This is a genomic window from Natrinema sp. HArc-T2, assembly GCF_041821085.1.
Classification (GTDB): Archaea; Halobacteriota; Halobacteria; order Halobacteriales; family Natrialbaceae; genus Natrinema.
Map to the genome: position 1 here is coordinate 1 of NZ_JBGUAZ010000002.1, position 54594 is coordinate 54594.

Genomic DNA, 54594 nt, shown 5'->3' on the forward strand with positions numbered 1-54594 from the left:
ATCCATAGGGTAGTTTGGCCACGTGTTACTGAGCTATCTGCTACGAGTACAAACTCGTGCAACTAGCATGGCTAAATCGGACTCCAATAGCAATGACCTCCGGCAGGATCAACCGGAATGAAATGCTCTTCCCCAGCGAAACTGGGGGAGTTGGCGGTGAATGTAAATACACTCACACATTTGGGTCCACACGTTCGGTGACCGCTGATCGAATAACCGATCGGGCGTCACCGAACTACCAAGGCTAACATCAGATCCCATCTGTACGGCGGACCGCAGGGGTAGGATCCTCATTTCCTTCGGACGTATTTCTAGGTCACCGGGGGTACATAACCCCTTCGGACCCGAACCGTCCGACCCGGCAGCGCGTGTCGTCCACGCCGCCTCTTACTTCGTATATAATCACAATCGCCGATCACTACTTAAGGCCTACGAACCGAGACTTCAAAGAGAGGGAATAACATACACGAATAATGGATAGTATTCAATTCTGATTGACACCAATTCGATAATTTACCTGTTTGTATGGATATCGGTCGAAAGACCATCGCACCACCTGACGATCACTGTCTCCTATCGGTAGCCAAGGACAGAGACAACTCGAGACCACTACTAGTGACCCCGGTTTCGACTGATTCCGTCACGGAACGTCTTTATCGCAGGCGCGCGCGTGCTGAGATATGAACGTCGATATTGGGAACGCACTTGCAACAGTCGCATCACCGGGTGTCTCGAGAGCATCGCTTGAGCGACTAGACACGCAAGTCGCGACCGCCCACGAGCGAATCGAACGGGGAATGGAAAATCGAGAACACGGCTACGAGGCGCTGAATCTCCCCCAGGAAACCGATCCCGACGAAATTCGAGCGGCGGTCGAGCCGATCGCAGACGCCGAGGTCCTGTTCACGGTTGGCATCGGCGGGAGTTCGCTCGGGGCAGCGACGATCACGAACGCACTCGAGTCGGACACCGAGACCGTCTTCCTGGACAACGTCGACCCCGAGTGGATCACGAGCCACCTCGAGCGCGTGTCCCTCGAGAACGCGGCGATCAACGTGGTCTCGCGCTCGGGGACGACAGCGGAGACGCTTGCGAATTTCCTGGTCGTGCGCGAGGCCTTCGAGTCGGCAGGTGTCGACTGGACTGAACGGACGATCGTCACGACCGGCGAGGCCGGCCCGCTTCATGACCTCGCGAATCGCCACGACCTGCCGTCACTGAAAGTCCCAGATGGTGTGCCGGGTCGTTTCTCGGCGCTGTCAGCTGTCGGCATGGTCGCCGCGGCTGTCTGTGGCCACGATCTCGAGGCGTTGCTCGAGGGTGCGGCTGCCGAGCACGAGACCCTCTCGGGATCGTTGTTCGAGTGCCCGGCCTACGCCTACGGCGCGACGGCGTACGCGTTGGACGAACGCGGCGCGGGCGTGAACGCGATGATGCCGTATGCGGAGTCCCTCGAGACCTCCGCCGAGTGGTTCGCCCAGCTGTGGGCCGAGAGCCTCGGCAAGGACGACCTCGGACAGACGCCGGTTCGAGCGCTGGGTGTCACCGATCAGCACTCACAGCTGCAACTGTATCGCGCGGGTCCGCGCGACAAACTCGTTACGTTCGTCACGACACAGGAAGGGACCGACCGACAGATCCCCGACACAGACGTCGCGGAGCTGTCGTATCTGGGTGATGCGACGCTTGGTGAACTGCTCGCAGCCGAGTTCGAAGCCACGGAAGCGAGTCTCGCAGCTGCTGGTCGGCCAAACGTCCGTATCGAACTCGAGCGTGTCGACGAGTACGAACTCGGTGGCCTACTGTACGGCATGGAAGCCGCCTGCGTGCTGGCAGGCGAGCTCTACGGCGTCAACACCTTCGAGCAGCCGGCCGTCGAGTGGGCCAAAAAGGCGACGCGTGGATTGCTCGGTGGTGGGGAGTTCGAAGAGGCCGAAGCGGTCGCCGACAAGACCGAATTACGAGTCGAACGATAATCGAACGCGGTATGCACTCGCCGGTGTCGTCCGGTTGCGGTGAGCCTATGGGTCCTGGGACGAACAATGAGGTATGACCGAAACCGCACGGGCCGACGACGCTGGCCCGGTCACCTCCGGCGTGGTTCCCGGCCTCGGGACCGCCCTCGCGGGAATTACGATGGTCGCCATGCTCGTTCCCGTTCGTCGCGGTGTCGACGATCCGATCGTTTGGGCTGGCGTCGCCTTCGCCGCCGCCGCCGTCTTCGCCTTTCTGATCCGTCGACACGGCGACATCGAGCGGACGATCGGTGGCTCGATCGCTGCCGTCTCGAGCATCGCTGTCGTCTTGCTTACCGGCTACGCCCTGAACCAAGGAACCATGGCTCCGGTATCCGTCCCGGCACTTTCGTCGTCGGTACCGATCGTCTTCGTCGCCTTCGTGACCGCGGGATTGACTGCCAGCGTTGGTATCGCGGACTACCTCGGGATCAGCGCCGGTGGATTGAAACGACGGGCACAACAGGTGGTCGTGCTCACTGCCGTTGGCTTCGCCGGGCTCTTTGCGCCCTACCTGACGACGCCAGTGCTCGCGCTCCCGGTGTTACCGTTTCTCGACTCGTTTTCGGAGATCCAGCGGACCCTCGCCAATCAGGTTGTCGGCCAGGTCGGCATGGCGCTGGGGACGGTGCTCGTTGTCGGTGCCTTTCTCAAACTGACGGATCGTGACCTGTCGTTCATCGATCTTCGGCGACCAACGCTGCGAGATCTCGCCTGGATCGTCGGCGGCATCGTCGTCCTCTTCGGGGTGCTCTATGCGATCTCGCTGTCCATGCAGGCAACCGGCGTCGAGAGTGCCGATCACGCGACGACCCAGAATGCCGAGAAAGCCCCAGAGATGCTGCTGGTATTGATCCCGCTTGCGATCCTGATAATCGGCCCGTTCGAGGAACTACTCTATCGGAACGTGATCCAGAAGGCACTGTACGAGACGTTCTCGCGAGCCGGTGCCGTCGTCGTCGCCAGCGTCATCTTCGCCGCCGTTCACGTGCTTGCATACAGTACTGCCGGACTGGGTGCGGTCATCGCCAGTCTCGGTACCATCTTTGGGCTCTCGATCGTGCTCGGCGTGATCTACGAGCGAACGGATAACCTAGTGATGCCGGCGCTGGTCCACGGCATCTACAACGCAGTCGTCTTTACGAATCTCTACTTTCTGGTCGGTTGAAGACGACCGACTCGAGGACGCTTATGAGGGGTTCTTCCGGGCCAGTTCCGACCCGCAGATCGGACAGCGGTCTTTCTCTTCGTCGAACTCGCGGCCACAGCCCTGACACTGGAACGTCCAGTGGCGCTGTTCGTCGATTCCCTCGCGGGCGATGACTTCGACGTCGACGTTGAGTTTCTCCGCGACGTTTTGCATCGCGTAGTCGTCGGTCACGAGGACGCCGTCGAGTTCGAAACTCGCCGCGATGAGCCGAACGTCGGTTTCGGAAAGGACGTCGAGATCACCGGACTCGCGGGCCGCACGCTGGACCTTCTCGGTGGTGTCGTCGTTCGGAATGTGGATGTGCATCCCGGAACCTTCCATCGCGTCGTAGCGATAGGCGCTCTCGTCTTTGAGTTCCTCGCGGACGAGCGGGATGGTCGCAGTCTGTTCTGTCGTGTGGAAGTCGTGGATAAAAGCCGAGGAGTCGAGAACGTACATACCGTTAGCGCTGGACGACGATGTAGTCTTTCACCGCTTGGACGCGGTTGACGGGAACGAGGAAGTGACCGGCGTCGTCGAGGTCGAAATCGACGGCGCGCCGAGAGATTTCCTCATCGGGCTCGATGACGAGATCGTGCAGTGTGCCTGATTTGAGATCCATCGTAATGTTGTAGAGCAGTCCGAGCTCGGTGCCGTCGGTACCCATGACGGACTTCCCCGAGAGGTTTTCAGCGAGTATATCGCTCATGCGTACCTGTACTTACTAATCGGTATTAAAACCACGGAGACGCCCCGAAACAGGTTATCTCACGACAGCGAGCCATCAGCCATCGAACAGGCCGTGTGGCCGTCAGCGCCCCACTCGAGTGGCGATAGTTCGATACGACCGGCACCGGACAACTGCCCAGCAGCGGCGGCCACGACTGTCGGAACGGCGATGACGATGGGTTTAACTACGGCGATACGGACGATTTAGGTAAGACCTTCTCGGGTGGTTCATCATGTCGGACACGGATACACGCGACCCCACATCCCTCAGAACGCCGATCGTCGCCGTCCTTGGACACGTCGATCACGGCAAGACCAGTCTCCTCGATAAGATCCGCGGCTCCGCGGTCATCGAGGGTGAAGCAGGCGCGATCACCCAGCATATCGGCGCGACTGCCGTCCCGCTGGATATCATTTCGACAATCGCGGGCGATCTCGTCGACCCGGACGATTTCGATCTCCCTGGCCTCCTCTTTATCGACACACCGGGTCACCATTCCTTTACCACGCTTCGCTCCCGCGGGGGCGCACTGGCCGACATCGCCATCCTCGTCGTCGACGTCAACGACGGCTTCCAGCCCCAGACGCTCGAGGCCCTTGACATCCTCAAACGGTCCCAGACCCCCTTCATCGTCGCGGCGAACAAGATCGACACCGTCCCCGGCTGGAACGCCCACGAGGACGCGCCGATCAACGACACCTACGAGAGCCAGTCCGATCGTGTCCGCCAGCGACTCGACGAGAGCCTCTACGAGATCATCGGCAACCTCTCGGACGAGGGCTTCTCTGCCGATCTGTACTGGCGGGTCCAGAACTTCCAGCGCAACGTCGGCGTCGTCCCCGTCTCGGCGATGACCGGCGAAGGGGTCCCCGACCTCCTGACCGTCATGATGGGACTCTCCCAGCGCTACATGAAAGAGGAGATGGAGATCGACGTCACCGGCCCCGGCGTCGGCACCGTCCTCGAGGTCAAAGAGGAGAAAGGCTTCGGAACGACCATCGACACGGTCCTCTATGACGGGACGATCCGAGCGGACGATCAGCTCGTCGTCGGTGGGATGAACGAACCGATCGTTACCGACGTCCGCGCGTTGCTCCAGCCCCGGCCCCTTGCCGAGATCCGGACCGAGAGCCGCTTCGAGAAAGTCGACGAAGTCTCGGCCGCATCCGGGATCAAGATCGCCGCGCCCGAGCTCGCGGACGCGATGGCCGGCGCGCCGGTTCGTGTCGTCCGTGACCGCGACATCGACGAAGTCATCGAGGAAGTACAGGCCGAGCTCGCCGATATCGCAGTTGACACCGCCGAAGAAGGCGTCGTCGTCAAAGCCGACACGCTGGGCAGTCTCGAGGCGATGGCCGACGCCTTAGATGACGCGGAGGTGCCGATCGTCCGCGCGGAGGTCGGTGACGTCGCCCCACGAGACGTCTCGGTCGCCTCGACGGCCGAAGACGGCAAACAGAAGGCCATTCTCGGGTTCAACGTCGACGTCCTCGACGACGCTGAGCAGCGCGCGGAGATCGAGGACGTGACGATCTTCACCGACGAAGTCATCTACCAGCTCATCGAGGAGTACGAGGAGTACGTCGAAGGGATCGAACAGGCTCAGCAGGACACCATCCTCGAGAACATCACACGCCCCTCTCGGTTCCGGATTCTGCTCGACCATACCTTCCGCCAGAACGACCCTGCGGTCGTCGGCGTCGAGGTCAATGCGGGGACGATCCAGAACAACGCGAACGTCGTCAAATTCGAGGGCAACGAACCCAACCGCGTCGGCCAGGTCAAAGGGATTCAGGAACAGGGCGAGGACGTCGACGAGGCACGCGCGGGCAATCGCGTCTCGGTCGCCATCGACGGCCCGACCGTCGGCCGCCAGATCGAGGAGGGCGACGAACTCTGGATCGAGATTCCCGAGAAACACGCGAAGATCTTAGAACAGGAACTCGCAAGCGAAATCCCCGGCGACGAACTCGAGGCGCTGAACATGTATCTCGACAAGCAGCGTAGCCGGGACCCCTTCTGGGGCAAGTAAGGTCAAAACACTCTAATTTTATTCGGCAGTATAATCAGCGTGTTTCATCCAGCAGGCATCCCTCTATCGATAATGCTCTGATTTTGCTCTATATATGTTTGAATTCACAATTGAATCTGCTTCTTTGTCATAGAATCGAAGACTGATTGGTTGAAATCAACGATTACTCTGTATTCCATACAGATATGTAAGGAGAGACCCGAGAATGCCTGCACAAACTGCGAAACCCAAGAACAAGGTATCTGTCCAAGAGCGCAAGAACGGGCTTGTGACGTTGTAGAGAGGATCGCCTCTCTCGATCGTGGAGGATTGAATCAGGGCATCCATACCCGCATATCCAGCAAATATTATGACAGCAACAACTACAACCACGAGAATTGCTTCTGACAGACCATCACCACGACTGTCCATGTCTTATTATAGAACATTCCATCAATGAATTACACGGGGTATCTGTTTCACGCTACGCTCAAACTCAGTCATCCATCCGCTTGAGTCGAACCCGTGCCCCACTCACAACATCTGCAAGCAGTTCGGTCTCGGTGACGCGTGCGACGACGTTCACAGGCGAGGCAGCCCGTGGCTCGTCGTCCTCGCTGGCTGGCGTCGGCCCCCAGAACAGACACAGCACGTTCCCGGTCGGCCAGTAGGCGATTGCACCTTCGGGAACGACCGCGCGGGCGTTTTCTGCTGGCAAATCGATCGGCACGTCGAAATAGAGTTCGTCACCCCAGCGAGTCGCATCGCCCGCGACGGGAAGTGCGTCCGCGAGTGCAGCCTTCGTTTCGGGTGCGTCGTCGGTCCAGACGGCCTCGAGTTCGCGACCGCCGACGGTGACTCGGAGATCGGTCATAGCGGCCCAACGAACGGGGTGTACTTCTACCCCATCTCTCGAGACCACCGTGTGCGGACGTATTCACCTCGAGTTCCCACCCGGCACCTGCCCCGAGAAGCGTTAACCGCGGGAGTCAGTCTAGTTCGGCTATGCTCGCACAACTTCGTCAGTACAAACACGAGGAGGTGCAGTTCGACGACAACCGGACGACCGGCGAGTCCCAGACCGAAGACACGGTCAACCCGAACGCGGAGGACTACTTCGGCGCGGAGATGGACGAGCTCGATGTCGAGACGTGGGACACGGTCGAGTACGAGGGCGATCCGATTCAGCGCCGCGCACTCACGATCGACGGCATCACCGCTGTCTCGGTCCCGGACGATTCGCTCGAGGAAGACGAGTCGGCCCTGCCCGGCCACACGATTCAGATTCGGACCGCGGGCGACATCGAGACGATTGCGAACGCCGAGATCGTCGAAGTTCAGGACGAGCAACCATAAGCAGCGACGCCCCGCGAAGACCCACGTGGCGCTAGCTGGCAGAAGTCGCCGTCGACTGCGAAGCGTGAGCCGTCGTGTGAGAACACCACTGGCGAGGGGTGATAACCTCTGTCGGTGGCGGTTCGCTCCCGAAATCGTTTTCAAGCGGTCGCGCGGACACTCGGTATGCCGACGGAATCGGACACTCATTATGACCCCTCACTGGGGAACAAGTTCATCTTCGTCACCGGCGGCGTCATGTCGGGACTCGGAAAGGGGATTACGGCTGCGAGCACCGGCCGACTCCTCAAAAACGCCGGGTTCGACGTCACCGCGGTGAAGATCGACCCGTACCTGAACGTCGACGCAGGAACGATGAATCCCTATCAGCACGGGGAAGTCTACGTCTTAGAGGACGGCGGCGAGGTCGACCTCGATCTGGGGAACTACGAACGGTTCCTCGACATCGACATGACCTCGGACCACAACATCACCACCGGGAAGACCTACCAGCACGTCATCGAAAAAGAGCGTGCCGGCGACTATCTCGGGAAGACGGTCCAGATCATTCCCCACATCACCGACGACATCAAACGACGCATCCGCGAGGCCGCCGAAGGCACCGACGTCTGTATCATCGAAGTCGGTGGCACGGTCGGTGACATCGAGGGGATGCCCTACCTCGAGGCCCTGCGCCAGTTCGCCCACGAGGAACCCGAGGAGAACGTCCTCTTTACGCACGTCACGCTCGTCCCGTACTCGAAAAACGGCGAGCAAAAGACCAAGCCGACCCAGCACAGCGTCAAGGAGGTCCGCTCGATCGGCCTCCAGCCCGACATCATCGTCGGGCGCTGTGAGGACCGACTCGACCCCGAGACCAAAGAGAAGATCGCCCTGTTCTGTGACATCCCGACCGAAGCGGTGTTCTCGAACCCCGACGTTGAGGACGTCTATCACGTCCCGCTGATGGTCGAGGAGGAAGGCTTGGATCAGTACGTCCTCGAGCACTTCGGACTCGCCGACGAGGCCCTGCCGGAAGGCGAGCGCGCAAACGGATGGCGTGAGATCGTCACGACCGAGAAAGACGAGGAGGTCGACATCGCGCTGGTCGGTAAGTACGACTTAGAGGACGCGTACATGTCGATCCACGAGTCGCTCAAACACGCCGGCTTCGAACTCGGTGCCGACGTGAACGTCCACTGGGTATCGGCCGACGAGATGGCCGACGGTCACGACGGGCAACTCGAGGATGTCGACGGCGTCATCGTCCCCGGCGGCTTCGGGATGCGTGGCTCCGAGGGCAAGATCGAAGCCGTTCGCTACGCCCGCGAGAACGACGTGCCGTTCCTGGGACTCTGTCTTGGCTTCCAGATGGCCGTCGTCGAGTACGCCCGCCACGTCCTGGGGCTCGAAGATGCCCACTCGGCGGAGATGGTCGAAGACACCCCACATCCGGTCATCGACATCCTGCCCGAACAGTACGAAGTCGAAGATATGGGCGGTACAATGCGACTCGGCGAACACACGACCGTGATCGAACCCCAGACGCTGGCCTACGACCTCTATGATGATACCTCCTGTACCGAGCGCCACCGCCACCGCTACGAGGTCAACCCCGAGTACTTCGACCAGTTCGAAGACGAACCGCTGACCTTCTCCGGCACTGCGGGCAATCGGATGGAGATCTTAGAACACGAGGACCACCCGTTCTTCCTCGGGACGCAGTTCCACCCCGAATACACGTCCCGCCCCGGACAGCCGAGCCCGCCCTTTGTCGGACTGGTCGAGGCCGTCCTCGAGCAGTCCAGCGAGAGCGAGCCCGACGATGCAGACGCAGACACTGACACCGAAACCGAGGTAACCCACTGATGGTAGACACTGAGACGTTCGTTCCGGACGCAGTTGCAGAGATCGAAGACGAAATCGGCGACGCACACGCGGTCATCGCCCTCTCGGGCGGTGTCGACTCCTCGGTCGCCGCCGCGCTGGCCTACGAGTCCATCGGCGACCAGCTCACCCCGGTCTACGTCGACACCGGCCTGATGCGGAAAGGCGAGACCGAGCAGATCCGCGAGACGTTCGATTACATGGAGTCGCTGCGGATCGTCGACGCCAAAGACCGGTTCCTCGAGGCCCTCTCGGGAGTCACCGACCCCGAAGAGAAACGCGAGATCATCGGCGAGCAGTTCATCCGCGAGTTCGAGCGTGAAGCGAAAGACGCGGACGCCGACTATCTCGTCCAGGGAACGATCTACCCTGATCGAATCGAGAGCGAGGGCGGGATCAAGTCCCACCACAACGTCGGTGGCCTCCCCGAGGTCGTCGACTTCGACGGCATCGTCGAACCCGTCCGCGACCTCTACAAAGACGAGGTCCGCGAAGTCGCCCGCCACCTCGGACTCGACGAGATCGTCGCCGAGCGGATGCCGTTCCCCGGCCCCGGCCTCGCCGTGCGCGTCATTGGCGAAGTCACCGAGGAGAAACTCGAGGTCGCGCGCCACTCGTGTCACGTCGTCGAAGAGGAACTCGAGGAATACGAGCCGTGGCAAGCGCTCGCGGCCGTCATCGGCAAGGCGACGGGTGTCAAAGGCGACAACCGCGTCCACGGCTGGGTCGTCTCCGTGCGCTCGGTCGACTCCCGCGACGGGATGACCGCCCGCGCCCAGGAGATCGACTGGGACACGCTCCAGCGGATCCAGTCCCGGATCACCGGCCAGAACGACAACGTCGCCCGCGTCGTCTACGACGTGACCCACAAACCGCCTGCGACCATCGAGTACGAATGAGCACGACTGCGATCGTCGCCGGCCCCGACGACGACGAGATCGGCGCGGCACTCGAGGCCGACGGCGTCGACGTGACTCGCGTCGACGGCGTCATTACCCGCCCCCAACTCGAGGAAGCGGGCATCGTCGCGAGCGATCTGTACGTCCTGACCGATGTCGACCAGGCGACGACGATCCCCATCGTCTGCGATCTCAACGACGACCTTCGAACCGTCGTCTACGCTCGCGACACAGTTCCGGAGTTCGTCAAGGGACAGCTCGACCTCGCGATCGATCCGCAGCTGATGGACGCGAGCGTCGTCGCCGACGAACTGGTCGACTGAGACGGCCTGCTGCACCGCCCGGCGCACCCCCAACTGCCGGGCGAACGTGTCGAGACACACGACGGTTGACATCATTCGCTATTTACCGCGTATGAACGTTCTCGAGAGCGATATCGACAATATAAATCCGGTTTAAATCCGGCGGAACTCGGCGTAAGACCCGTATACCATCACCCCCGTTCAAGTGTGAGTCGCCGGTAGCCGTGTATGGAGGTCGACGGGCAGACCCCACCGATGGCACCCACCACCTGCTCCCGCGACTTCCAGCAACCCCACCACAGCACCCTTCCCCACCACTGCCAATCGATTCTTGGTGACGCGGGCCCACCCCACCGGCTCGCGTCACACCCTGCAGTTCTGTGAGTCGAACGCGAGGAGAGACGAGTCGATGCCGACATCCGTCCTGCTGACCGACAGTGATACTGAGACGAGCGTACGAGGCGACAGTTATCGAGTGTCTTCCTCGAGTCGCCGTAGCACCGGAATCTCGTCGCGTCGGTCAGCATCGAGCAGGTCCCAGTCGAGACCAGTCGGCTGGTCGCTACCCTCGGGTCGCATCACCCGATCGGGCGTGACGATGAGATTCATCCCGACGTCGTGGGCTGCGAGCGTGACCGGTTCGTCGATCACCTGCCGCTCGTGGACCGTCGTCGCGACCGGTGTCTCCTCGCCGACCAGTCCCAGTTCCCGGAGGACGGCGTACTCGAGGTCACTGTACCCCTCGCCCTTGCCGATACGACCGCCGTCTTCCGTGACCGCGACACTACCGGAGACGATCAGATCGACGCGATCGATCTCGTCCGGGCCGATCTGTTCGCCGTGTTCCGACGAGCCCGAGACTGTCGTCGCCGCGTCGTAGTCCTCGAGAACGTCGGGATCGAGTTTCAGGAAACACTCCTCGTCACGGAGCCGCGGCACTGCCATGTAGACCGTCTTTCCCTCGCGTAATGCGCGCCGTCGCACGGGCAACTGTGGCGCGTCGGGATTTGCCTTGATCGTCGTCGCTTCTTTCCACTCGGGTTGTTCGGCCAATTGGTCGGCGGCGTCGCTCGCGCCGGCGAAGTTCGGAATCCGGCCATGGGGCGGGAACGGAAACCGGGCGACGCCGCTGTCCTCAAGGTCGTCCCACACGCGTTCGCGAAGCGCCTGTTTTTCCATGTTCTACCGTGGGGCGGCTACCCTATAGTGCCAACTGAAACGAGTGACACACTCCTCACACGGCCCTCGTGTGAGCAGGTATGCACCCACCATCAGTGGCTACAATAGTCTCTCCTGTCGTCCGCGACGGTCACTCCTCGTCGGAGTCTGTCCCGCTATTTGCAAGCGTTGCGAGTCGCTGTGCCTCGGGGACGATGATCGACTCGCAGGCGATCCGCACGGCCTCGCGGTCGTTGGGAAGACAGAAGATCGGGGTTCCATCAGCGATACCACTCAAGGCACGACTCGAGACGACGCCGGTCCCCAACTCGTCGTAGGAGATGGCGTGAAAGAGATCGAGAAACGCTGGGAGATCCTTGTCTATCAGTGGGCGAACAGCCTCGAGAGTCGCATCTCGCGGTTCGACGCCCGTGCCGCCGACGGTGACGACGATATCCGCGTCGTCGCGGTCGACGAGTCGCGACACGTTCGACTGGACGTTGTCGTAGTCTCGCTGGATCAGTTCCCGCGTCACGGTCTCGTGGCCCGCCGCCTCGAAGGCAGCCACGATCGCCTCGCCCACATCGTCCGCCTCGAGCGAGGAGTCCGAAGAGATCGTGACGACGGCTACGCCGACCACGTCGGATTCGTTCGTCGAGTCACTCATGGGGATGGGTTGGGACTCCGGCAGGAAAAACGGTCTCTAGTCGAGTACAGCTCTCGGACGGCGACCGGATCGATTCGACTGCGACTATCTGTTTTCGTCAATTGACGTACTCTGGTTCGACGCAATTGCCTCTTCCCCCACCATTTTATATAGCCTGTTCGTTGGGAGCACTATGCAAGCAGTCAAGATCACGGAACACGGCGACAGAGATGTCATCGAGTACGGCGAGTATCCGGATCCCGAGATCGACCGGGACGAGGTACTGGTCGATATCAAGGCAGCCGCGCTCAACCACCTGGACATATGGACCCGCCGCGGGATGCCGGGAATCGATCTCGAGATGCCCCACATTCCGGGCAGTGACGGGGCTGGCGTCGTCGAAGCGGTCGGCGAGGACGTCACCCGCTTCGAGGAAGGCGACCACGTGGCGGTTTCCGCCGGCGTCGGTGATCTGCGGATGGACGACCCGACGCTCGATCCGCGCTTCCACATCATCGGCGAGCACGTCACCGGCGTCCACTCCGAGTACGCCGCGGTCCCCGAGGACAACCTGATCCCCGTCCCCGAGCACGTCGACTGGGAGGTCGCTGGCTCGGCCTCGCTGGTCTTCCAGACCGCCTGGCGGATGCTCATCGAGCGTGCTGAGGTCAAAGCCGGCGAATCGGTACTCGTCCTCGGAGCCAGCGGCGGGGTCGGCCACGCCGCGCTCCAGATCGCCGACTACGCCGGTGCGGAAGTGTACGCGACCGGCAGCAGCGAGGAGAAACTCCAGTACGCCGAGGAACACGGCGCAGACCACGTCTGTAACTACGAAGAGGAGAACTTCGCCGACTGGGTGCTCTCGGAGACCGACGGCCGCGGGGTCGACGTTGTCGTCGAACACGTCGGCGCACCTACCTGGCAGGACTCGCTGAAGAGTCTGACCAAGGGCGGCCGACTCGTCACCTGTGGCGGGACTGGCGGCGGCAACCCCGAGACTGACATTCCGCGCATCTTCTGGAACCAACTCGAGATCATCGGCTCGACGATGGCCACACCGGATCAGGTCGACGACGTGCTGGAACTCGTCTGGGATGGCACCTTCGAGCCGGCGATCCGCGAGGTGCTGCCGATGAGCGAGACTGCCCGCGCCCACGAGATCATCGAAAACCGGGAAGGGTTCGGGAAGGTCGTCGTCCGCCCGGACAGCGAACTGTAGCCGATCACGTTCGGCCACGCCCGGGTACCGGAACCGTGAGGGCTTTCACGACGCGCTCGATACGTCAGGTCGTGAGCTCGAGCGACGACGGCGGCTACGTCCACGATCCAGCGGCGTTCGACGCGGACGGCAAAGAGGGGGGCGAGGAGCCAGCCAGCGGGGGCGGGAGTCTCGAGCCGACCCACCCCGATGCGGTCGACCGGGAGTTCGACTGGCGCGGTTGGCTCCTCGTCGGCGTCATCGTCTTTGCGTTCGTCATCGCGCCAGTCGCCATCTATCTGGTCCCGCCCGGTGGAGAAGGGTACCGGTTCGCGTTGCTGATTCTGCCGCTTGCACCAGCGATTCTACTCGCGATTACGGCGGTCTGGGCGACGACTCGGCCCTGATACGGTCTGCTGTAACGATTTACCGGTGCAACCGCAGTGCGGGTCGCGGTTGCACCGGAAATGACTGACAGTAGTCCGTATGAGACGGCGACAGCGGCGGCTCGCTGGCGCTGGAAGATCGACTGGAAAAACTGACCTGTGACCGTCAGGTCAGGCGTTGCGAACGTCCTCGAGTCGACCGAGCACGGTCGTGGCGTTGCTGACGTCCCTCGCTGGCGTCTCCTCACGGTCGACGTACGTCGCCAGTGTCTCATAGAGCCGGTCGGTTTGCGAACGGGTGAGTCGCTCCGTGTCGCCGTCGGCTTCGATCATCTCGAGTACCTCGAGTGTCCATTCGGGCGGGGTCTCGTCGGCGTCGAGGGCTGCGTCGAGGCGGTTCGAGAGGGCGTAGTGGGTGACCCATTGCTCGGTTCTGGAGAGCGTGACTTCGTACGTCTCGGTTTCCGGTGGTGAGGAGCTCATTTCGTCACACGGACCTATTTCGTTGGTCCTCGGACAACGCTACGAACAGGAGTGTAATAAGCCTTGTTACCGCATGGCATAGTTGCGGTGTCCTCGCGGTGACACCGCCTACCGGATATCCCGACGCATTGCGATCTCGAACCACGGGCAGAGTCGCAGTTGTCTGTACCACTCCGGATGCGAGTGGAGTCGCTCGTAAGGAACCCACATCAGCCCGGCAACCTCTGCCTCGTCGGGGTCGAGGCTGCGATCGGTCAGTGTCAGCTGCAAGACGGCACAGACCTCGTGTTCGACGCCTTCGTTTTCGAAGTAGCGTTTGTACTCGAAGCGGTCGGTTAGGCGCAGATCATCGTACTGGTCGGGCGTGATTCCGAGTTCTTCCTCGAGTCGCTGTCGGGTCGCTTCCGTCTGGCTCTGGCCCTCGACAGGGTGGGAAGCGACGGTGCCGTCCCAGTAGGTCCCCCAGAGACGTTTCTCCGGTGCTCGCTGGGCGAGCAAGATGTTGCCCTCCCCGTCGAAGACCAGCGACGTGAACGCGCGATGGCGGATGCCATCGCCCGTATGGGCGTCCAACCGGTTGACGAGCTCGAGTTCGGTGTCGTCAGCGTCGACGGCGATCACGTCTTGGCCGGCGTTTTCGTGGCTGAGGTCCTCCTGTGGCGTGCTCATGGCAGCATAATATCGACGACTCCTGAAACCAGTATCGGCTCATCAGGGTCGTTTCACATCGAGACGCTTCGCGTCTCGCGACTGTTCGAGGCCACACAGTCCGAGCGGCGCTTGAGGTCACATCGATCGCATGACGGTCGTGCGAGCGGGAATCCACTGCCGATCATCGCCCGTTAGAATATCCCACTATCCGGATCGGGTTGATAGTCCTCGCCGACGGCGATCTGGAGCGTCCGCGGGATCGTTTCGAGGCGCAGCGAGTGGGCCTCGAGCATCTCGCCGTCGAGGCTGTACGTGATCGCATCTCGACTGCTCTCGATCACGAGCGACGGGGCGCGTCGGCGAACGACGTAGTTGCTATCGCGACCCAACAGCCGCTGGAGGGCCGCATCGCTGAGCAGGTTCATCGCCGCGGCGTCCTCGACGATCGTCACCTCGAGCAGGCCGTCCTCGACGTTGGCCTGTGCCGTTCGAGCGCCAGTGAACCGTCGACAGTTTCCGATGAGGACGAACATGGCCCGACCGTTCCAGGCTTGTGTTCGTTTCCCGTTCGGTCCGGGAGCCGTCTCCACCCGAAGCGGAAGCGAGTCGAACGACCCCATCGTCGCGAGCATACTTTTGACGTATGCGAGCACGCCCAGGTTCGCCTTGCTCTCTGGCTCCGTCTTGCTGCTTGCTTCGGCGGTAATGCCGCCGACACAGGAGTTGACAAAGATCTGGCCATTCGCAGTGCCGAGATCGATCCGTCGCCGTCGTCCCTCCTCGATCACCTGAAACGCGTGGTCGATCCCGTGGATTCCGATATTCGTTGCGAAGTTGTTGCCCGTTCCCGCAGGGATGATGGCGACCGTGGTCGTCTCGAGTTCGTTCGCGGCGGCGATCCCATTAACGACTTTGTTCACCGTGCCGTCGCCGCCGCCTGCCGCGATCAGGTCGACATTGGGTGCAGCGTCGCGGGCGAGCCGTTTCGCGTCGCCGCGTTCCTCGGTTTTTCGAACGTCGAAGCCGTGTTCGGGACCCCGTTCGATCAGAGTGTCGACGTGGTCCTGACTGCCGCTGACGGGATTGAGGATGAGCACGCGGTCATCGACGCGACCGCTGGCTGTCCTCTCCGGAGACATGGAACGGAACACGCCAGCCGAGGGCAAAAGGACCTCGCCGGCGTATGCGTTCCCGTGTATACCGTTGATCTGCACGCACACACGCGGTTCTTTCATGGCTACCGCGAACTCGGCGATCGGTTCGATCCGTTTGGCGTCCGTTTACTCGCCGGAATGACCGGCTGGCGCGGCCTCGACGGGGTCGCGACGACGAATCACGACTACTACACACCATTTGCGCCGCCCACGTCCATCGAACTCATCCCGGGGATCGAAATCACGACCGACCGCGGTCACGTCCTCGTCGTCGGTCCCGACCCGCCCGCAGAGACGGAGCCAGGGGCGCTCTCTCCGGCGGATGCAGTCGAACTGGCACACGATCGCGACTGTGCAGCGATCGTCGCACACCCGTTTCGAAACAGTTCAGTCCGAGAACTCGAGGACATCTCCTTCGACGCGATCGAGGTCAACGGAAAACATCCCCGTTCGCGGCCACTGGTCGAACAGCTGGCAGACGATCGAAACCTGCCGCTGGTTGGCGGGAGCGACGCCCACTACCCATTCGAGGTGGGCCGGGCGTACACCGTGATCGAGGCCGATCAGCTCACGCCCGAGGCAGTCGTTGCTGCGATCCGTGACGGACGAGTCCATGCACGCGTTTGTCGGACGGGATTCGACCGGCTCCTCCGACGGGGATATCGGAAAATCCATCGCCGAAAAGAGGTGCTCGACACGCTTGAGGAGCCGACACCCGGCGTCGGGAGTCCACCGGATGAGAACTGAGACAGGCTGTTGTCACCGTATCCCGGCACACCCGTACCCGTTGTGCAGTGACGCCGGGGGACAGAACCGATCACCAGTCGGGCCGGCGGCTACACCGCACGGATTCGGATCGTGATCCCGTCCGGATCGCTGAGTTCGATTCCCTCGTCCCAGTCATCGACCGTGACAGCAGCATCTTCAAGTCGCCGCCGAACCGTCGCGAGCGTCTCGTCGTCCGAGACGACGACCTCGAACCACGCCAGTCCGCGCCCGCCTGCTGGCTGTGACCGGCCGTGCCACGTGTTCACGCCGAGATGGTGATGGTAGTCGCCGGCTGCCAGGAACAATGCCGACCGTGCCTCGGTCTGGATGGTCAGGCCCAGCGTCTCGACGTAGAACTCGCGTGCCGCCTCGAGCGATGTCGCTTCCAGATGGAGGTGTCCGACTGTCGTGTCTGGTGGTGCGTCAGCGCTGCCGTCTGACTGGGAAGCGACGTCATCGAGGTCGAGCGGGACGGTCCCAAGTTCGATCATGCCGTCGGCTGTGCGTGGCCACTCCTCCCGTGGCCGATCCGTGTAGATTTCGACGCCATTACCCTCGGGATCGCTCAGATACAGCGCTTCGCTCACGTAGTGATCGGATGCGCCGTCGAGCTGCCAGTGCTCGCGAATCCGCTCGAGTGCAGCCCCCAACGCAGCGCGTGAGGGGACCTTGAACGCGGTGTGGAACAGTCCTACCTGCGCCCGTCCGCGAGGCGAGACGTCTTCGGCGCGGTTCAAAACGAGCAACGGTGTCTCATCGACACCGAGTGTCGCCGCCGTCGCACGTCGCGTCTGTACCGTGAGGCCGACGACGTCTCGATAGAAGTCGATCATCTCGTCGAGATCCGAAACGAGCAGTGCAGTACGACCGATGCGTGCGGTCTCTGGAATGACCGGGGTGTCCGCCATACACGACGTTAGTGCGTTTGCTATGTGTGTCTTTGCGGACAGGCACTTCACTAGGTGACACCGAAGTTATCGGATCACGTTGTGGCTGCCGGAACACGCAGCGTAACGACACTGCCCCGTGGCTCGTTGTCCGTGATCTTCATCTCGCCGCCGAAGCTCTTTGCCACCCAGTAGATATGCCAGAGCTCGAGGCCGGTCCCGTGGACGAGTTGCGTCTCGGGTTCGTGTTCGACCATCGGTCGTTCCTGTGGCGGGATTCCCGGCCCGTTGTCGGCGATAGTGACGTCGACCCAGTCGCCCGTGTCGGGTCCGTCGACCGGGGTCGCGTTGACGGTAATCTCGGGCACTGCGCGATCGGTATGGGTAACGGCGTTGGCGACTGCCTTCCGAATCGCCGTCTCGAGTCGGTCGTCAGCCTGTGCCGCGATGGTCTCGGGTGCGGTCACGGTGATGTCGGCGTCGGGATACTGCTCGTCGAAGTCGGTCGTCAGCCGCGAGAGCATCGCACCGACATCACAGGTAGCGTCGGGATGGCGGTCACGCCGAAACAGGTCTCGCACTGCTGCGGCGTTGTCGCTGATTTTGAGCAATTCGGCGGCCTGTTCTTCGATTGCGGTCAGGGCCTCGTCTCGCTCGTCGTCGTCGGAGGAAGTCCGGAGTCGCGTTGCGTTCCCCTTGATCACGTTCATCCCGTTTCGGATGTTGTGTCGCAGGACCCGGTTGAGCACACTAAGCCGTTGTCCGCGTAGTCGCTGTTCGGTGATATCGGACTCGATCGCGACGAAATGCGTGATTTCGTCGTTGTCAGTAATCGGTGCGATCGTCTGCTCGACGTGGTACAGTTCCCCTGATTTCCGCCGGTTGATGAGTTCGTGTTCCCAGACACCACCCGTGCAGATCGTCTCCCAGAGCCGCTCGTAGAACGCCTCGTCGTGTTTGCCCGATTTGACCAGCCGCGGGTTTCGCCCGACGGCCTCCGTACGGGTGTACCCGCTGTCTCGTTCGTAGGCCGGATTGACGTACTCGATCGTTCCCTCGCGATCCGTGATCACGATCCCGTGGCCCGCCTGTTCGACCGCCTTCTGAAAGAGCTGCAGTTCCTGTTCGCGTTCCCGTCGTGCCGTCACGTCTCTGACCGCGCCGCGTAACGCGACGACCTCACCGCCGTCGACGACCGGCTCGCCGACGGTGTGGATCCATCGTTCGTTCCCCGCAGCGGTGGTGATTCGCAGGACCACGTCGTACGGCTCGCCGCCGTCCCGACACGTCTCGACGAACGAGCGGATCCGCTCCCGGTCGTCGGGATGATAGAACGCAACTGCCTCGGACAGCGTCGGCTCGTAGTCGGCACCGACCTCGAAGATCTCTCGCGTCCCGTCGGTCCACCGGAGGTCGTCCGACCGTAGATCGAGTTCCCACCCACCGACGGCGGCGAGTTGTTCCGCTTTCTCGAGGAGTGCCCGATTCCGCTCGAGGTCACACTCCTTTCGCTGTTGCTCGGTGACGTCACGAACGATTCCGACGAGCTGATCGACCGTCTCGTTCACGACTGTCGGCGTCAGTTTCGTCTCGAGCGTGCGTTCGCCAGCGGGAAGCGACAGCGTCGTTTCGTAGTCGATCGTCGCCGCCTGCTCGACGCACGCGTCGTATCGGTCGGTGATGGCAGCCGCCGTTTCCGCGTCGAACACCTCGGCCGGTGTCTGTCCGCTGAGCTCCGTGTCGGTCAGACCGGTAATCGTCTCGTATGCGGGATTGACACGCCGATACCGGTACGTGCGACCGCCGACCGTTCGATCGACATCGAGGAGAAAAACGGCGTCCTCGACGGCGTTGAATATCGTTTCGTACTCTTCGAGCATCGTCGAGCAGCCATGCTCCGATCGTGTCCGGCGATCAGCGGGCACTGTAGGCTCGGGTTGGTTGTCAGCCCTGTCCCCGGTGGTCATTATCTGTGAATATAAATCCGACTCGAAAAAGGGACCGATGTTTTCCAACTCACTGAGAATATCGGCGCAATCTGAATCTCAGGTCGCTTGAGACGACCACAGACCTCGGTTCAGCCGAGTTCTTCGTCCAGAATGAGTCGTGTCTTCGTGCTGACAACCTCGTCCTGATCGCGGGCTTTCGTAATGAGGTCGTTGACCCCGCGTGTGTCCGCAGCGTCGACGACGAGGACGATGTCTTGCTCGCCCGAGACCATCCAGACGAAGTCGACTTCGTCCCACTCGGCCATCCGCTCGGAAACCCCCTTGGTGTCGACGTCGACCGCGACGCTGATCTCGAGCATCGCCTGGACGTTTCCCGTCCGCGTCGAGATGGTAAAACGCTCGATGACGTCGTCGTCCATCATTCGTTCGACACGGTTGCGCACGGTCCCCTCGCTCGTTTCGACCTCGTCAGCGATCTCCGTATACGGCGTTCGGGCGTCACGCCGGAGGATATCGAGGATCTGTCGGTCCAGCTCGTCCATGAAGATGCGTACCTACAGCCGACGCGCACTTACCGATTACGAAAATCGTAACTGAGCTTCGAAGACAACACTTATGAACGTCCATCCGATACGTAGATCGTAATGACGGAAGCCTACGTCGCACTGGAAGGCGGCCACGTACTCGAGGGACGTGGTCGCGCGTCAGGTACGGCTCGCGGTGAACTCGTTTTCACAACAGCATATACCGGTTACGAGGAGAGTCTGACTGATCCCTCCTACGAGGAACAGGTCCTGACCTTCTCGTACCCGCTGATCGGCAACTACGGCGTCCGCGAGGAACGCTTCGAGTCCGACCGCGTCCACCCACGTGCGGTGCTCGCGAAGGAACTCACCGAAGATGTCGCCGAGTGGCTCGAAAGCGAGGGCGTCCCGGCGGTCGACCACCTCGACACGCGCGAGGTCGTCACCGACATCCGCGACGGCGGTGCGATGAAATGCGGCATCGCCGTCGGCGAAGACGTCACCGAGGAAGACGCACTGGCCGAACTCGAGGCCTGCAAGGCCATGAGCGACCACACCGACATCGGTGCACAGGTCAGCGTCGACGAGCCGGTCGTCCACGGCGACGACAACGACGGCCCCGACGTGGCACTGATCGACTGTGGCGCGAAAGGTTCGATCGTCGACTCGCTGCTCGAGCGCGACGCGACCGTCCACGTGTTCCCCTACAACGCGGCCACCGAGAACGTCGCGGTCGTCGAGCCAGACATCCTCTTTATCTCGAACGGTCCCGGCGACCCGGTCAACTTCGAGGGCGCGATCGAACTCGTCGAGGAATTCGTCGAGGACACACCCGTCGCCGGCATCTGTCTCGGCCAGCAGATCGTCGCCGAGGCACTCGGCGGCTCGACCGAGAAGATGGACTTCGGCCACCGCGGCGTCAACCAGCCGGTGCTCGATCTCGAATCCGGGCAGGTCGTCATGACTACCCAGAACCACGGCTACACGGTCGCCGAGCCGGGCGAGCACCTAGAGGTCACCCAGATCAACGTCAACGACGACACGCCCGAGGGAATCGACGGCGTCGAGTACGACGTCATCACCCGTCAGTACCACCCCGAAGCGAACCCCGGCCCCGAAGACACCCTCGACTTCTTCGACGACGTGCTCGCCATGGCTTCCGGGCGAGCGGACTCGCGAGCGGTTCCCGCAGACGACTGATCCCGGTCGCTGCGTTTCGGTCCACCGATTGTAACTGCTACCGGTCAGCAGCTGCCATCGTCCGTGGCCGGTCGGCTGTTTACGGCGACGGGCTGTGTCACGAGAGGTCGGTGTACCCACAGGACGGTCGCAGATCCGCCGGTAGCTACTGACAGGAGTCAGTCTAAAGCCAACCGGTCCGAACGAACGCTCGAGCGGGTTCGACGTCAGTCGTCGCCTGCTCCGCTCTCATCGAGTCGATTGGCGTACGCACGGATCGCGTCGTCGTCGATGGCCTCGAGCAGCGCGTCGTCGTCGAGCGCGGCTGCCAGCCGGCGGTGGCCGCGGTTGGCTCGCTTCGCTGCGGTTTCGGCCTCGATATAAGCCACCTCACGGTCTTCGGCAGCGGTTTCGGCGAGCCGACGGATCGTTTCGGGTGTGAGGTCGTTCGGCGCGCTCTGATCGAACAGGTCGATCCACCGCTCGGGATCGGTCCACTCTGCACGTCGGTTCACAGCCTCGCGCCGCCAGTCGTAGTACGGTGCGAACCGCCCCCAGTAGCCGTCGGCTTCCCGCAACTCGCGAAGCAACGTGCGCGCAACCGTCGCGCCGTGGCCGGCAGCGATAATCACCTGATCGCCACAGCCAGCGAGCGGGCCGGCAACGTAGAGTCCGTCGACGGGCGTCCGCCCGTCACTATCGGGAATCGCGCTGTCGAATCGCTCGCCGTCCTCGCCGTCGTGGTCGTCGGTGACGAACATCGACCCGTCGTCCAGCCCGCGGAGATACGAGCCGTCGTACTTCGTCGCGGCGATTACGAACCGCGCCGTGACCGGGTCGCCGTCCTGTGGCTCGAGTCGAAAGCCACCGCCTCCACGAGCCGTCACCGAGTCGATCAGGTCGGCGACGACCCGACAGCCGGTCGTTTCGGCGTGATCGCGTGCCAGTTCGAGGAACGTCTCGGGTTCGAGTCCACAGGGGAAGCCGAGGTAGTTCTCAAGGGAAGCACAGCGTCGCAGCGAGGAGGGGCCGCGATCGAAGACGACCGTCTCGAGGCCCGCGCGGGCGGTGAAGACGCCAGCCGAACAGCCAGCAGGGCCGCCGCCGACGACGGCGACTGTGGTGTCGTAACTCGTCGCGTCGTCACTCTCCATCGCCACCCGCCCCAGTGACGATGCTCGCAACCCGATCGCGGTCGAACAGTTGCTCTGAGGCCGGAATCTCCGGATAGGGCTGGCCCGCCTCGTATCCCGGCCACGCGCCGAACTGCTCGGGATAGAGCTGTTTGGCGGTCATCTCGAGCTGGAACAGGTTCATGATCGGCCCCTGGTAGCGCATTCCGCTGGCGACGACGCGGTCGTGTTGTACCGCCGTGAGTTCGCTGCCGGCAGCGTGTGACTCGAGACGCTGGCGGATATCCGCGATGGCGTAACTCGAGGTGATCCCCCAGAGGTGGAGGATGACGTCCGGATCGGCCTCGAGCATCGTCTCGTAGTCGACGGTGCCCCAGTCGCCCGACCATTCCACGTCGGCGAGCGCGTCGTGTGCGCCCAGTGGTCGCGTCTCTGCCTGCCAGAAGCCAGGCGTGTTGAGGTGATAAGTGTAAAACACGCCGTCGCCCAGCGTGACTCTGGCGACCGTCGGTCGGTCGTCTTCGGGCGGCAGGTTCGACTCGATTCGGGCAAGCGTGTCCTCGTAGACGCCTTTGAGCGCCTCGTAGCGTTGGCGCTCGCGGAAGACGGCTGCGACCGTCTCGAAGAGTTCCCAGAGCGTGTAGTACTCGTAGCTGTCAGCGTACGCTGCCGCGGGTTCGCTGTGGACGCCGCTGTGGTAGCTGCCGACCCACGGAGCCACCGTATTGGTGATCTCCTCGATATCGGACGCGTCCCAGTCGTCCTGGGTCGTTAGCACGTACGACGGGTCGAGGAAGTGGACGTCGCTTTCTGCACTGTAGAGTTGTTCTTTGGTCACGCCGTTCTGGAGCGGATTCGTCAGGCCCTCCCAGTCGAAGGAAACGCCCGGAAGCCGCTCGTAGAACTTGTTCATCGTCGTCCCCGACATCTCGGGAGCAAAGAGCGTGCTCACCGCGTCGCCGTGGCCGAGTGCGACCGCCATGTCCGCGTACTGTGTGAACGTGACGAAGGCGTTCTCGGGGACGGCGTCGAACTCTAGCTTTCCCATGGGAGCCATCGTCACCGTGTACGACCCGCTTTCGTCTCCGTTCTCCGGGTCAACACCGGTTCCACCGATACAGCCGGCCAGTGCCGTCGTTCCAGCCGCAATCCCCGCCGTCATAACGTCCCGTCGGCTCGAGCCGAACTGCCGTTCCGTGTGCATAGGATTTAGGTCCGCCTAATATTTCAAAAGCCGTTCGATTTAGGCTGGCCAAAAAGTGCGAACTCGTTCGATATCACGCGCTACCGGGCGAAACGATTACTCAGTGAACGTGTGCGTGAGTACCGCGCCAGTGCCGACACTGCTCACCGCCAGTCGTAGACCTGCACTGCGCGATCGTGTCGCTGTGAGAGCCCGTTGGGGTTACGACGAGGCGAGCGATCACTGAACCGAGCACGAACGCCATCCCACAGGCCGTGTGTGACGTTCGTGACAACGTCGGTGCCGTCGGCGAACCAGCCTGTCGGCGTCGCCTCACCGGCTGCCAGCCGGGAGACGCCAGCAGCCCCTTCCCGCAGTGCGCTGCCTGCAGTTCGAGCGAAGACACTCGGTCGCAGTCCGTAGTTTTTCGCCAGCCGGTACGACAGCGACCGATAGGCCGCACCCCAATCATGGTCGGCACGGCCACCGTCAGGACGGAGTTCCGGCGAGGATCGCCTCGAGTCGATCGACGCACCGCCAGCGGTTTCGATCTCACAGCGAACAGCCATCGCCGCGTTCCACGACACCTCGAAGTCGAGACTCGCAGCCCGATGTGCACAATCGCGCTCACCAGCCTGTGTGAGATACTCGTCGAACCCGTCCATCGCATCGAGGACGGCTCGGTCGAATGCGACGTTATCTCCGTGGAAGTGAGTGATAGTCTGGCCAGCGACGGAATCGGACGACTGACTGGCGTGGATCGGACGACCGGTCACGGGGCCGGTGACGACGTCGGTCCCCTCGGCCATCGACTCGTCGATAGCTGAATACCAGCTGTGATCGATCGCGTACTCGCCGTCGAGAAACGCGACGACCTCGCCCGTTGCGAGCTCGAGGCCGGCGTTGCGGGAAACGTTTGGATTGCGCTCGGAGATTTCGACGAGCACGTCGATGTCATCGCGGTCACGGACCACGCCAGTCGTTCCGTCCGATGAGGGCCCGTTGACGACGATGTGCTCGGTCTCGGTCGGTGTTCGCTCGACGAGCGCGTCGAGACACGACACCAGTCGCTCTCGGTCGTTGAGCGTCGAGACGACCACCGAGAGCTTCATACCCTACAATAGGAGACCCTCGTAGTAAATAGGTTGGATTTCAATCGGGTCAGCGAACACGTGCGTTCCAGTAGGACACCGACGCGACGTGGTCGGTGACTGGCAACGTCCCGACCGCCTTATCGAGCGTCCGGAGCGGCGACGCGAGCGCGTTGGGGATCGATCGATACAGCCCGTAGGGCAGAAGGAAATCGTCTTCCACGTCGACGAGCGTCAGGTCCGTCTTCGCGAGCAGGACCGCGATCTCGCTTTTCGAGTAGAGACGTGACCCCATCGGCAGCGCCCAGTTGTAGATGCTACGGGTCGAAAAGCGGTTGAACGTGTCGAAGACGATCTGATCACGGGAGACGCGACGCATCTCCGCTAAGAACGCCTGCGGATCGTCCGCGAGATGGAAAAACCGCATCGCGATGACGGTATCGAAGTGATCGTCCGGGAACGGCAGTCGACCCGCATCACCCCGGAGGAACTCGAGCGTCCCCGCGAGCTCGGTGTCCTGTGCTTTTCGTCGTCCCTGCTGTAACATCGCTGCCGAGATGTCCAGTCCTATGACATCGGCTCCCTGGTGGGCGAGCATGACGGTAAACCGCCCGGTACCACAGGCGATTTCGAGGACCTTCCGATCCTCGACGGGCATGATCGCCTCGAGGACGGCTTCTTTCTCCCGACGGTCGATCAGCTGGCCGCCCCGGGAGAAGCGCTTGTCGTCGTATTCCTCGGCGACGTCGTCGGCCTGGTACCACTCCTGTCCTTTCACACTGGGCGAATCTACTGTCGTGCTGGGATAAAACGATACTGGAGTCCCGCCGACGAACCCGGCTCTGTACTGCTATCTTGCGTGACCATCGTTGCCGAAACCCGAACTATATGGCTGTGTTAATACCTCATTCATATGCCTTATACAAACTTCAGTATCCGTATCCACATATAGGGAAGCTTTACCACCGACGACGCCGCTGGCTCGAGTATGAGCATGAGTACAGCCGAAGACCGTGCCACCGCTGCCGAGGAACTCCTCTCCGAGGAGGAATACCGCGACCGACTCCGTGAGCTACCGCCGAGCGCGAAACTCGTTGCGAAAGTGTTAGAGACCGACTCGCCGCTCTCGCAGGGACAACTCGCCGAAGAATCGCTGCTTCCCGACCGCACCGTTCGCTACGCGCTCAACCGACTCGAGGACGTCGGCCTCATCGGCTCGCGGTACAGCTTCCGCGATGCACGCAAGCAGGTGTACTACCTCAATCACTGAGACGGGCTGCTGTCACGAGTGACCGGTGGGTCCAAGGGCGGTCGCGGTCCCACCGGCACTGGCTGACAGGCGTCCGTCTGACTGGCTCGCGCACACTCGACGGTCACGGACGGTTCTGTGCGAGAAAGCAACCGGCGTCGATAGATCCTTTTTCGCCCGAACACACTGTCGAGATATGCACGTCACGCGGTGTCCGATCCCGGTCGCGACGCGCGCACCGGGTGGGGAGACCAACGCCTACCTCGTTAGCGCAACCGAGACGCGACACGACGGGGCCGGCGACAAGCCGGCAATACTCGTCGATCCGGCAGGGAAAACGGATGCGCTCGACCGACTGCTCGAGGCCCACACCATCGACCACATCCTCGTCACCCATACCCATCCCGATCACGTCAGTGCCGTCGAAGCATACGCAACCGCCACCGACGCAACGCTCTGGGCTCGCTACGGTCGCGTCGATCGATTCCGTGACGCGGCTGGCTGTGATCCTGACCGCACGTTTACGCCCGGCACGACCATTCCGCTCGGCGACGAACGCGTCCAGGTCCTCGACGCACCGGGACACGCCCCCGACCACGTCGCGCTCGAGGCCGGTCGCGGCGGACCGATTCTCTGTGGCGACTGTGCCGTCCGCGAGGGCAGCGTCGTCGTCGGCGCGCCGGAGGGGGATATGCGGGCGTACATCTCGACGCTCCGCCGGCTCTGGGCGATCGACCCGCCGGCACTGTATCCCGGACACGGTCCCGAAATCGAGACCCCTCGCACGACCCTCGAGCGCCTGCTCACCCACCGGGCCGAACGCGAACAGCGGATCCGGGAGGCAGCCGCGATGGGTGCCGACACTGTCTCGGAGTTCCTCGAGAGGGCGTACGACAAGGATCTCTCGGGTGTGCGCGATCTCGCGCGGGCGACGGTCGCCGCCCACCTCGAGAAACTCGCCGTCGAGGGTCGCGTCGCGTGGGACAACCCGCCGGCGTCGCCGCTCGCGGACGACTGACTTTTCCCTGTCGACACCGACCATCAGGTGTGCAATCGCTCGAGGCCGAACTCGACACCGCTCGCCAGCTTGCAGTCGCCGATCTCGCGGACGCGATCGAGTCGATCGGCTTCGAGTGTACCCGCTGTGGCGCCTGCTGTACGACCGATGGCGGGGACGACCACACCGCAACGGTGTTTCCTGACGAAGTGCGCGACCTCCAGCAGGCGACCGCGACTGGCGACGAAGACCGCGACTGGCGCGACGTCGCCCGCCCAATGCCCTACGGCCTCTCCGAAAGCGATGACGGCGGCCTCGAGGGCGAGACCTTCGAGTGGGCGCTTCAGACCGACGGCTGTGGCGACTGCGTCTTCTACGAGGAAGCCGACGACGGGACGGGTGCCTGTGTCGCCCACGACGACCGCCCGCTTATCTGCCGGACGTATCCATTCAGCGTCGCGCTCGCGGGCACCAGCCAGCCAATGGGCGAAGCCGTCGATGAGGAGGGGATCGTCCGCGCCCACGAGTGCGAAGGCCTCGGTCGCGACATCTCCCGCGAGGACGCCGAGGAGTTGGCACAGGCGCTGAAGGAACGCGCGGTCCGGGAACTCGAGGAAGCAATCGCCGTCCGAGATAACTACCGGCCCGCCGATCCTGACCTCGGCGAGGTCGTCGTCCACGATTCGGAAGGCACGAAACGAATGGATGGGACGTCGCTCGAGGACTGAGACGGTCTACTGTCAGTCATTGCCGGTGCACCCGCGATCACCCTGCGGTTGCACCGGTACATCGGTACAGCAAACCGTATGAGACGGACTCCTGTCAGCGGGTTCCAGTGAGACCACAATCGTTCTGCAAGGCCATCGGAAACTCATGACGGCAAACCGTATTCAGTAGTGGCCATCGTACGGCGCGCTTCGCGCGCCGTTTCCCCGAGCGCGCCGGCGGCGCGCTCGGCTCTTTTTTGGTCGAGATTTTTTGACGGGGATTGAGGCCGGCGTCGAAGACGCTGGCCGATGTCCCCGTGAAAAAAGGTCGTTGTTAGAACGTGTCTTCGATTATCTCGCCGACGGCGAAGTTCGATTTGACCTCGGTGACCTCGATTTTGACGCGTTCGCCGACATCTGCACCGGGCACGATGATGACGTAGCCGCGTTCGACGCGGGCGATGCCGTCGCCCTGTTTGCCGATGTCTTCGATCTCGACGTAGCGCGTTTCGCCGACGTCGACCGGTGGCTGTGGCTCGGATGGCGCGCTCTGGGGCGTCGTGGTCGTCGTCCCCTCGTCGCCGCTGGCGTCGTCCTCACGCGAAATGAGCGCGACGCGATAGACCTCGCCGGGATCGATGTCGCCAGTCTCGACTTCCTGCCGCGGTACCTCGATAACGTAGCGATCCTCCTCTTCCGAAACGTCCGTACTGAACAGACACAACAGTTTTTCAGATATCTCCACAGGTAGACCCTCTATTTCACCTCTGATTCCCATCCATAATAGAACTACCGACACAGAACTGCCGATTGACGGAAAAAGCGCCCGTTCGTGGAGCGATCGGGGTCAGTTCACGCGCTCGAGCGGTCGCGTCGTGACGAACTGGGAGAGATCGACCGTCGTGTCGAGCCCGGCGTCGGCGACCGACTCGTAGGGGCGATCGACGACAATGTCGCCGGCGGTGCTGGACCCGATACCAGGGATGGCGGTGAGTTCGTCCATCGACGCCGCGTTGAGGTCGAGCGGATACGGGACGCCAGTCACCGATCGATAGCCGTGATCGACGACCGCGACGTCGATCGTCTGGCCGAGGTCACGCTCGCCCGGTATCCCGACGAGCAACGGATAGGTGCCGAGTTGGCGGCCAAAGGTCGTCCCATCTTGGTGGTACTCGAGGTGGACGTTCGGCAGGACGGTGCCGGGGGGAGCGACACGCTCGAGCATCGGATTGTCGATCTCCTCGCGAACCTGCTTCTTGTAGCGTTTGAACAGCTTCTTGTGCTCGTTGGCGATCTCGGCCCCGGTGTCGGACATGTCGGTGCCGTCGAAGGCCATCACCTGTCGGATGTTGATCCGCCGGAGCATGTAGCCCTCGTTGTAGACCCGCTGGAGGAACTCGAGATTACGTTCGTAGGTCTCCTCGCGTTCGCCTTTGAGGCCGTGCAAGAGGTTGATCCCGGGCAGCAGTTTGGGCAGTCGCCGCGGCGCCTCGTCGCCGAACGTCGGCGCATCGCCGGGATCTTCGCCGGGTCGCCAGCCGGCTTCCTCGTTGACGATCCGAACTGCCTCGAAACACTCCTCGGCTGAGACGTTCAGGTTGTTCTCCTCCTGAACCACCGGATCGGCAGACTCGAGGCCGAACGCTGCCGTGTCGCCGGGTGTGTTGTGCTCGGCGATGATCCGGATCCCCTCGCGGCTCTTCTCGGGCCACTCGACGATCGTGATGGGGTTCATGTTGTCCAGATGCAGCGTCTCGAGGTCGGGTGCGACCTCGTGGATTCCGCCATAGAGCTGCCGGAGGGCGTCGGGGTTGGGCGCTTCGCCGTCGCCGCCGTAGGCGAGGATGTCGGCCTGGCGACCGATCCGGAAGTGTTTCACGCCGTAATCGGAGAGGGCGTCGACCTCGCCGACGACCGTCGGCGGCGGCCGAAACGTGGGATTGCCATACAGCGGCTCCGTACAGAACGAACAGCGGTAGGCACAGCCACGGGAAGTCTCGAGTTCGGCGATGAGGTGATCGGGATGATTCGGGTGTTGGTCGACGACGAACGCACCCTCCCGGGCCCACCGCGAGACCTCGTCGACGTCGCGCATGCGGTTGTTAAACCCCTCGAGGCCGCTTTCAACGAGGTCGAAGACGGCGGCCTCGACGTCGCCTTTGGCGACGAAATCGAAGTCCAGGTCCTGGCGTTCGGTCTCGGTCGCGCCGGCGTTTTCGTCGCCGACGCCGAACTTGACGGGACCGCCCATCAGGCTCGTGCCGCTCGCGGTCCAGGCGAGTTTGCGGACCTCGTCGGGCTCGGCCGGTGTGCCGCCGACGTACTTCCCAGGGACGGTCATGCCCCCCAGATAGATCATGAGATCGGCCTCGTCGACGTCCCGCCAGCGGTCGGGGTCGTCGCGAAGCCCGTCGATCGTGTGGTACGTAATCCGCTCGCGGGGAACCCCCGCGTCGACGAGCGCCCCCGCGGCATAGCGAGGATACGTCGAGATGTACGGCGGCACCCCGAAGTGGGCGGGCTCGTCGACGTAGCCGTCGACGATCGTCACCGACAGTGTCTCGGGGTCAGTCATGGCTCCCGATAGCGCCTCGAGTGGTAAAACGGTGACTACACGCGCGAGCGTAATCATCGCCGGTTTTCCGCCAACCACGGTGTTGATAGGCGTCGTGGCGCTAGGTCCTGCTATGCCAGCGACAGAAGAGATCGTTTGTACCAACGAGGACTGTTTTCTCGATCTGTTCGAGAATCACTACACCTACGACGTGCCCGACGACTTCGAGCTCTCGGCGCTGTCGTGTCCGGTCTGTGGTGGCACTGACTGCCTCAAGCCGGTCGAACTCTAGTAGTGTTTGGACGCCCCCACACGACAGCTCGTGGTTGTGCCACCATCGCTGCCACCCGGCGAGACGCGGTAACTGCCAGATTCGTCAGACGTTTCTTTTGTCCGGAGCAAAAGGGATATCTACGGGGCGATCGTAACCGTTCACACGGTCATGTCTGCCATGTACTGTCAGGCCCTTCTCTCGGTCTCCGTGACCGCCGCCCGCGTCGCATGCACCGCCCGAGGTGACGTCCTGTGAGATTGAACGCTCTCGGGAAATCGCTCGGCAACGCACTCTACCGGCAGGTCGGTCGTGCGAGCGGTCGCGTGCAGAACCATCGATCGCTTCCCGTCGATATTCTCGAGAACGACACCGCCTATCGCGTCGTCTTCGATGCGCCCGGTGCCGAATCGGACGACGTACAGGTCCGCTATCTCGACGGAACCGTCAGGATCCAGATCGACCGGTTCCGGCAGTTTCACGAGGGCTACGACATGCAGTTTCCCGGTCGGGGGATGTCACTGTCCGGCGACGCTGAGTTACCAGCTGACGCGGTCGTCGATCCGGACGCCGGAACGGCGCGGCTTTCAGAAACAGGGACGTTAAGCGTCGAAATTCCGAAGGCGTCGGCGATCGAGGACACGTCCGAATCAGCGTCGGGACTCGACATACCCAGCGACGAAGTGGATCGCGACACGGAACCAGTTACCGTCGACAACGAGTGAGACGAACTCCTGTCAGTGGGTGTCGGTGGGACCGCGGCCATCCTGCGGGTGCACCGGGACGCAGTGACAGCAGCCCGTCTCAGTTCGGCTCAGGCGACATCCCGTCGACGATATCGAACGCCTCGTCGCCGTCGAACCGCGTCGGATCGAAGGCGTCGATCCCCGAGCTACCACAGATTTCTGCTGCGAGTCGCTGTCCGATCGACGGTGCACGCATGAAGCCGTGTCCCTGGAAGCCGGTCGCGACGTACAGCCCATCGCGGACTGCGCCGACGAGTGGATCGCGGTCCGGCGTCGCCGTACAGAGGCCGGCCCACGCTCGCTCTGTGTCGCCATCCGCAAGCCCCGGAACGCGGTGGGCAACCCGTTCTCGGAGGTCGGCAGCGAAGTCCGGATCGGCGTCGCGGTCGTAGCCGCCGGGGTCGGCCTCTCGATTCTCGGTGCCGTCGCCGACGAGAACGCCGTTCTGGTGGGGTCGCAGGTAGAATTCACCCGTCGCGTCGTAACACATCGGTTCCGGGAGGTCACCGTCCATGACCAGCGCCTGCACCCGGTAGGGTTTGACGGCGAGCGGAACGCCCGCATCCGCGAGCAACGCCTTCGTGCGTGCGCCAGCCGCGACGAGCACCGTATCGACCTCGTGGATCGAGCCGTCCGGACGGATTACTCGCGCTGGATCGGTGCGAACGCCGACTGGCGTGTCAGTCTCGAGGGTCGCCCCGGCACCGGTAGCCGCAGCCGCGAGACAGGCGGTGTACGCAGCCGGATCGGCATATCCAGCCGCGCCGGCGATTCCAGCGACGGCAACATCGTCCGTCTGCAGGGCGGGGAATCGCTCCCCGAGCGCGTCGGCGTCCATCTCGAGGGCGACGATGCCGTTGTCCTGCATGCGCTGGACCTGGTCGCGGATCGCGTCGGTCCGGGTTGCATCGCCCTCACGGGCGAGCCAGACGTACGGACACTCGACGAACGGGAAGGTGTCGTCGCCCGAGAGCGTGCGAAACCGTTCGATCGCCTCGCCCGCGAGTTCGGCATCGAGCCCGTCCGCGAAGACGTCGTAGCAGATCCCTGCTGCTCGGCCAGTCGCACCGCTCGCGACGCCACCGCGGTCGTACAGCGTCACGTCCACACCGTCGCGTGCGAGGTCGTAGGCCGCGGTCGCACCGATGGCACCCGCGCCGACGACCGCCACCTCGAGTCCCGAGCCCTGCTCGGTAAACGCATCGGCACCGACGGCCAGTTCGGGATCATCGGCGCCGTTCATGGACGATCACTCGCCGAGACGTGTCGATACGGACGACTCGAAACGGGGCTCCAGATCGGGCACACACGGATAGAATCGCCGCTCATACCCAGCACTCGTGGTGCAGTCTACTTACCTCTGGGTGGTTGCGTCGCGGATTCGCAATCGGACAACGCACGGTGTGTGCGGTCGTGCCAGCCACGTCGAGAGAGGGAAAGGAAGGGTGAGGGGGTACGACGGCAGGGCGGAGCGCCATGGTTCAGTGCCCGATAGTGCCACCTGCACTGAATCACGCCGATCGGCACAGCGTTCGTGCGATCAGGTGAAGTGACGGTCAGTGGCTACTATAGATCTCCCTGCCTACAGCGATGTAGTATCCGATCACAGAAACGAGTGTTCCCCAAATAGTTTGGTATCTCATACTGCCAGACAACAATCCGTGAGGGCTCGAACGTGTCTCGCGTTCGATCGATGCGTGAACCGTGGTGTCAACCAGTATCAGGTGACGTACAGCGAATGCGCGATCACGAGGAAGCCGGCCAACACGAGCAGGCTCTCGAAGAGGATGCCCGTCATCAACGGGACGGCGAGTAGTTCATACAGCATGCCGGCGAGGACGAACCCGAGCGTGACGAGTCCGAATCCGAGCGCGAGATAGCCGAGCGCCGGCTGTCGAGTTCGCCGGTAGGCCTTGTAGGCGAAGAACGTTATCACGCCGCCGACGATGAGGACGAGCGTTTTGACGATCGCGAGTGCGACCGCAGTCGGCAGTGTCACGGCATGGAACGACATTGCTGTGCGTACCCGACATTCGAGAGCCCTACCAAGAACTTTGTCGTTCCCGGAGCGAGATATGTGTGACAACCACGTACGAGTCTCGGACAGGGACACCGCACTCACGGCTCGAGCGAAGCGTTTTGTCGCCGGCGGTCCGAAACGATGGCATGACACGACTTGTCGAACTCGAGGCGACGGGCCCACGCAAACTCGACCCGTCCGATATCGACGACGAGAAAGGCGATATCGCGGTCTGTCAGTGTGGCCTCTCGGAGTCATTTCCCTTCTGTGATGGGAGCCACCGACGGACGCGCGACGAAGACGACGAGACGACCTACGTCTACGAAAATGGCGAGCGCCGGGAACTCAAGCGGGTCGTCACAATTGACGAGGATACAGAAGTGTAACCGACAGTCAAACGGCGTCGGCTCACGTCGCTACATCGACCGCGAGGAGTTGAGGACGACCAGCGCGCTACTGGCAGCCATCGCGACGGCAGCGAACAGCGGGTTCAGCAGGCCAAGCACTGCCAGCGGGATCGCGACCGCGTTGTAAGCAAAGGCCCAGCCGAGGTTCTGTCGGATTCGCCGATGGGTGCTCGTCGCGATATCGAACGTCTCAGAGACGGCATCGAGATCGTCACCGACTATCACCGCGTCGGCCGCGTCGGTCGCGAGTTTCGTCCCGCTACCCATCGCGATCCCGACGTCCGCAGTCGCCAGCGCGGGCGCGTCATTGCTCCCGTCGCCGACCATCGCGACCGTCCCCCGGCTCCGCAGCCGGTCGACGGTTTCGGCTTTCGCCTCCGGCGGGACGCCGGCGAAGACCTCGTCGACGCCCTCGAGTGCGCGGAACCGATCGGCTGCCGCTCCTTCGTCACCCGTCAGAACGACGACTTCGCGACCAGCCGAGAGCGTCTCGAGCGTCTCTCCGAGCGCCTCTCGAGGGGAGTCACCGACGACGATGATGCCGCGAGCGTGGCTGTCCCAGCCGACGACGACGGGTACGTCGCCTGCGTCGCGGGTCTCGTCGATTCGAGACTCGAGGGAATCGGGAACGGCGAGCCCGTGCTCGCGGAGGAAGTCGGGGTGGCCAACGACGACGCGATCGTCGTCGACGCGACCGCTGACGCCGCGGTCGGCTCGTTCGAACTCGTCGACGGCGGTCGTTGCGTCCTCGGTGGCTGCGTCAGGGGCGGCGTCCGCGATGGCAGCCGCGATCGGATGCTCGGAGAGCGCTTCGACGGTGCCGGCTCGCCGGAGCAGTTCGTCGGCATCGACCCCATCGACAGCGTGAACGTCTTCGACAGCCATCGTCCCAGTCGTGAGCGTCCCCGTCTTGTCGAGGACGACGACGTCGACGTCTCTAGCGTCTTCGAAGATCGTCTCCGCGGCAACGACGATACCCCGCTCGGCGGCGGACTGAATCCCTGCGGCGATCGCAAGCGGCGTCGCGAGCCCGAGCGCACACGGACAGGAGACGATCACGACTGTCAGCCCGATCAACAGCGCCGTCGAGACGCTCGAGCCGGTCGCGAGCAAGACCGCGGTCGTCCCGACGGCGAGAGTGACGACCAGCGGGACGAACACCGTCGCGAGTTTGTCCGCGAGTCGCTGGACGCCCGGGCGGGCGCTCTGGATCGACCAGAGCAGCGAGACGAGCCGGTCGAGTGTGCTTTCTGCCTCATCGCCGACCGTGATGACCAGCGGCGCGTCGGTGACGACGGTCCCGCCTCGAACCGGATCGCCCGACTCCTTGCTGACGGGCAGCGACTCGCCAGTGACGAGCGACTCGTCGACGGCAGCCGACCCCTCCGCGACAGTGCCGTCGAGGGGAATCCGCTCGCCGGGACGAACCAGCAGACGGTCGCCGGGATCGATCTCCTCGAGCGGAACCGTCTCGCCGTTCTCGAGGCGGGCCTCGTCGACCTGCTGTTCGGTCAGTTCGGAGAGCAAGCCGGTCGCACGGCGTTTGACCGCCTGCTCGTAGTGGGTCCCCGCGGTGACGACGAGGATGATCGCGACGGTCACGTCGAAGTAGACGTGGGTCTGTCCCAGAACGGTCGCGATCGCGCTGAAGCTATACGAGCCGAGTGCGGCCAGCGCAACGAGCAGATCCATGTTCGGTCGGCCCGCCCGAAGGCTGACGTACGCCCCGCGGAGGGTCGGATAGCCGGTATAAAAGAGGACGAACGACGTAAAGACCCAGATGTTCGCCGTCAGGAACGTGCCGTCGTAGCCGCCGAAGTCGGCAATCGGCTCGAGGCCGAAGTAGGTCGGGTACAGAAACAGGATGTACCACGTCATAACCATCATGCCGAAAAAGGCTCCGAACAAGAGCGCACCGAGCCGATCGTCGGCGTCAGTGTCGTCGGCGCTCGAGCGGTCCGAGGCGGTGTAGCCGTAGCCGGAGACGATATCAGGGAGTTCGTCGGCGGCGAGCTCGTCGGGATCGTAGACGATCCGGATGGTATCCGTCGCGTAACTGGCCGTCACGCCACGGACGCCTGATTCGCGTTCAGCCGTCGTCTCGAGGAACGCTTCACACGTCGAACAGTGCATCCCATCGACGGCGAGGAAGGCGTCCTCGCCGTCGAGGTCGTCGAGGTCGGGGCCGTCATCGTCCATTCGGGACTGCAGCTCCGCCTCATCGGGGCCGTCGTCAGTGCGCTCGAGCGTCCGGGCGACCTCGAGACAGCCTTGACAGCAAAACGCGCCGTCCACGTCGGGTTCGGTGATCGGCGTCGGTGGGGTCGGCAGGTCACAGAGGTCGCAGGTTTCGGTGTCGGTCTGACTGGCGGATCCAGCGTCGACTGGGGCTGTCGCCGCGGGCGACTGCGCAGACCGCCGTGGATTCTCATCCATCGTTAGAACAGGTTGATGTACGGGAGCGGGACGTGTGGCAGATGGATGCCGTACAGCATCAGCCCGTGTGAGAGGGGAATGTAGCCGAGCACGACGAACGCAGCCCCCAGTCCACGGTGGAGTCGTACGCGCGTGTCGGGTCCGATCGTGTTCAGAACGGTCCCGTAGGCAAACAGCGTCGGAATCGTCCCCAACCCAAGAGCGGCGAGCGAGAGCGCCCCGCGCGTCGGTGAGCCGAGCGCGAACGCATAGAGGTATGCCGGATAAATGATCGGACACGGCATGAGACCGTGGACTGCGCCGAGTGCGACGATCCCCGGCGACGTCGCGTAACGGTCGATCCGACTCGAGAGGAGGTCGGAGAGTCGCCGGAAGACCGTCCCAATGATCGGCAGCCCGTGGCCGGGGACGGCAGTTTGTCCCCGGAGATAGTACAGGCCGCTCGTGACGATCGCGATTCCGACGAGGATCCCCGTCGCGCCTCTGACGCTGTCGCCGATCGCGGCGACGGCCTCGCTCGAGGCGATCGTAATCGCCCCGAGCAGGCCGAACAACCCGCCGACTGCGGCGTAGCTGACAGTCCGACCGAGGTTGAACAGCGCGTGCTGGCGCACCTCGTAGCCAGTAAGCGTATCGTCACGGCGCTTGCCGCTTGCCGCACCGATCCGGTCGGCGTAGGCCGTCACGAGTGGCCCACACATGCCCAGACAGTGTGCGCCGGCCAGTAAGCCGACAATAAAGAGGACGAGCAGGTTGACACGCTCGAGACCGGGGCCCGACGGCACCGACGCGCCCATCAGCGGCACGACCAGCGAGTGGACGCCGGACTCGAGAGGCAAAGCAGTCGGAAGCGGGCTCGATGCGGATGAAACGAGCGTCATCTGAACGGGTGGAGTTAGCCGAGAGTGCCGCTGCCGTCACCGTGGTGGCCGTGGGACGTCTCGACCGGCGACATAGCAAGGTACAGCGCGCCGTAGATGAGGCACGTGTTGAGCGCGCTGACGCCACCGGCAAGTGCCGAATGCGTCACATGTGCCATGATACCATAGACGATCAGCGGGATTAACGCAAGCAACCCGACAGCTGCTGCGTGCCGGGGTTGGAGTGTCTCGAGGCTCATACACACTCCTTTGACGGTCGGTAGCTTAATTCCCTAACCCGTTCCCAGTGGCCGGGAATGATGGCTGGCAGTAAGTCATCCCCTTTCCCAACCACTTCGTATGAGTTCGGCTATCGAAAAAGGGGTGGATGGGAAGCATCCCACTGATGAGACCGAGCAGATTCGTGAGCTCGGTCACGACGAGTACGACCCGATCGGAACAGCGATCCTGGTCGGGATCTACTTTCTCATACTGGTGGCATTGTGGATATTCATGTACTTCGTTGAGTTCCTGGGTAACGGGCCGACCGTCACTGGGGTACTGTTGACGGTGGTGGGGCTCGCATGAACATACACACCTACGAAAAGGCCTGGCTGGCCATCGCGATGGTGTTAATCGTCGGTTTCATCGCGACGATCACGTACGGGGCAGTCGGCCCCGGTATCGCGATGATCGACGACGATGGGGGCACCATCGACCCGGATACGATCAACGACGACGAGCGATTCAGTGACCCTGGCGTCACACACGTCAGTGGCAACGAGTACAACGTCAGCGTTGTCGCTCAGGCATGGTCGTACACACCAGGTGAGATTACGGTGCCAGCAAACAGCACCGTGAATTTCCACGTGACGAGTCGAGACGTGACACACAGCTTCACCGTCGTCGGGACCAACGTGAACACGATGGTCGTCCCCGGACAGGTCTCACAGATGACCGTCGAGTTCGACGAACCCGGCGAGTACGGCATTCTCTGTAACGAGTACTGCGGCGAGTATCACCACACGATGGAAGGTAAACTGAACGTCGTTCCCGAAGACGAGTTCGATCTGACCGAGGTCGATACCGAGGCCCCCGACGAGGCCCAGCTCGGCAACGAGACGACGATCAACGCGACCGTGAGCAACGGCATGAACTACGACCTCGAGACGACCGCCACTCTCGAGATCGGCGATCAGACGGTCGAACAAGACGTTACTGTGCCCGGCCACGGCAGTGAAGCCGTCGCGTTCGAGGTCGACACCGCCGACCTCGGCACGGGCGACCACGATTGGACGGTGACCGTCGACGGCTACGAGGACGGCGACACGCTCACCGTTACCAGCGCAACCGAAGGGGGTGATGGCGATGCGTAACGCCTACGTTGACCAGTTCCCCGACGAAGCACGCGTCATCAGATCCATCCTCTGGAGTTCCTTCCTCGCGCTGACGATCGGCGGGACGCTTGGGCTCATTCAGGGGCTGCACCGAACGAACGTCTTGCGGTTTATCAACCCGCCGGACTACTACACCGTCCTGACGGCCCACGGCGTCTTGCTGGTGCTTACGTTCACGATTTTCTTCCTCGTGGGCATCTTCACCTGGGCAGTAACGACCAGCCTCGATCGCGGTGTCGAAGACATCCGCTTTACCTGGGGCTGGTACGCCATGATGATGCTTGGAACACTACTGGTCGGCATCTCGATCCTCGGCGGCGTCGTCGAGCAGATCCCGATGAACGCCGACGTCCTCTACACGTTCTATTCGCCGTTCCAAGCCCATCCGGCGTTTTACGTGGGCTTAGTCCTGTTCGTCGTCGGCTCCTGGCTCGCCGGCCTCGATTGGTTCCGAACGTGGTGGGCATGGAAGAAAGAGAATCCCGACGAACGGATCCCGCTGCCGACGTTCATGGCGTTGACGACGATGCTGTTCTGGTATCTCAGCTCGATCGGTGTCGCCATCTCGATCCTCGCGTTCCTGCTCCCGTGGTCGCTTGGGATCATCGACTCCGTGAACCCGCTACTCACTCGGACGCTGTTCTGGTTCTTCGGCCACCCCGTCGTGTACTTCTGGCTGATGCCGGCGTACATGCTGTGGTACGTCATGCTGCCGAAGCTCGCCGGTGGGAAGCTGTTCAGTGACCCGCTCGCACGCGTCGTCTTCGTGCTGTTCCTGATCCTGTCGACGCCGGTCGGGATCCACCACCAGTATCTGGACCCCGGCATCGCGGAAGGATTCAAGTTCATTGCGATGACGAACACGATGTTCCTCCTGCTGCCGAGCCTGCTGACGGCGTTCACCGTCGTCGCCAGCATGGAACACGGTGCACGCCAGCGTGGCGGTGACGGCTATCTCAGCTGGCTCAAGGCGCTTCCATGGCGCGACCCGGCGTTTACCGGGATGGCGCTTGCAGGACTGATGTTCGCCGCGGGTGGCTTCTCCGGCATGATCAACGCTGGCCTGAACATCAACTACCTCGTCCACAACTCCTGGTGGGTCGTCGGGCACTTCCACCTCACCGTCGGCACCGCCGTCGCGCTGACCTTCATGGCAGCGTCCTACTGGTTCATGCCGCAGCTGACCGGTAAGGAGATCTGGAACCGCTCGCTCGGGCTGGTCCAGGTCGTGCTGTGGTTCATCGGCATGACCTTCATGTCGAACGCCATGCACCGCGCCGGACTGTTCGGGATGCCCCGCCGGACCGCCGAGCCGCAGTATCAGGGCTTCAACTTCGAGCCCGCCGTCGGGACCGTCGCTGAGATCGACGCACAGGTCGCTCTGGGCGCGGCGTTGCTGACCCTCTCGGTGTACCTGTTCATCACGAACATGGTCCTGACCACCATCGGTGGTTCCACCAGCGATGCAATCCCGGACAACACCTACGCCGGCACGCTCTCGGGGCCCGAGGACTCGCCGGCTATCATCGATAACCTCAAGCTCTGGACCTCGATCGCCGTCGTCCTCGTGATCATCGCGTACTCGCTCCCGCTTGCGAGCATCATCGACGCCGGCGGCCTGTTCGGTCCCGGCATCGACCCCTGGAAGCCCGGCGTCGTGGCCGACCCGAGCCTCGTCCTCGAGTCCGTCCGTGGGGTGATGCCCTAATATGCGGATCTCGAAGGGGGGACTTCTCGTCATCATGGCGTTCCTGACGCCACTGATCGTCGAGTTGCGAACGGTGCTCTCGTGGTTCGGCATCAAGCTGTCCGTCGGGGGAACGGTTGCACTCAGCGGTGCACTCGTCCTCGCAGTCCTCGTCTGGGCGCTGTGGCCGCCAAACGGTGACACCGAAGTAGAACCAGCCGGCTAGACAGGCACTCGTTTTCTGTCGCTTTCGTCACATTCGCGCCCGCAGCGTCGCTTGACTGCGCTGCAAACTCGCTGAGACACGTCCTGCGGGACGACCCGACAGGTTACCAGGTCTCGATCCGACCGTTGCGGACATCCTCTGCACACCCCTCGCAGTCGGGATGGCCCGCCTCGTAACAGGCCGGTCGGTACTCGTCGTCGAGCTTCGCCGCTCGCTGTTCGGCGTAGCGCCGACAGACGATCTTCGCCCGTCCAGCCTCATCAGTCGGCAACTGACGGACGTTTTTCGCCATCTCGTAGGCCTCGCGGGCCTCCTCGAGTTGTTCGTCGGTCGATCTGCGAAGCTCCTCGAACTGCTCACCTGCACCCTGCAGCGTCGAGCGAACGAGTCGCTCGAGCCGACGCCGATCCGCCATATGCGTCCGTTCGACTGCCGGACACATATACTGTCGGACGGCTCAACGCAGCGGGCCTCGACCGTGGGCTGCCGATAACAACGGTTTTGGCGTGGTCTAACATCGCACACAGACATGGCACTCCACAACGCACTTCGGGGTATTACCTGTCCGATGGTGACGCCGTTCGACGACGGATCGATCGACGACGCGGCACTCATCGATGTGCTCGAACACCTACAGGACGGCGGTATCGACGCCGTCTTCCCCTGTGGGACGACCGGTGAGTACCCGAGCCTGACAGCCGACGAGCACCGCCGCGTCGTCGAAACGACCGTCGACCACGCCGCGGTGCCGGTCATCGTCGGAGCCGGCGCGACGAGCGTCGGCGAGACGGTCACGGCGATCGACCGCGCTGCCGACGCGGGGGCCGACGCCGCCGCGATCGTCGCACCGTATTTCACGACAGCGAACGCCCCCGAGGGCAACCAGCGGTTCTTCGAGGCCGTCATCGACGAGGCGTCGCTTCCCGTACTCCTGTACAACATTCCGCAGTGTACGGGCCAGCGCATCGAACCCGAGACCGTCGCCACCGTCGCAGAACGCGATGGAGTCGTCGGCATCAAAGACTCGAGCGGCGACCTCGAATACTTCCTCTCGGTGCTCGAGGGGACGCCCGACGACTTTCTGTGTCTGCAGGGGTACGACGCATTGCTGGTGCCCGCGCTACGAATGGGTGCCGACGGCGGGATCAACGCGCTGTCGAACGTCGTTCCCGAGGTCCTGCGTGAGGCGTTCGAGCGGGCCGAGGACGACCGAGGCCGACAGCTCCAGTGCGACGCGATCGCGCCGCTGTTCGACGCGTGTACGACTCACGATTTCGCCCCGGCGACGAAGACGGCACTGGCCGAACGCGACGTTATCCCATCCGACGAGGTCCGCCCGCCGCTGGTCGTCGTCAATGATGACGGTAGGGAGACGATCGGCGACGCGCTCGAGGCCGCACTCGCAGTCGCCGAGCGGTATCGGTCTGACGGGCACCAGTGAGCGGGAGGCCGAACCCATCCCTCGACGCCTGCTAGCGGTTTCTTTCGCTACGGATCACTTTCAGTCCGCTCCCCTCACTTTAAATACTATGGGGCGCGAACAGCGGTATGCCTCCCAGTGAAACCAAAGAGGAGGCGAGACACTATGAGCGACGTACGACAGCACGCGGACGACATACATGCGCAGTTTTCGGACCACATAGACGTCGACATCGAGGACGTCGAGGAACGCCTGACGACGCTCGTCGACGAGTACAAAGTCCCGATCGACGAGGCACGCCGGAGCGTGACGAATCACTACCTCGAGGAAGCCGGCTTGGAGCGCGAGGACATCTCTGGCGGCGACAGCGAGGCGGCGAACATCGAGGACGTCGACGAACCCGAGGAGTGGATCGATCTCACCGCGAAGGTTATCGAACTCTGGGACCCGCGCAGTGACTCGGTCGCACAGGTCGGACTGCTGGGCGATCCGACGGGGACGATCAAGTTCACCAAGTGGGCGAAATCGGAGCTCCCGGCGCTCGAGGAAGGCGGCGTCTACGAACTTCGCAACGTCGTCACCGACGAGTACCAGGGCCGGTACTCGGTCAAACTCAACTCGACGACGGTGATCGAGGAACTCGACGAGGACCTCGAAGTCGGCAACGACACCAGCGAGATCGAAGGCGCACTGGTCGACATGCAACGCGGCAGCGGTCTCATCAAGCGCTGCCCGGAAGAGGACTGTACCCGCGTCCTCCAGAACGGTCGCTGTAACGAACACGGAGAGGTCGAAGGCGAGTTCGACCTCCGGATCAAGGCCGTCGTCGACGACGGCATCGACGCCCACGAGGTCATCTTCGACAAGGACGCTACCGAGGAGCTGACCGGGCTGAGCTTAGAAGAGGCGAAAGAGATGGCGATGGACGCCCTCGATACGACCATCGTCGCCGACGAGATCCGCGAGGACATCGTCGGCATCTACTACCGCATCGAGGGGCCGACGTTCGGTCGGTACGTCCTGGCCGACGATGTCGAGGAACTCGGCGGGCCAGCGGATCCCGAGGAACTGCTGATCAAAGCGAGGTCGATGTAATATGAGCCAATCTGAACTCACCCGCGAAGTCGCCCGCCGCGTCTTCGCCTCGGAATTCAACGATTCGACGTACGCCTTCAAAGAGAGCGACGACGAGCGCGCGCCCAACTACGCGTTGCTCCCGACGGGCGACCGCGCCAACCGCGTGTTCGTCGCCGGGACCCTGACCGAGACCGAAGACGTCGGCGACGAAAGCGAGTACTGGCGGGGTCGGGTCGTCGACCCGACCGGGACGTTCTTCGTCTACGCCGGGCAGTACCAGCCCGAGGCCGCCTCGGTCCTGCGGGAGACGGAACCGCCGGCCTACGTCTCCATCGTCGGCAAACCCCGGACCTACGAGACCGACGACGGCACCATCAACGTCTCCCTGCGGCCCGAATCGATCGCTGTTGTGGATGACGAGACACGCGACCGCTGGGTCGTCGAAACGGCCGAGCGCACGCTCGATCGCATCGAAGCCTTCGAGGAGTGGGAAAGCGAACAGGAGGCACCCGAAAGTGCCTCCACCGCACCAACCAACGAGTACGCCCAGATGGCCCACGAGCAGTACGACTCGCCCGTCGTCAACTACCGCAACGACGTGATCCAGGCACTCGAGAGCTTAGAGACCGTCGAAAACGACGACGCAGAAGCGACGATCTGACACGGCCACCAGCGGACTCGAGTCGCCCTGTTTTCCGCCGTCTGACAAATGGTTAAGTGTCGTGAACGACGACTAGGGACATCGATGGGGAACAAGAACAAGACCATCTCGTTTCGGGTCAACGAGGACGCGTTCGAGGCGCTGCAGGAAATCGCCGCCGAACGCGACATCTCGTTATCTGCGGTCTTTCGGGACTACGTCGACCAGCTCGTCGAACACGACGGCCAGGTCGAAGTCGTCCCCGAAGCCGACCTCGAGAACTGCGCGAGCGAGGACGACGTCTCGTTCCCGCCGACCGTCGAAGTGCCAAAGCGATTCATCCGCGAACACGAGCGGCTGGAACTCGAGGCCGAGCACCTCCGAGAACAACTCGACGAGTACAAAGGCTACGTCAACGAGCTACAGGACCGACTCGAGGACGAGGACGACGACGAGGAGATCCTCCTCGACGAGTTAGACGACGAGAACGACACGTATCAGCTTCGGTAACCGCACCGCGCCAGAGACGGTCCTTTGCTACTGACAGCAGCGTCGACTCGAAAGCGGTCTTTGCGTTGATTTCGATGGTCTCGTTCGGTCGCTCAGATCACTTTGTAGACTGTCAGCTATCGCTCGGGAAGACCGAATCGCGTCACGATGGCGCAAGTCTTATGTACATATGAGTACGTCGATGTACAATAATGAACTCCGATACGGAACTCGCTCCCGCGGTGCAGTCGATTCTCGAGGCGGCTCGGGAGCGGTCGGGTGGTAAGGGCGTCGATGTCGACGCACGCTCGTTTCCCGACGCGCTGGCCGACGCCGAGGCCGCGGGGCGAGTCCCAGTGATCGCGGAGGTAAAACCGACGAGTCCGACAGCCGATGGGACGCGAGACGACGATCCAGTCGAACTGGCCCAGTCGATGGTCGACGGCGGCGCGACGGCGCTCTCGGTGCTGACGGAGCCGACTCACTTCGGCGGCTCGCCCGAAGCACTGGCACAGATTCGGGAGGCAGTCGACGTCCCCGTCTTGCGCAAGGATTTCGTCCTCGACGAAGCCGGGATGGACGTCGTCGAGGCTGACCTCCTGCTTTTGATCGCGCGGTTCGTCGACGATCTCGAGGGACTCATTGTCGCCGCCCGCGAGCGCGGCTTTCAGCCGCTGGTCGAAGTGCACGACCGCGACGAACTCGAGACCGCGCTTGAAGCGGGGGCCGAAATCATCGGCGTGAACAACCGCGATCTTGGGCGACTCGAGGTCGACCTCGAAACCTTCGAGTCCGTCGCGCCCGAGGTACCGGCTGACGTGACACTGATCGCCGAGAGCGGGATTTCGTCGCCGGCAGACGTCCGACGGATGCGCGAGGCGGGCGCCGACGCGTTGCTCGTCGGCAGCGCCATCATGGACCACGGCGCGGGCGACAGCGACGTGACCGAAAACACGCGGCGACTGGTAGAAGTGGAATCAAGCAATCGAGACGGAGACGACATGAGCGATCACGACGGAGACTGTTAGATATGAGTACGGAACGCGAACGCGACGGAGAGAGCGGTCGAACGGGAACGTTCGGCGAGTACGGCGGCCAGTACGTCCCCGAGGCGCTGATGCCAGCCGTCCAGGAACTCGAGGATGCCTACGAACGCTACGTCCTCGAGAACGAGGACGGCTTCATGGACGAGTTCCACGAGCGGATGCGCGCGTTCGGCGGGCGACCGACGCCGCTCCAGCGTGCGGACCGGCTGAGCGAGCGCTACGACCGCGAGATCTACCTCAAGCGTGAGGACCTCGTCCACGGCGGAGCTCACAAACTCAATAACGCGCTCGGCCAAGTCTTACTCGCGAAATACATGGGCAAAGAACGGATCATCGCCGAGACCGGCGCGGGCCAGCACGGTACCGCGACGGCGATGGCCGCGGCCCACCTCGACATGCCCTGTGAGATCTACATGGGCCGAACCGACGTCAACCGCCAGCGCCCCAACGTCTACCGGATGCGGATGAACGGAGCCGAGGTGAACCCGGTCGACGCCGGCAGCGGCACCTTAAAGGAGGCGATCAATGAGACGATGCGCGACTGGGCGACCACCGTCGAACGGACCCACTACGTGATCGGCTCGGTCGTTGGTCCCCACCCGTTCCCGCAGATGGTCCGTGACTTCCAGTCGGTCATCGGCACGGAAGCCCGGAAACAGGTCCAAGAGCAGGCGGGCCGGCTGCCCGACAGCGTCGTCGCCTGCGCCGGCGGCGGCTCGAACACGATGGGCACCTTCCACGCGTTCGTCCCCGACGAGGAGGTCAACCTCTACGCCGTCGAGGCCGGCGGCTCGAGCCTCGAGATCGACGAAGCCGAAGGCGTCGCGCCCAACTCCGCGACGCTGTCGACGGGCACCGACGGCGTCCTCCACGGCGCGATGACGAAGCTCCTCCAGAGTCGGGAGGGCCAGATCATGGAGTCTCACAGCGTCAGCGCGGGACTGGACTACGCCGGCGTCGGCCCGGAACTGTCCCATCTCGTCGAGACGGGCCGCGTCACGCCCGCGAGCGTCGACGACGAAGTCGCACTCAACGGCTTCCACCGGCTCTCCCGGCTCGAGGGGATCATTCCGGCACTCGAGTCCAGTCACGCGCTCGGCTACCTCGAAGAAGCCCATGAAGACCTCGGCGACCTCGTCGTCGTCAACGTCTCCGGTCGCGGGGACAAGGACTTAGAGACGGTGCTCGAGGAGACGGAGAAACGCGATCTCGCGGCCGCACCTGAAGTGGAGGTGTTCGACCAGTGAGCAACGATCGACAGTACGACAGCGACATCGAGGCTGCCATCCGCGAAAACCACCCCGCCCTGATCACCTACATTACCGCGGGTGATCCATCGCTTGCGGCCACCAAGGAGTACGTCGAAGCGCTCGATCGTGGCGGAGCGGATCTGATCGAACTCGGCCTGCCGTTTTCGGAGCCGATCGCCGAGGGGCCGACGATCCAGGCTGCGATCAACCGCGCGCTCGAGGCCGGGACGACCCCGCAGGCCTTTTTCGAGCTAGTCGACGATATAGAGACCGAGGCCCCGCTGCTGGTGATGACCTACTACAACATGATCCTCCAGTACGGCTCGGAACCCGACGTTCGACCCTTTGTCGAACGCGCCGCCGAGGCCGGCCTCTCGGGGATCATCGTTCCCGACCTGCCCGCCGAGGAGTCAGAGCCGCTCCGTGCGGCCTGTGACGACAACGGGCTCGATCTCGTCTTCATCGTCGCGCCGACGACCGAAGGCGAGCGCCTCGAGACGATCATGTCCCAGGTCTCGGGCTTTGCCTACGTGCAGGCACGGCTCGGGACGACTGGTGCGCGCGCGAACGTCTCGGGGGCGACCCACGACAGCCTCGCGCGGCTCTCGGAGTACGACGTGCCCAAGGCGGTCGGCTTCGGCGTCAGCGAGGGTGACCACGCCGCCGAGATCATCGAGGCCGGCGCTGACGGCGTCATCGTCGGCAGCGCACTCATCGATCTGATCGCCTCGAGCGACGAGCCAGACGCGGCAGTCGACGCGCTCGAGGCCAAGGCCCGCGAACTCAAGCGGGGTGCCCGCCGTGGCGCGGACGACGCCACGGTCGATCACGAAGACGCACCAGAACCAGAACAGCCATAACTGCAAGCTTGCTACACTCCCGCAATGACCACAGGAATTGACGCACGACTCGAACGGATCGGGACAGACGGATCGTACGTAATCATCCCAATGGACCACGGCATCACGATGGGTGCCGTCCAGGGGCTGAAAGACATCGAGGCGACCATCGACGGTGTCACCAGCGGCGGCGCGGACGCAGTCCTCACCCAGAAAGGGATCGCACCGCGCGTCCACGACAACAAAAACGGCCAGGGCTACATCGTCCACCTCAACGGCTCGACGACGATCGGCCCCGACGAGCAGGACAAGCGGATGACCGGGACCGTAGAGGAGGCCGTCCGGGTCGGTGCCGACGCCGTTTCCTTCCACATCAACGTCGGTTCGGACCACGAACCCGACCAAATCAGCCAGCTCTCGGAGGTCACCGAGCAGGCCCAGCGGTTCGGGATGCCAGTGCTTGCGATGGCCTACGCCCGCGGCCCGGGCGTCGACTCCGAGGACCCCGAAGCGCTCGGCCACGCGGTCCGACTCGCCGAAGAACTCGGCGCTGATATCGTCAAAACGGGCTACAGCGGCGACGCCGACAGCTTCCAGCACGTCGTCGAGTCGACCCGGCTCCCGGTCGTCATCGCCGGCGGCTCGAAAGGAACCGACCGCGAGACCATCGAAATGGTCCGCGGCGTGATGGACGCCGGCGGTGCCGGTGTCTCGATGGGCCGGTCGATCTTCCAGCACGACGACCCCGAAGCGATCGCCCGCGCGGTCGCCGGCGTCGTCCACGACGATCTCTCGACTGAGGATGCACTGGCCGAAGCAGGACTCACGCTCGAGGCCTGATACGGTCTGCTGTCACTGGTTACCGGCGTATCCGCATGACGAGTTGCAGATGCGCCAGAAATGACTGACAGAATACCGTATGAACGACCCGTTCTCCGCTTGATTTCTCAGATCAGTTTTCAGCTATCCGGATAGTGGCCGGTCCATGGCCGGACCCGCTCGAGAGCCCCAGCAACCGCGAGCACGTCCGCTTCCGCGTACCGTCGACCGACGATCTGCAGGCCGACCGGCAGCCCGTCGTCGGTGAGCCCCGCGGGAACCGACGCGACCGGATGACCGGTCAGATTGAACACCCAAGTGAGCATCGCATCGGTCGGGATGCCGTCGACTGCCTGTCCGTCGATCGTCGTCGGATACCGATCGGCTAGCCGTTTGCCGTACGGCGGCACCGTCAGCGTCGGCGTCACGAGCGCGTCGTGGCCGGCCAGCGCCTCTTCGATCGCGTCGTAGGCCTGCGCCCGGGGGCCGTTCGCGAGCCGTTCCTCCACCGCACTCGTGTCGTCGGCCAGCGCGACCGTCGACAGAAGGGTTTCTTCGACATCGGCGGTCTCGAGGTCGATCCCGAACCGTTTTTCGATCCGGGCCGCAAGCGCGGCGAAGTAGCCGCCGACCTGCGTGTAGTACGCCGATCGCAGGGGTTCGTAGTCCGGCAGCGAAACGCCGACGTGGTCGACAGTCGTTCCCGCAGCCGCGAGGTCGTCGACGGCATCGCCGACGATCGCACGGACGGTCGGATCGACGGGCTGTAAGTCCAGATGTGGGCTATAGCCGACGGAGAGATCGTCCGCCGGTCGACCCGTCGCCGGGAGCACGTCGTCGCCGTCGGGCACGCTGAGCGGATCGCGGTCGTCCTGTCCCGAGAGGATATCGAACGCGAGCGCGATGTCCTCGGTCGAGCGGGCGATCGGGCCACCGACCATGAACGGTGTATGCGTCCCGAAAGCATCGAGCCGCGAATCGGTCGGCACGCGTCCAAAGGTGGGTTTGAGGCCAACGACGTTACAGCACGAAGCCGGCACTCGAAGAGAGCCGCCGATGTCCGAGCCGGTGGCGAACGTCGCGAGACCCGCCGCGACCGCCGCCGCGGAGCCACCGGAGGAGCCGCCGGCGGATCGTTCGAGATCGAACGGCGTCGCCGTCGGTCCGACGAGGCGGTTGTCGGTCTTGATCGTGTGGGCGAGCGCCGGCGTGTTGGTGGTGCCGACGATCACCGCGCCGGCTGCCTCGAGTCGCTCGACGGTGATCGAGTCAGTGCTGGCGACGTGGTCCGACAACGGCGCCAGCCCCATCGTGTTCCGGACGCCTGCCTTCCGATCCCGGAGATCCTTGATCGCGATCGGGACCCCATGCAGTGGGCCGAGATCCTCACCAGTTGCCGCTGCACGGTCGGCCTCGCGGGCACGTTCTCGGGCTGCGTCCGCGATGACCGTCACGTAAGCGTTCAACGCGTCGGTCGCCTCGATCCGCTCGAGGAGGGTCTCGACGACTGCCAGCGAGGACCGCTCGCCGCGTCGGATCGCATCCGCGAGGTTCCGTGCGGACGAGGTGGTGTCAGTGTTCATGAACTATCGACCCGGTTCGAGATAATAAAGGCCCGGGTGGCTGCTCGCCCGAAACGCGCTATCGGCTCGAACCACCGGACCGCTTAGTGACAGTGCGTATCCAGATGTACGTCGCGATCGTCGTAGCGCGGCGAGAGTTCGACAGTAGCGTGGTCGACGCCATAGCCGGCGAGTTCGTCGTGGACCCGGCGTGTGACCGACTCGGCGTCGATCATCGTCTCGACGTCCGTTTCGACGTGAACCGTCGCGACCGTGATCTGGCTGCAGATCTGCCAAGCGTGGAAGTCGTCGACCGCGGTGACGCCCTCGAGATCGCGGATATGCGACCGGATTTCGTCGCTCTCGAGTGGCATCTTGAGGAAGAAGATTTCCCCGCTGCCGCGCAACACGGTGGCTGCCGACCAGGCCACGACGACGGCGATCAGCGCTGCCGTGATCGGATCGATGATGCGGATCCCGGTCAGCTCGATCGCCAGCACGGAGACGATGACGGCGACCGAACCGCCGGCGTCGCCTAGCAGATGATAGAACGCGCCCCTCTCGTTGAGGCTCATCGCGTCGCCGTGGAGGACGTAGACGGAGCCGACGTTGACCAGCAATCCGCCAACAGCGATGGCGATCGTCGGCCCGGTCCCGATCGCGATCGGCTCGAGGAATCGCTGATAGGACTCCCAGAGGATGAACGCGATCATCGGCAGGAGGAGGAGGCCATTCAGAAAGGCGGCGAACGGCTCGAGGCGGTGGAGGCCGTACGACCAGCGATCACCGTTGCCGTAGCCTTCGGCGACGTAGGCGGCGGCGAAGGCCATCACGTATGCGAGCGCGTCGAACAGCATGTGGACGGCGTCGCTGATGAGTGCGACCGATCCGAACGCCAGCCCGCCGGTGAGTTCGACGAAAAAGCCGACGACGTTGATCAGTGAGACGGCGGCGAGTTTGCGGCTACTCGTCGACTCGTCACCGTGACCGTGTCCATGCCCGCTGTGGCCGTGCTCGTGGCCGTCGTGTGAGTCGTCGTGGGCGTGCGCCGACTCGTTGGGGCTCATTGTGAGTCGAACTCGGTGCGTCCATCTTATTAATTCAACTGCTATTAAATGCCGTATAGGCTAGCAACCTTAACAAAATTATGTAACTATATTACTAATACTTCGGCGGCTGGGTCATCGACCGTCCGCGGTGGTCGACCCACCGGAAGAATTTCGGAACCAGTCACCCTTCTCGAGTTCGTGACAGACGGGGAGACTAACACGCTCGACGATGAGATCATCGCCCGCGCGCGGATTCACGCCCGCGAGGTACGCGACGAACACGAACTCGCGGTCGACCTGTCGGCCCTCGAGTGGACCGTCTCGGCGCGAGCGCGCCGCCGGGCCGGGGCATGTCGGTGGCAGCCGGATCGGGAGGTGGCGACGATCGTCCTCGCTCGGCGGGCCTACGAGCGGTATGACTGGCCCACGTTCGCGGCCGTCGTCCGCCACGAACTCGTTCATGCGTGGGAGTTCCAGCAGTTCGGCGACTCCGGTCACAGCGACCGGTTTCGCGAACGAGCGGCGACGCTCGAGGCACCGCGTTACTGCGCTGCGTTCGCGGAGCCACGATACATGCTCCGCTGTCTCGCGGGTAGCTGTGACTGGCGCGCAAAGCGCTATCGGGCATCGAAGCCAGTGAAATTACCCGACCAGTACCGCTGTGGGGCCTGCGGCGGGACCTACGAGGTCGAACACACCGAAAGCGGTCGGACGTGGACGACCGCGAGCGGCTACGGCGGCGCGAAAGCGGCGCTCGGCGACGACTGGTAGCACGACGGCGCAAGTCAGCCCGCTTCGATCCTCGACAGCGACAGCGTCTCGACAGCCCATCCGCTGGGTGGGGGAGCAGATGGCTTTCACCGTCCGATCACAGTGTCTCGCCGAAGAACGACCGTCTTCGAAGACGTATCGAGTTGACCGCGGAACACTTATTCGCCTCACGACACCTGTTTCTGGTATGGGAATACTCGAGCAGATGCTGGGGAAGACACGCCCCGGGGAACAGGGCATCGAAGGGCAATCGTACACGCTTCCGAAGGAGACACACGACTTCGTCTATCCCGTCGCGATCCGGCGCGACGAACTCGAGGCGTTCGCCGAACTGGTCGCAGCTGAAGCGGACGCGCCGCCGCTTGCGGACACCAGCGACGACCTCCAGTCAGTCTTCGACGGAATGATCGGCGAGGGAGAGGTCAACGCCGAGGAGTTGGCCGAGCAGTTGTCCAGCCCCCGGCAGGCAGTCGAACCCATACTCGCCACCTGGCAGGACGCAGTCGACCAGGACATCGGCGTCGTCTACGCCCGCGTGGGTGCCTACGAGAACCTGCTGGCGTTCGTCAAGTTCTGCAAGCAACGTGACGAGGACGGCGAGGATCCGTTCGAACTCCCCGAAACCTTCTCCGAGGCGGCGGCGCTGCTCAAACGGCTCGAGGCGGGAACCGATACCCAGTACCGTGCGCTGGTCCACACTGATCTCTTGCCCGACGAATAACGGAACCCCGAAAACGGCTCTGTCTCCGGTGGCTTAGACGATCGTCTCGAGTGTCTCGAGCGACGCGAGTTCGTAGGTCGGCACGTGCTCGCTGGGTTCGTCGCGACCGAGGTCGAGCCAGGCCGAGTCGAGTCCCATCGCGTTCGCGCCCGCGATGTCGGCATGGAGCGAGTCGCCGACGTGAATCGCCGCGTCCGGCGTGACCGCGAGTTCGGTCAGTGCGCGTTCGAACGGTGCCGCGCTCGGTTTGGGAGCGATGCCCGCGCTCGGTTCGGTAAACACCCGCACGTCGAAGGCGTCCTCGATACCCAGCGTCCGGAGCTTCTGGGTCTGTGTCGGTCGACCGCCGTTCGTGATCAGTCCGACGTGGGCCCGGTCACGGGCGTACTCGAGGGCGGTTCGTGCGCCGGGACGGAACTCGACAGCGGTTGGATCCCGAACCTCGAGATACTCAGAGGCGAGTGTCGGCGCGATCTCCGTTTCGACGCCGGATCGGTCTGCGACTTCCGCGAAGAGGTGTTCGTAGAACTCGCGGTCCGTCTCGGCGGTCGGCAGGTCCGGAACCGCCGCTCGCAGCTCTGCTGGCGTACAGAACTGCTCGTGGCCGGCCCGGTCGAACGTCGCCTCGAGCAACTCCGTGGCGTCCTGCGTCGGCTCACAAAGCGTGCTGTCGAGGTCGAAATAGACCGCGTCGTAGGCTGCCATCTATGCTACTGTATGAGCGCGGACGTTCTCAACGTTTCGCCGACGAACTGGACTAGCTGTCGTTGGAATCACTAGCTAGACACCCTCGAAAGTCCAACCCGACGGTAGTTTGCCTGGGTGGCTGAAACGCGCCGATTGGTCGGATGGGGTTCGACTCGAGTCCACACAGCACTCCCACGAGCAGCGTTCGTGGGGTCGGCTGTGACAGGGTGGCTGCCTGTGGCGCTCGGATAGATCCTGCGGCCTCGTCATCGCTGCCCGATTCGCCACGTTCAAGCCGGTTCCCTTCGAGGGTCGATTTATGACGCGAACTGTCTGGGTAAAAGCCGACGACGCCGTCGGTGACTGGGACGACCGCCGAGCGCGAATCACCGCCGCGCTCGAGGCGGGTGCAGACTGGGTACTGGTCGACGAGGACGACGTCGAGCGTGTCCGCGAACTCGGCGACATCAACGTCGCAGCGTTCCGGACCGACGGCGACGTGACGCTGGTCGACGACATCGACGACGCCGAGAGCGACGACGAGCCGCCCACACAGGCCGACGCCATCATCGTCGGGAAAGAGGGCGAAGGCGACGCGACGATCGACCTGCCGGAGGACTTCTCCGGTTCGGCGGACCTCTCGACGCTGCGCCGCGACGGCGACTTCGAGCGAGGCGCGTACGTCCGTATCCTCAGCAAGGAGTACGAACACTTCGCCGAGACCGCCGCCGAGGAAGCCGACCACACGATCGTCGTCGGCGAGGACTGGACGATCATTCCCCTCGAGAACCTGATCGCCCGTATCGGCGAGGAGACAGACCTCGTCGCGGGCGTCACCAGCGCCGAGGAAGCCAAAACGGCCTTCGAGACCCTCGAGATCGGCTCCGACGCCGTCTTGCTCGACTCGGACGATCCCGACGAGATCCGCAAGACCGTCGAGGTCCGCGACGAGGCCGCCCGCGAGAGTCTCGATCTGGAGTACGCCGAAGTGCTCGACGTCGAACGGGCCGGCAGCGCCGACCGGGTCTGTGTCGATACCGGAAACCTGCTCGAGCACGACGAGGGGATGCTCGTCGGCTCGATGAGTCGCGGGCTGGTGTTCGTCCACGCCGAAACGGCCGAATCGCCGTACGTCGCCTCACGTCCCTTCCGAGTCAACGCAGGTGCGGTTCACGCCTACATCCGCACACCCGACGGCGGGACCAAATACCTCGCAGGACTGCAAAGCGGCGACGAGGTACAGGTCGTCGACACTGACGGCAACACCCGCGAGGCCATCGTCGGTCGCGTCAAGATCGAACAGCGACCGATGTTCCGGGTCGCTCTCGAGACCGAAAGCGGCGACCGGGTGGAAACGCTGCTCCAGAACGCCGAGACGATCAAAGTCGCCGCCAAAGAGGGGCGCAAAGCCGTGACTGATCTCGAAGCCGGTGACGAGATCATGCTGTACTACGAGGACACGGCCCGCCACTTCGGCGAGGCCGTCGACGAGAGTATTATCGAGAAGTAACGGTTCGGCCCGTCGGGGCCGTTCGCCTCAACTGTCTTTCTCCGGGTCAGGGGCGTCGGGCTCGAGTCGCGTCGTACACCAGTGACAGAACTCGAGGTCCGGATCGACGTCTTTCCCACAGTGGGGACAGGTCGTCCCGTCCGCGTTCTCGTCGCCGCCGGACGGATAGCCGAGTGCCCGAAAGGTCGCGTCGATCGCGGCAAACAGGGCAATAAACGAGAGGGAAAACTGTGCCATCGGATCGGTGTCCTCGGCCATGGCGGTCGCCTGTGCGATGGCTTCGTCGTAACTCGCCGGTTGGGCGGCTGCGAGTTGCTCGATCGGGAGCAAGAAGGCACTCGCAGCGAGGAACAGACCAGCAAAAACGGCAGCGCGAAGCCAGTCACGAGCGAGGACGTG

The 54594-nt window shown here is 63.3% G+C and carries 59 protein-coding genes and 1 rRNA gene (1 of these 60 only partly in view); 32 read left to right on the forward strand and 28 right to left on the reverse strand.

The genetic code is table 11. The features are described 5' to 3' along the window. A 16S ribosomal RNA gene (locus tag ACERI1_RS04340) occupies positions 1–119 on the reverse strand; the annotation flags it as partial. Positions 120–680: 561 nt separating this feature from the next. Between ACERI1_RS04340 and ACERI1_RS04345 the strand changes: the two genes are divergently transcribed. Then, the gene (locus ACERI1_RS04345; RefSeq protein ID WP_373616846.1) at positions 681–1976 is read left to right on the forward strand and encodes a glucose-6-phosphate isomerase; all 1296 of its coding nucleotides are present in this window, start codon (positions 681–683) and stop codon (positions 1974–1976) included. Between the two features lie 73 nt (positions 1977–2049). Next, positions 2050–3183: a lysostaphin resistance A-like protein gene (locus ACERI1_RS04350; protein ID WP_373616847.1), complete on the forward strand. Its 1134-nt coding sequence runs from the start codon at positions 2050–2052 to the stop codon at positions 3181–3183. Positions 3184–3204: 21 nt separating this feature from the next. Here ACERI1_RS04350 and ACERI1_RS04355 read toward each other — a convergent pair whose 3' ends face one another. Next, on the reverse strand, positions 3205–3663 hold the full coding sequence (locus ACERI1_RS04355; RefSeq protein ID WP_008009094.1) for an NOB1 family endonuclease: 459 nt from the start codon (positions 3661–3663) through the stop codon (positions 3205–3207). A gap of 4 nt (positions 3664–3667) precedes the next feature. Further along, positions 3668–3913: a PRC-barrel domain-containing protein gene (locus ACERI1_RS04360; RefSeq protein ID WP_373616848.1), complete on the reverse strand. Its 246-nt coding sequence runs from the start codon at positions 3911–3913 to the stop codon at positions 3668–3670. A 253-nt stretch (positions 3914–4166) separates the two neighbouring features. Between ACERI1_RS04360 and infB the strand changes: the two genes are divergently transcribed. After that, a complete protein-coding gene (gene infB, locus ACERI1_RS04365; RefSeq protein ID WP_373616849.1) occupies positions 4167–5966 on the forward strand; it encodes a translation initiation factor IF-2 in 1800 nt (599 codons plus the stop codon). A gap of 475 nt (positions 5967–6441) precedes the next feature. On the opposite strand, the gene ACERI1_RS04370 is transcribed toward infB, so the two are convergent. Then, a complete protein-coding gene (locus tag ACERI1_RS04370; RefSeq protein WP_373616850.1) occupies positions 6442–6819 on the reverse strand; it encodes a cyclophilin-like fold protein in 378 nt (125 codons plus the stop codon). A gap of 131 nt (positions 6820–6950) precedes the next feature. Between ACERI1_RS04370 and ACERI1_RS04375 the strand changes: the two genes are divergently transcribed. The 4 genes from ACERI1_RS04375 to ACERI1_RS04390 all read left to right on the forward strand — a co-directional run bounded on the left by ACERI1_RS04375 (position 6951) and on the right by ACERI1_RS04390 (position 10389). Next, positions 6951–7301: a hypothetical protein gene (locus tag ACERI1_RS04375; RefSeq protein WP_373616851.1), complete on the forward strand. Its 351-nt coding sequence runs from the start codon at positions 6951–6953 to the stop codon at positions 7299–7301. A gap of 165 nt (positions 7302–7466) precedes the next feature. After that, the gene (locus tag ACERI1_RS04380) at positions 7467–9149 is read left to right on the forward strand and encodes a CTP synthase (RefSeq protein ID WP_373616852.1); all 1683 of its coding nucleotides are present in this window, start codon (positions 7467–7469) and stop codon (positions 9147–9149) included. After that, positions 9149–10066: a glutamine-hydrolyzing GMP synthase gene (guaA, locus tag ACERI1_RS04385; RefSeq protein WP_373616853.1), complete on the forward strand. Its 918-nt coding sequence runs from the start codon at positions 9149–9151 to the stop codon at positions 10064–10066. Before ACERI1_RS04380 ends, guaA begins: the two co-directional genes overlap by 1 nt. Continuing rightward, positions 10063–10389: a CTP synthetase gene (locus ACERI1_RS04390; RefSeq protein ID WP_373616854.1), complete on the forward strand. Its 327-nt coding sequence runs from the start codon at positions 10063–10065 to the stop codon at positions 10387–10389. The genes guaA and ACERI1_RS04390 overlap by 4 nt, the downstream gene beginning before the upstream one ends. Before the next feature lie 447 nt (positions 10390–10836). Here the strand turns inward: ACERI1_RS04390 and ACERI1_RS04395 are convergent, their stop codons facing one another. Next, the gene (locus ACERI1_RS04395; RefSeq protein WP_373616855.1) at positions 10837–11547 is read right to left on the reverse strand and encodes a 5-formyltetrahydrofolate cyclo-ligase; all 711 of its coding nucleotides are present in this window, start codon (positions 11545–11547) and stop codon (positions 10837–10839) included. Positions 11548–11677: 130 nt separating this feature from the next. Beyond that, positions 11678–12193 (reverse strand): molybdenum cofactor biosynthesis protein B, encoded by a 516-nt coding sequence (locus ACERI1_RS04400; protein ID WP_373616856.1) that lies wholly within the window; start codon positions 12191–12193, stop codon positions 11678–11680. A gap of 172 nt (positions 12194–12365) precedes the next feature. Here ACERI1_RS04400 and ACERI1_RS04405 point away from each other — a divergent pair, with 172 nt between their 5' ends. Continuing rightward, on the forward strand, positions 12366–13391 hold the full coding sequence (locus tag ACERI1_RS04405; protein WP_373616858.1) for a zinc-binding dehydrogenase: 1026 nt from the start codon (positions 12366–12368) through the stop codon (positions 13389–13391). Positions 13392–13462: 71 nt separating this feature from the next. Then, positions 13463–13777: a hypothetical protein gene (locus ACERI1_RS04410; RefSeq protein WP_373616859.1), complete on the forward strand. Its 315-nt coding sequence runs from the start codon at positions 13463–13465 to the stop codon at positions 13775–13777. Between the two features lie 150 nt (positions 13778–13927). Here ACERI1_RS04410 and ACERI1_RS04415 read toward each other — a convergent pair whose 3' ends face one another. The 3 genes from ACERI1_RS04415 to ACERI1_RS04425 all read right to left on the reverse strand — a co-directional run bounded on the left by ACERI1_RS04415 (position 13928) and on the right by ACERI1_RS04425 (position 16029). Then, complete coding sequence (locus ACERI1_RS04415; RefSeq protein ID WP_373616860.1) at positions 13928–14239, reverse strand: hypothetical protein; 312 nt, start codon at positions 14237–14239, stop codon at positions 13928–13930. A gap of 108 nt (positions 14240–14347) precedes the next feature. After that, complete coding sequence (locus tag ACERI1_RS04420) at positions 14348–14908, reverse strand: NUDIX domain-containing protein (protein ID WP_373616861.1); 561 nt, start codon at positions 14906–14908, stop codon at positions 14348–14350. A gap of 173 nt (positions 14909–15081) precedes the next feature. Next, the gene (locus ACERI1_RS04425) at positions 15082–16029 is read right to left on the reverse strand and encodes a diacylglycerol kinase family protein (protein ID WP_373616862.1); all 948 of its coding nucleotides are present in this window, start codon (positions 16027–16029) and stop codon (positions 15082–15084) included. A gap of 54 nt (positions 16030–16083) precedes the next feature. Between ACERI1_RS04425 and ACERI1_RS04430 the strand changes: the two genes are divergently transcribed. Further along, the gene (locus tag ACERI1_RS04430) at positions 16084–16791 is read left to right on the forward strand and encodes a PHP domain-containing protein (protein ID WP_373616863.1); all 708 of its coding nucleotides are present in this window, start codon (positions 16084–16086) and stop codon (positions 16789–16791) included. A gap of 89 nt (positions 16792–16880) precedes the next feature. On the opposite strand, the gene ACERI1_RS04435 is transcribed toward ACERI1_RS04430, so the two are convergent. The 3 genes from ACERI1_RS04435 to ACERI1_RS04445 form a co-directional block, all read right to left on the reverse strand. Further along, the gene (locus ACERI1_RS04435; RefSeq protein WP_373616864.1) at positions 16881–17720 is read right to left on the reverse strand and encodes a VOC family protein; all 840 of its coding nucleotides are present in this window, start codon (positions 17718–17720) and stop codon (positions 16881–16883) included. Positions 17721–17794: 74 nt separating this feature from the next. Then, positions 17795–19666: a PAS domain S-box protein gene (locus tag ACERI1_RS04440; RefSeq protein WP_373616865.1), complete on the reverse strand. Its 1872-nt coding sequence runs from the start codon at positions 19664–19666 to the stop codon at positions 17795–17797. A 110-nt stretch (positions 19667–19776) separates the two neighbouring features. Next, complete coding sequence (locus ACERI1_RS04445; protein WP_373616866.1) at positions 19777–20190, reverse strand: Lrp/AsnC family transcriptional regulator; 414 nt, start codon at positions 20188–20190, stop codon at positions 19777–19779. Between the two features lie 102 nt (positions 20191–20292). On the opposite strand from ACERI1_RS04445, the gene carA reads away from it, so the two are divergent. Next, on the forward strand, positions 20293–21372 hold the full coding sequence (carA, locus tag ACERI1_RS04450; protein WP_373616867.1) for a glutamine-hydrolyzing carbamoyl-phosphate synthase small subunit: 1080 nt from the start codon (positions 20293–20295) through the stop codon (positions 21370–21372). A gap of 206 nt (positions 21373–21578) precedes the next feature. Here the strand turns inward: carA and ACERI1_RS04455 are convergent, their stop codons facing one another. The 4 genes from ACERI1_RS04455 to ACERI1_RS04470 all read right to left on the reverse strand — a co-directional run bounded on the left by ACERI1_RS04455 (position 21579) and on the right by ACERI1_RS04470 (position 25536). Next, positions 21579–22505 carry an NAD(P)/FAD-dependent oxidoreductase gene (locus ACERI1_RS04455; RefSeq protein WP_373616868.1) on the reverse strand — a complete coding sequence of 309 codons (927 nt, stop codon included), beginning with the start codon at positions 22503–22505 and terminating at the stop codon, positions 21579–21581. After that, a complete protein-coding gene (locus ACERI1_RS04460) occupies positions 22495–23688 on the reverse strand; it encodes an ABC transporter substrate-binding protein (RefSeq protein ID WP_373616869.1) in 1194 nt (397 codons plus the stop codon). Before ACERI1_RS04460 ends, ACERI1_RS04455 begins: the two co-directional genes overlap by 11 nt. A gap of 143 nt (positions 23689–23831) precedes the next feature. Beyond that, complete coding sequence (locus ACERI1_RS04465; protein WP_373616870.1) at positions 23832–24779, reverse strand: glycosyltransferase family 2 protein; 948 nt, start codon at positions 24777–24779, stop codon at positions 23832–23834. Positions 24780–24828: 49 nt separating this feature from the next. Continuing rightward, positions 24829–25536, reverse strand: a complete 708-nt coding sequence (locus ACERI1_RS04470) for a class I SAM-dependent methyltransferase (protein WP_373616871.1) — start codon at positions 25534–25536, stop codon at positions 24829–24831. Between the two features lie 210 nt (positions 25537–25746). Between ACERI1_RS04470 and ACERI1_RS04475 the strand changes: the two genes are divergently transcribed. The 3 genes from ACERI1_RS04475 (at position 25747) to ACERI1_RS04485 (ending at position 27732) form a co-directional block, all read left to right on the forward strand. Then, a complete protein-coding gene (locus ACERI1_RS04475) occupies positions 25747–26028 on the forward strand; it encodes a winged helix-turn-helix domain-containing protein (RefSeq protein WP_373616872.1) in 282 nt (93 codons plus the stop codon). A 175-nt stretch (positions 26029–26203) separates the two neighbouring features. After that, the gene (locus ACERI1_RS04480; RefSeq protein WP_373616873.1) at positions 26204–27025 is read left to right on the forward strand and encodes an MBL fold metallo-hydrolase; all 822 of its coding nucleotides are present in this window, start codon (positions 26204–26206) and stop codon (positions 27023–27025) included. 29 nt (positions 27026–27054) lie between these two features. Further along, complete coding sequence (locus tag ACERI1_RS04485; RefSeq protein ID WP_373616874.1) at positions 27055–27732, forward strand: YkgJ family cysteine cluster protein; 678 nt, start codon at positions 27055–27057, stop codon at positions 27730–27732. A gap of 313 nt (positions 27733–28045) precedes the next feature. Here the strand turns inward: ACERI1_RS04485 and ACERI1_RS04490 are convergent, their stop codons facing one another. Together ACERI1_RS04490 and ACERI1_RS04495 are read right to left on the reverse strand one after the other, a co-directional pair. Beyond that, on the reverse strand, positions 28046–28456 hold the full coding sequence (locus ACERI1_RS04490) for a TRAM domain-containing protein (RefSeq protein WP_373616875.1): 411 nt from the start codon (positions 28454–28456) through the stop codon (positions 28046–28048). A 102-nt stretch (positions 28457–28558) separates the two neighbouring features. Continuing rightward, positions 28559–30286: a radical SAM protein gene (locus ACERI1_RS04495; protein ID WP_373616876.1), complete on the reverse strand. Its 1728-nt coding sequence runs from the start codon at positions 30284–30286 to the stop codon at positions 28559–28561. A gap of 112 nt (positions 30287–30398) precedes the next feature. On the opposite strand from ACERI1_RS04495, the gene ACERI1_RS04500 reads away from it, so the two are divergent. Both ACERI1_RS04500 and ACERI1_RS04505 read left to right on the forward strand, forming a co-directional pair. Further along, on the forward strand, positions 30399–30557 hold the full coding sequence (locus ACERI1_RS04500; RefSeq protein WP_373616877.1) for a hypothetical protein: 159 nt from the start codon (positions 30399–30401) through the stop codon (positions 30555–30557). A 233-nt stretch (positions 30558–30790) separates the two neighbouring features. Continuing rightward, positions 30791–31261 (forward strand): Hsp20/alpha crystallin family protein, encoded by a 471-nt coding sequence (locus tag ACERI1_RS04505; protein ID WP_373616878.1) that lies wholly within the window; start codon positions 30791–30793, stop codon positions 31259–31261. A gap of 79 nt (positions 31262–31340) precedes the next feature. On the opposite strand, the gene ACERI1_RS04510 is transcribed toward ACERI1_RS04505, so the two are convergent. Together ACERI1_RS04510 and ACERI1_RS04515 are read right to left on the reverse strand one after the other, a co-directional pair. Continuing rightward, positions 31341–32525, reverse strand: coding sequence for an NAD(P)/FAD-dependent oxidoreductase (locus ACERI1_RS04510; protein WP_373616879.1), 1185 nt, complete (start codon positions 32523–32525; stop codon positions 31341–31343). 477 nt (positions 32526–33002) lie between these two features. Beyond that, the gene (locus tag ACERI1_RS04515) at positions 33003–33296 is read right to left on the reverse strand and encodes a hypothetical protein (RefSeq protein ID WP_373616880.1); all 294 of its coding nucleotides are present in this window, start codon (positions 33294–33296) and stop codon (positions 33003–33005) included. A 152-nt stretch (positions 33297–33448) separates the two neighbouring features. Here ACERI1_RS04515 and ACERI1_RS04520 point away from each other — a divergent pair, with 152 nt between their 5' ends. Continuing rightward, positions 33449–33688: a CDGSH iron-sulfur domain-containing protein gene (locus ACERI1_RS04520; protein ID WP_373616881.1), complete on the forward strand. Its 240-nt coding sequence runs from the start codon at positions 33449–33451 to the stop codon at positions 33686–33688. A 30-nt stretch (positions 33689–33718) separates the two neighbouring features. On the opposite strand, the gene ACERI1_RS04525 is transcribed toward ACERI1_RS04520, so the two are convergent. The 3 genes from ACERI1_RS04525 to ACERI1_RS04535 are packed head-to-tail and all read right to left on the reverse strand — an operon-like array spanning position 33719 to position 37265. Further along, positions 33719–36145 carry a heavy metal translocating P-type ATPase gene (locus ACERI1_RS04525; protein WP_373616882.1) on the reverse strand — a complete coding sequence of 809 codons (2427 nt, stop codon included), beginning with the start codon at positions 36143–36145 and terminating at the stop codon, positions 33719–33721. A 2-nt stretch (positions 36146–36147) separates the two neighbouring features. Further along, positions 36148–37026: a sulfite exporter TauE/SafE family protein gene (locus ACERI1_RS04530; RefSeq protein WP_373616883.1), complete on the reverse strand. Its 879-nt coding sequence runs from the start codon at positions 37024–37026 to the stop codon at positions 36148–36150. A 14-nt stretch (positions 37027–37040) separates the two neighbouring features. Then, positions 37041–37265, reverse strand: a complete 225-nt coding sequence (locus tag ACERI1_RS04535; RefSeq protein ID WP_373616884.1) for a cytochrome-ba3 oxidase subunit — start codon at positions 37263–37265, stop codon at positions 37041–37043. A 100-nt stretch (positions 37266–37365) separates the two neighbouring features. Between ACERI1_RS04535 and ACERI1_RS04540 the strand changes: the two genes are divergently transcribed. The 4 genes from ACERI1_RS04540 to ACERI1_RS04555 are packed head-to-tail and all read left to right on the forward strand — an operon-like array spanning position 37366 to position 40315. Then, complete coding sequence (locus ACERI1_RS04540; RefSeq protein WP_373616885.1) at positions 37366–37593, forward strand: hypothetical protein; 228 nt, start codon at positions 37366–37368, stop codon at positions 37591–37593. Then, positions 37590–38381, forward strand: coding sequence for a cupredoxin domain-containing protein (locus tag ACERI1_RS04545; RefSeq protein WP_373616886.1), 792 nt, complete (start codon positions 37590–37592; stop codon positions 38379–38381). The genes ACERI1_RS04540 and ACERI1_RS04545 overlap by 4 nt, the downstream gene beginning before the upstream one ends. Next, entirely contained in the window at positions 38368–40110 is a 1743-nt protein-coding gene (locus ACERI1_RS04550; RefSeq protein WP_373616887.1) for a b(o/a)3-type cytochrome-c oxidase subunit 1, read from the forward strand. The genes ACERI1_RS04545 and ACERI1_RS04550 overlap by 14 nt, the downstream gene beginning before the upstream one ends. A 1-nt stretch (position 40111) precedes the next feature. Continuing rightward, positions 40112–40315 (forward strand): CbaC protein, encoded by a 204-nt coding sequence (locus ACERI1_RS04555; RefSeq protein ID WP_373616888.1) that lies wholly within the window; start codon positions 40112–40114, stop codon positions 40313–40315. A gap of 103 nt (positions 40316–40418) precedes the next feature. Here the strand turns inward: ACERI1_RS04555 and ACERI1_RS04560 are convergent, their stop codons facing one another. Beyond that, positions 40419–40730, reverse strand: coding sequence for a hypothetical protein (locus ACERI1_RS04560; RefSeq protein ID WP_373616889.1), 312 nt, complete (start codon positions 40728–40730; stop codon positions 40419–40421). Between the two features lie 114 nt (positions 40731–40844). On the opposite strand from ACERI1_RS04560, the gene ACERI1_RS04565 reads away from it, so the two are divergent. The 8 genes from ACERI1_RS04565 to ACERI1_RS04600 all read left to right on the forward strand — a co-directional run bounded on the left by ACERI1_RS04565 (position 40845) and on the right by ACERI1_RS04600 (position 47916). Then, positions 40845–41756, forward strand: coding sequence for a dihydrodipicolinate synthase family protein (locus tag ACERI1_RS04565; protein WP_373616890.1), 912 nt, complete (start codon positions 40845–40847; stop codon positions 41754–41756). 144 nt (positions 41757–41900) lie between these two features. Further along, complete coding sequence (locus ACERI1_RS04570) at positions 41901–42830, forward strand: replication factor A (protein WP_373616892.1); 930 nt, start codon at positions 41901–41903, stop codon at positions 42828–42830. A 1-nt stretch (position 42831) separates the two neighbouring features. Beyond that, positions 42832–43473 carry an RPA family protein gene (locus tag ACERI1_RS04575; protein WP_373616894.1) on the forward strand — a complete coding sequence of 214 codons (642 nt, stop codon included), beginning with the start codon at positions 42832–42834 and terminating at the stop codon, positions 43471–43473. An 84-nt stretch (positions 43474–43557) separates the two neighbouring features. Further along, positions 43558–43962, forward strand: coding sequence for a ribbon-helix-helix protein, CopG family (locus ACERI1_RS04580; protein WP_373616896.1), 405 nt, complete (start codon positions 43558–43560; stop codon positions 43960–43962). Between the two features lie 191 nt (positions 43963–44153). After that, positions 44154–44969, forward strand: a complete 816-nt coding sequence (trpC, locus tag ACERI1_RS04585) for an indole-3-glycerol phosphate synthase (RefSeq protein WP_373616897.1) — start codon at positions 44154–44156, stop codon at positions 44967–44969. Positions 44970–44971: 2 nt separating this feature from the next. Further along, positions 44972–46234 carry a tryptophan synthase subunit beta gene (gene trpB / locus ACERI1_RS04590; protein ID WP_373616898.1) on the forward strand — a complete coding sequence of 421 codons (1263 nt, stop codon included), beginning with the start codon at positions 44972–44974 and terminating at the stop codon, positions 46232–46234. Beyond that, positions 46231–47097: a tryptophan synthase subunit alpha gene (gene trpA, locus ACERI1_RS04595; RefSeq protein ID WP_373616899.1), complete on the forward strand. Its 867-nt coding sequence runs from the start codon at positions 46231–46233 to the stop codon at positions 47095–47097. Before trpB ends, trpA begins: the two co-directional genes overlap by 4 nt. A 24-nt stretch (positions 47098–47121) precedes the next feature. After that, positions 47122–47916 (forward strand): 2-amino-3,7-dideoxy-D-threo-hept-6-ulosonate synthase, encoded by a 795-nt coding sequence (locus ACERI1_RS04600; protein WP_373616900.1) that lies wholly within the window; start codon positions 47122–47124, stop codon positions 47914–47916. Between the two features lie 119 nt (positions 47917–48035). Here ACERI1_RS04600 and ACERI1_RS04605 read toward each other — a convergent pair whose 3' ends face one another. Continuing rightward, entirely contained in the window at positions 48036–49478 is a 1443-nt protein-coding gene (locus ACERI1_RS04605) for an amidase (protein ID WP_373616901.1), read from the reverse strand. Positions 49479–49561: 83 nt separating this feature from the next. After that, a complete protein-coding gene (locus ACERI1_RS04610; protein WP_373616902.1) occupies positions 49562–50524 on the reverse strand; it encodes a cation diffusion facilitator family transporter in 963 nt (320 codons plus the stop codon). A 180-nt stretch (positions 50525–50704) separates the two neighbouring features. Here ACERI1_RS04610 and ACERI1_RS04615 point away from each other — a divergent pair, with 180 nt between their 5' ends. After that, a complete protein-coding gene (locus ACERI1_RS04615; protein WP_373616903.1) occupies positions 50705–51277 on the forward strand; it encodes a SprT-like domain-containing protein in 573 nt (190 codons plus the stop codon). A 187-nt stretch (positions 51278–51464) separates the two neighbouring features. Continuing rightward, positions 51465–51998, forward strand: a complete 534-nt coding sequence (locus ACERI1_RS04620; RefSeq protein ID WP_373616904.1) for a hypothetical protein — start codon at positions 51465–51467, stop codon at positions 51996–51998. A 33-nt stretch (positions 51999–52031) separates the two neighbouring features. On the opposite strand, the gene ACERI1_RS04625 is transcribed toward ACERI1_RS04620, so the two are convergent. After that, on the reverse strand, positions 52032–52703 hold the full coding sequence (locus ACERI1_RS04625) for an HAD family hydrolase (protein WP_373616905.1): 672 nt from the start codon (positions 52701–52703) through the stop codon (positions 52032–52034). 301 nt (positions 52704–53004) lie between these two features. On the opposite strand from ACERI1_RS04625, the gene ACERI1_RS04630 reads away from it, so the two are divergent. Further along, positions 53005–54195 (forward strand): 3-dehydroquinate synthase II, encoded by a 1191-nt coding sequence (locus ACERI1_RS04630; protein ID WP_373616906.1) that lies wholly within the window; start codon positions 53005–53007, stop codon positions 54193–54195. A 27-nt stretch (positions 54196–54222) separates the two neighbouring features. Here ACERI1_RS04630 and ACERI1_RS04635 read toward each other — a convergent pair whose 3' ends face one another. Then, positions 54223–54594 carry the 3' portion of a zinc ribbon domain-containing protein gene (locus ACERI1_RS04635; RefSeq protein ID WP_373616907.1) on the reverse strand. The gene runs 60 nt beyond the window's last position, so only the last 372 of its 432 coding nucleotides appear in the window; the start codon falls outside the window, past its right edge — the gene reads right to left on this strand; its stop codon occupies positions 54223–54225.

Excerpts from the sequence above, each read along its gene's own strand:
- ACERI1_RS04345 (WP_373616846.1), top strand. The coding sequence starts at position 681 with ATGAACGTCGATATTGGGAACGCACTTGCAACAGTCGCATCACCGGGT.
- ACERI1_RS04350 (WP_373616847.1), top strand. The coding sequence starts at position 2,050 with ATGACCGAAACCGCACGGGCCGACGACGCTGGCCCGGTCACCTCCGGC.
- ACERI1_RS04355 (WP_008009094.1), bottom strand. The coding sequence starts at position 3,663 with ATGTACGTTCTCGACTCCTCGGCTTTTATCCACGACTTCCACACGACA.
- ACERI1_RS04360 (WP_373616848.1), bottom strand. The coding sequence starts at position 3,913 with ATGAGCGATATACTCGCTGAAAACCTCTCGGGGAAGTCCGTCATGGGT.
- infB (WP_373616849.1), top strand. The coding sequence starts at position 4,167 with ATGTCGGACACGGATACACGCGACCCCACATCCCTCAGAACGCCGATC.
- ACERI1_RS04370 (WP_373616850.1), bottom strand. The coding sequence starts at position 6,819 with ATGACCGATCTCCGAGTCACCGTCGGCGGTCGCGAACTCGAGGCCGTC.
- ACERI1_RS04375 (WP_373616851.1), top strand. The coding sequence starts at position 6,951 with ATGCTCGCACAACTTCGTCAGTACAAACACGAGGAGGTGCAGTTCGAC.
- ACERI1_RS04380 (WP_373616852.1), top strand. The coding sequence starts at position 7,467 with ATGCCGACGGAATCGGACACTCATTATGACCCCTCACTGGGGAACAAG.
- guaA (WP_373616853.1), top strand. The coding sequence starts at position 9,149 with ATGGTAGACACTGAGACGTTCGTTCCGGACGCAGTTGCAGAGATCGAA.
- ACERI1_RS04390 (WP_373616854.1), top strand. The coding sequence starts at position 10,063 with ATGAGCACGACTGCGATCGTCGCCGGCCCCGACGACGACGAGATCGGC.
- ACERI1_RS04395 (WP_373616855.1), bottom strand. The coding sequence starts at position 11,547 with ATGGAAAAACAGGCGCTTCGCGAACGCGTGTGGGACGACCTTGAGGAC.
- ACERI1_RS04400 (WP_373616856.1), bottom strand. The coding sequence starts at position 12,193 with ATGAGTGACTCGACGAACGAATCCGACGTGGTCGGCGTAGCCGTCGTC.
- ACERI1_RS04405 (WP_373616858.1), top strand. The coding sequence starts at position 12,366 with ATGCAAGCAGTCAAGATCACGGAACACGGCGACAGAGATGTCATCGAG.
- ACERI1_RS04415 (WP_373616860.1), bottom strand. The coding sequence starts at position 14,239 with ATGAGCTCCTCACCACCGGAAACCGAGACGTACGAAGTCACGCTCTCC.
- ACERI1_RS04420 (WP_373616861.1), bottom strand. The coding sequence starts at position 14,908 with ATGAGCACGCCACAGGAGGACCTCAGCCACGAAAACGCCGGCCAAGAC.
- ACERI1_RS04425 (WP_373616862.1), bottom strand. The coding sequence starts at position 16,029 with ATGTCTCCGGAGAGGACAGCCAGCGGTCGCGTCGATGACCGCGTGCTC.
- ACERI1_RS04435 (WP_373616864.1), bottom strand. The coding sequence starts at position 17,720 with ATGGCGGACACCCCGGTCATTCCAGAGACCGCACGCATCGGTCGTACT.
- ACERI1_RS04440 (WP_373616865.1), bottom strand. The coding sequence starts at position 19,666 with ATGACCACCGGGGACAGGGCTGACAACCAACCCGAGCCTACAGTGCCC.
- ACERI1_RS04445 (WP_373616866.1), bottom strand. The coding sequence starts at position 20,190 with ATGGACGAGCTGGACCGACAGATCCTCGATATCCTCCGGCGTGACGCC.
- carA (WP_373616867.1), top strand. The coding sequence starts at position 20,293 with ATGACGGAAGCCTACGTCGCACTGGAAGGCGGCCACGTACTCGAGGGA.
- ACERI1_RS04455 (WP_373616868.1), bottom strand. The coding sequence starts at position 22,505 with ATGGAGAGTGACGACGCGACGAGTTACGACACCACAGTCGCCGTCGTC.
- ACERI1_RS04460 (WP_373616869.1), bottom strand. The coding sequence starts at position 23,688 with ATGCACACGGAACGGCAGTTCGGCTCGAGCCGACGGGACGTTATGACG.
- ACERI1_RS04465 (WP_373616870.1), bottom strand. The coding sequence starts at position 24,779 with ATGAAGCTCTCGGTGGTCGTCTCGACGCTCAACGACCGAGAGCGACTG.
- ACERI1_RS04475 (WP_373616872.1), top strand. The coding sequence starts at position 25,747 with ATGAGCATGAGTACAGCCGAAGACCGTGCCACCGCTGCCGAGGAACTC.
- ACERI1_RS04480 (WP_373616873.1), top strand. The coding sequence starts at position 26,204 with ATGCACGTCACGCGGTGTCCGATCCCGGTCGCGACGCGCGCACCGGGT.
- ACERI1_RS04495 (WP_373616876.1), bottom strand. The coding sequence starts at position 30,286 with ATGACTGACCCCGAGACACTGTCGGTGACGATCGTCGACGGCTACGTC.
- ACERI1_RS04500 (WP_373616877.1), top strand. The coding sequence starts at position 30,399 with ATGCCAGCGACAGAAGAGATCGTTTGTACCAACGAGGACTGTTTTCTC.
- ACERI1_RS04510 (WP_373616879.1), bottom strand. The coding sequence starts at position 32,525 with ATGAACGGCGCCGATGATCCCGAACTGGCCGTCGGTGCCGATGCGTTT.
- ACERI1_RS04515 (WP_373616880.1), bottom strand. The coding sequence starts at position 33,296 with ATGTCGTTCCATGCCGTGACACTGCCGACTGCGGTCGCACTCGCGATC.
- ACERI1_RS04520 (WP_373616881.1), top strand. The coding sequence starts at position 33,449 with ATGACACGACTTGTCGAACTCGAGGCGACGGGCCCACGCAAACTCGAC.
- ACERI1_RS04525 (WP_373616882.1), bottom strand. The coding sequence starts at position 36,145 with ATGGATGAGAATCCACGGCGGTCTGCGCAGTCGCCCGCGGCGACAGCC.
- ACERI1_RS04530 (WP_373616883.1), bottom strand. The coding sequence starts at position 37,026 with ATGACGCTCGTTTCATCCGCATCGAGCCCGCTTCCGACTGCTTTGCCT.
- ACERI1_RS04535 (WP_373616884.1), bottom strand. The coding sequence starts at position 37,265 with ATGAGCCTCGAGACACTCCAACCCCGGCACGCAGCAGCTGTCGGGTTG.
- ACERI1_RS04540 (WP_373616885.1), top strand. The coding sequence starts at position 37,366 with ATGAGTTCGGCTATCGAAAAAGGGGTGGATGGGAAGCATCCCACTGAT.
- ACERI1_RS04545 (WP_373616886.1), top strand. The coding sequence starts at position 37,590 with ATGAACATACACACCTACGAAAAGGCCTGGCTGGCCATCGCGATGGTG.
- ACERI1_RS04550 (WP_373616887.1), top strand. The coding sequence starts at position 38,368 with ATGGCGATGCGTAACGCCTACGTTGACCAGTTCCCCGACGAAGCACGC.
- ACERI1_RS04555 (WP_373616888.1), top strand. The coding sequence starts at position 40,112 with ATGCGGATCTCGAAGGGGGGACTTCTCGTCATCATGGCGTTCCTGACG.
- ACERI1_RS04560 (WP_373616889.1), bottom strand. The coding sequence starts at position 40,730 with ATGGCGGATCGGCGTCGGCTCGAGCGACTCGTTCGCTCGACGCTGCAG.
- ACERI1_RS04565 (WP_373616890.1), top strand. The coding sequence starts at position 40,845 with ATGGCACTCCACAACGCACTTCGGGGTATTACCTGTCCGATGGTGACG.
- ACERI1_RS04570 (WP_373616892.1), top strand. The coding sequence starts at position 41,901 with ATGAGCGACGTACGACAGCACGCGGACGACATACATGCGCAGTTTTCG.
- ACERI1_RS04575 (WP_373616894.1), top strand. The coding sequence starts at position 42,832 with ATGAGCCAATCTGAACTCACCCGCGAAGTCGCCCGCCGCGTCTTCGCC.
- ACERI1_RS04580 (WP_373616896.1), top strand. The coding sequence starts at position 43,558 with ATGGGGAACAAGAACAAGACCATCTCGTTTCGGGTCAACGAGGACGCG.
- trpC (WP_373616897.1), top strand. The coding sequence starts at position 44,154 with ATGAACTCCGATACGGAACTCGCTCCCGCGGTGCAGTCGATTCTCGAG.
- trpB (WP_373616898.1), top strand. The coding sequence starts at position 44,972 with ATGAGTACGGAACGCGAACGCGACGGAGAGAGCGGTCGAACGGGAACG.
- ACERI1_RS04600 (WP_373616900.1), top strand. The coding sequence starts at position 47,122 with ATGACCACAGGAATTGACGCACGACTCGAACGGATCGGGACAGACGGA.
- ACERI1_RS04605 (WP_373616901.1), bottom strand. The coding sequence starts at position 49,478 with ATGAACACTGACACCACCTCGTCCGCACGGAACCTCGCGGATGCGATC.
- ACERI1_RS04610 (WP_373616902.1), bottom strand. The coding sequence starts at position 50,524 with ATGAGCCCCAACGAGTCGGCGCACGCCCACGACGACTCACACGACGGC.
- ACERI1_RS04620 (WP_373616904.1), top strand. The coding sequence starts at position 51,465 with ATGGGAATACTCGAGCAGATGCTGGGGAAGACACGCCCCGGGGAACAG.
- ACERI1_RS04625 (WP_373616905.1), bottom strand. The coding sequence starts at position 52,703 with ATGGCAGCCTACGACGCGGTCTATTTCGACCTCGACAGCACGCTTTGT.
- ACERI1_RS04630 (WP_373616906.1), top strand. The coding sequence starts at position 53,005 with ATGACGCGAACTGTCTGGGTAAAAGCCGACGACGCCGTCGGTGACTGG.